At 75.1% G+C, this 57,671-nt stretch carries 27 protein-coding genes and 1 pseudogene (2 of these 28 cut by a window edge); 18 read left to right on the plus strand and 10 right to left on the minus strand.

Features of this window, described 5'->3' with window-relative positions; translation table 11 throughout:
• Both ACFXPX_RS01445 and ACFXPX_RS01450 read left to right on the plus strand, forming a co-directional pair.
• Positions 1-949, plus strand: partial view of a TIGR02679 family protein gene (locus tag ACFXPX_RS01445; protein ID WP_380639083.1) — the 3' portion only. 278 nt of this gene lie to the left of the window's left edge; only the last 949 of its 1,227 coding nucleotides appear in the window; its start codon lies beyond the left edge, outside the window; its stop codon occupies positions 947-949.
• Positions 950-969: 20 nt separating this feature from the next.
• A pseudogene (locus ACFXPX_RS01450) lies at positions 970-1,098 on the plus strand (family 1 glycosylhydrolase); the annotation flags it as partial.
• A gap of 153 nt (positions 1,099-1,251) precedes the next feature.
• Here the strand turns inward: ACFXPX_RS01450 and ACFXPX_RS01455 are convergent.
• Positions 1,252-1,707, minus strand: coding sequence for a MarR family winged helix-turn-helix transcriptional regulator (locus ACFXPX_RS01455; protein WP_380531114.1), 456 nt, complete (start codon positions 1,705-1,707; stop codon positions 1,252-1,254).
• Positions 1,708-1,813: 106 nt separating this feature from the next.
• Between ACFXPX_RS01455 and ACFXPX_RS01460 the strand changes: the two genes are divergently transcribed.
• The gene (locus ACFXPX_RS01460; RefSeq protein WP_380587221.1) at positions 1,814-2,845 is read left to right on the plus strand and encodes an aldo/keto reductase; all 1,032 of its coding nucleotides are present in this window, start codon (positions 1,814-1,816) and stop codon (positions 2,843-2,845) included.
• Between the two features lie 79 nt (positions 2,846-2,924).
• Positions 2,925-4,160: a Gfo/Idh/MocA family protein gene (locus ACFXPX_RS01465; protein WP_380639085.1), complete on the plus strand. Its 1,236-nt coding sequence runs from the start codon at positions 2,925-2,927 to the stop codon at positions 4,158-4,160.
• Here the strand turns inward: ACFXPX_RS01465 and ACFXPX_RS01470 are convergent.
• Positions 4,106-6,361: an MMPL family transporter gene (locus tag ACFXPX_RS01470; RefSeq protein ID WP_380639087.1), complete on the minus strand. Its 2,256-nt coding sequence runs from the start codon at positions 6,359-6,361 to the stop codon at positions 4,106-4,108. The genes ACFXPX_RS01465 and ACFXPX_RS01470 overlap by 55 nt on opposite strands.
• Positions 6,362-6,502: 141 nt before the next feature.
• Here ACFXPX_RS01470 and ACFXPX_RS01475 point away from each other — a divergent pair, with 141 nt between their 5' ends.
• The 3 genes from ACFXPX_RS01475 to ACFXPX_RS01485 all read left to right on the plus strand — a co-directional run bounded on the left by ACFXPX_RS01475 (position 6,503) and on the right by ACFXPX_RS01485 (position 10,152).
• Positions 6,503-7,177, plus strand: coding sequence for a TetR/AcrR family transcriptional regulator (locus tag ACFXPX_RS01475; protein ID WP_380531126.1), 675 nt, complete (start codon positions 6,503-6,505; stop codon positions 7,175-7,177).
• Between the two features lie 304 nt (positions 7,178-7,481).
• Positions 7,482-9,497: a sensor histidine kinase gene (locus tag ACFXPX_RS01480; protein WP_380639089.1), complete on the plus strand. Its 2,016-nt coding sequence runs from the start codon at positions 7,482-7,484 to the stop codon at positions 9,495-9,497.
• A gap of 85 nt (positions 9,498-9,582) precedes the next feature.
• On the plus strand, positions 9,583-10,152 hold the full coding sequence (locus ACFXPX_RS01485) for a GNAT family N-acetyltransferase (RefSeq protein WP_380639091.1): 570 nt from the start codon (positions 9,583-9,585) through the stop codon (positions 10,150-10,152).
• Positions 10,153-10,198: 46 nt separating this feature from the next.
• Here the strand turns inward: ACFXPX_RS01485 and ACFXPX_RS01490 are convergent, their stop codons facing one another.
• The 7 genes from ACFXPX_RS01490 to ACFXPX_RS01520 form a co-directional block, all read right to left on the minus strand.
• Entirely contained in the window at positions 10,199-12,832 is a 2,634-nt protein-coding gene (locus ACFXPX_RS01490) for an acyl-CoA reductase (RefSeq protein ID WP_380639093.1), read from the minus strand.
• Complete coding sequence (locus tag ACFXPX_RS01495) at positions 12,829-13,995, minus strand: acyl-protein synthase (RefSeq protein WP_380639137.1); 1,167 nt, start codon at positions 13,993-13,995, stop codon at positions 12,829-12,831. The genes ACFXPX_RS01490 and ACFXPX_RS01495 overlap by 4 nt, the downstream gene beginning before the upstream one ends.
• A 47-nt stretch (positions 13,996-14,042) precedes the next feature.
• Complete coding sequence (locus tag ACFXPX_RS01500) at positions 14,043-15,188, minus strand: GNAT family N-acetyltransferase (protein WP_380639095.1); 1,146 nt, start codon at positions 15,186-15,188, stop codon at positions 14,043-14,045.
• Positions 15,185-16,597 carry an MFS transporter gene (locus tag ACFXPX_RS01505; RefSeq protein WP_380639097.1) on the minus strand — a complete coding sequence of 471 codons (1,413 nt, stop codon included), beginning with the start codon at positions 16,595-16,597 and terminating at the stop codon, positions 15,185-15,187. The genes ACFXPX_RS01500 and ACFXPX_RS01505 overlap by 4 nt, the downstream gene beginning before the upstream one ends.
• Positions 16,594-17,856, minus strand: a complete 1,263-nt coding sequence (locus tag ACFXPX_RS01510) for a phenylacetate--CoA ligase family protein (RefSeq protein ID WP_380639099.1) — start codon at positions 17,854-17,856, stop codon at positions 16,594-16,596. The genes ACFXPX_RS01505 and ACFXPX_RS01510 overlap by 4 nt, the downstream gene beginning before the upstream one ends.
• A gap of 493 nt (positions 17,857-18,349) precedes the next feature.
• Positions 18,350-19,036: a hypothetical protein gene (locus ACFXPX_RS01515; RefSeq protein WP_380639100.1), complete on the minus strand. Its 687-nt coding sequence runs from the start codon at positions 19,034-19,036 to the stop codon at positions 18,350-18,352.
• Between the two features lie 153 nt (positions 19,037-19,189).
• Complete coding sequence (locus ACFXPX_RS01520; protein WP_380587249.1) at positions 19,190-20,353, minus strand: alpha-hydroxy-acid oxidizing protein; 1,164 nt, start codon at positions 20,351-20,353, stop codon at positions 19,190-19,192.
• Positions 20,354-20,563: 210 nt separating this feature from the next.
• Between ACFXPX_RS01520 and ACFXPX_RS01525 the strand changes: the two genes are divergently transcribed.
• Positions 20,564-21,400, plus strand: a complete 837-nt coding sequence (locus ACFXPX_RS01525) for a class I SAM-dependent methyltransferase (RefSeq protein ID WP_375890326.1) — start codon at positions 20,564-20,566, stop codon at positions 21,398-21,400.
• An 81-nt stretch (positions 21,401-21,481) separates the two neighbouring features.
• On the opposite strand, the gene ACFXPX_RS01530 is transcribed toward ACFXPX_RS01525, so the two are convergent.
• The gene (locus tag ACFXPX_RS01530; protein ID WP_380639103.1) at positions 21,482-23,020 is read right to left on the minus strand and encodes an amino acid adenylation domain-containing protein; all 1,539 of its coding nucleotides are present in this window, start codon (positions 23,018-23,020) and stop codon (positions 21,482-21,484) included.
• 392 nt (positions 23,021-23,412) lie between these two features.
• Between ACFXPX_RS01530 and ACFXPX_RS01535 the strand changes: the two genes are divergently transcribed.
• From ACFXPX_RS01535 to ACFXPX_RS01580, 10 genes are all read left to right on the plus strand, one after another.
• A complete protein-coding gene (locus ACFXPX_RS01535; RefSeq protein WP_380529504.1) occupies positions 23,413-24,240 on the plus strand; it encodes an aminotransferase class IV in 828 nt (275 codons plus the stop codon).
• Between the two features lie 176 nt (positions 24,241-24,416).
• Entirely contained in the window at positions 24,417-32,645 is an 8,229-nt protein-coding gene (locus ACFXPX_RS01540; protein ID WP_380639105.1) for an amino acid adenylation domain-containing protein, read from the plus strand.
• A 39-nt stretch (positions 32,646-32,684) separates the two neighbouring features.
• Positions 32,685-43,550, plus strand: coding sequence for an amino acid adenylation domain-containing protein (locus ACFXPX_RS01545; RefSeq protein ID WP_380639107.1), 10,866 nt, complete (start codon positions 32,685-32,687; stop codon positions 43,548-43,550).
• Positions 43,547-50,617 carry an amino acid adenylation domain-containing protein gene (locus tag ACFXPX_RS01550; protein WP_380639109.1) on the plus strand — a complete coding sequence of 2,357 codons (7,071 nt, stop codon included), beginning with the start codon at positions 43,547-43,549 and terminating at the stop codon, positions 50,615-50,617. Before ACFXPX_RS01545 ends, ACFXPX_RS01550 begins: the two co-directional genes overlap by 4 nt.
• Entirely contained in the window at positions 50,614-51,615 is a 1,002-nt protein-coding gene (locus ACFXPX_RS01555; protein ID WP_380639111.1) for a methyltransferase, read from the plus strand. The genes ACFXPX_RS01550 and ACFXPX_RS01555 overlap by 4 nt, the downstream gene beginning before the upstream one ends.
• A 52-nt stretch (positions 51,616-51,667) precedes the next feature.
• On the plus strand, positions 51,668-52,813 hold the full coding sequence (locus ACFXPX_RS01560; RefSeq protein ID WP_380528537.1) for a tryptophan 2,3-dioxygenase family protein: 1,146 nt from the start codon (positions 51,668-51,670) through the stop codon (positions 52,811-52,813).
• The gene (locus ACFXPX_RS01565) at positions 52,807-53,571 is read left to right on the plus strand and encodes a thioesterase II family protein (protein ID WP_380587269.1); all 765 of its coding nucleotides are present in this window, start codon (positions 52,807-52,809) and stop codon (positions 53,569-53,571) included. Before ACFXPX_RS01560 ends, ACFXPX_RS01565 begins: the two co-directional genes overlap by 7 nt.
• Positions 53,562-54,386 carry a mycofactocin-coupled SDR family oxidoreductase gene (locus tag ACFXPX_RS01570; RefSeq protein WP_375890312.1) on the plus strand — a complete coding sequence of 275 codons (825 nt, stop codon included), beginning with the start codon at positions 53,562-53,564 and terminating at the stop codon, positions 54,384-54,386. Before ACFXPX_RS01565 ends, ACFXPX_RS01570 begins: the two co-directional genes overlap by 10 nt.
• A 38-nt stretch (positions 54,387-54,424) precedes the next feature.
• Positions 54,425-57,379, plus strand: a complete 2,955-nt coding sequence (locus ACFXPX_RS01575; protein WP_380639113.1) for an amino acid adenylation domain-containing protein — start codon at positions 54,425-54,427, stop codon at positions 57,377-57,379.
• A gap of 32 nt (positions 57,380-57,411) precedes the next feature.
• Positions 57,412-57,671: the start of an SDR family oxidoreductase gene (locus tag ACFXPX_RS01580; RefSeq protein ID WP_380407332.1), read on the plus strand. The gene runs 511 nt beyond the window's last position; only the first 260 of its 771 coding nucleotides appear in the window; the start codon lies at positions 57,412-57,414; its stop codon lies beyond the right edge, outside the window.

A 57,671-nucleotide genomic window follows, 5' to 3' on the forward strand; every position in this document is an offset into this window, starting at 1 on the left:
CGCCGAGCGCGACCGCAGGACCGGCCAACGCGACGCGCTGTGGGGGTGGTTGGCCGGCCATGATGTCGTCACCGCCCAGCCCGCCCTCCTGGAATGGGTCGGCCACCTACGCGCCAACGGCCTCGTCGACGGCTCACCCGATCGGACCCGGAGCCTGCTGACCGCCGCTCTGACCGTCCTCGCCGCACTTCCTGCCGACGGCGAGCCACTACCGGTCCTCGCCGCCCGCCTCCTCGACGGTGACTCGCACGCCCTCGACGACGGGACCCGGCTGTCCGGCCTCGTCCTGCGCGCCCTGGCAGTGCTGTACGACGCCGACCTGCCGGACAGCGCCGAGACCCGGCGAGTGCTCTGGAGCCGGGCCGGCGTCGCCGACGATCAGCTCTCCGCAACCGTGCTCGCCGTCGGTCTGCGCTTCGACGGCGAAGGCCCGGTCGCGCGGGTCTCCCGCATCTGCGCCGACGCCGGTCATCCCGTCAGCCTCACCCTCGCCCAACTCCGCACGCCCGGTGACTGCACTGGCCCTGCGGGACCGGTGCACATCACCGAGAACCCCAGCGTGCTCGCCCTGTCCCTGCGCCGCTTCGGTCACCACTGCCCGCCACTGGTCTGCACCTCCGGCTGGCCCAACACCGCCGTGATCCACCTGCTGCGTCGACTCGCCGACGACGGTGCGTCCCTGCGCTACCACGGAGACTTCGACGGCGAGGGCATCCGCATCGCGGCCCACGTCCTCGCCAAGACCGGAGCCGTCCCCTGGCGGATGGCAGCCGCCGACTACCGGGCCGCGGTGTCGCGGGTTCCCCTGGGCCCCGATCCGGGTCGCCTCACGCCCGCTCCATGGGACCGGACGCTCGTCGGCTCCATGGCCGAACTGCGTACCGCAGTGGTCGAAGAGGTGGTAGCCGACCTTCTCCTCGACGATTTGGCAGACCACCGACACGGATAGAATGACAGCCCGTCCGACGGGCTGAGGGGTTCAATCAGCGCTTCGGCCTCGTCCACGTCGACTTCGCGACCCAACGCCGAACCCCGAGGGCGTCGTATGCCTGGTACCGCGACCTCATCGCCGCCCACCGGAGGCGGTCCACCACGTAGGTGGGCCGATTCTTCCCGTCACCTTGCTGTGGCGAAGTGGGGAAGTGGCGAAGTGGCTCCGTGACCGCCGCCCTGACCGGCTGGGCTGACTCGTCCTCCGCCGCCGGCGCGGGTGAGAGGCGGCGGTCGGCCGGAGCGCCGCTGTGCCGGCGCCTACAGCCGGCGGAACACGGAGATCAGGGTTTCGATCTCCTGTGCGGAGAGCTTGTCGGTGAGGTGGCGGCGTACTGCGGTGTCCAGGCCGGGGTGTACGGCGGTGATGGCCGCCCGTCCGGAGTCGGTGAGGGCGACGGTGACGCCGCCGGCGCGTTCGCGGGTGACGAGTCCGCGTTTGCCCATGCGGGTGAGCTGGTGGGAGACGCGCGTGCGGTCCCAGCCGAGTGACGCGGCGAGCTCGCTCTGGCGCAGGCTGCCTCCCGCCTTGTTGAGGTCGGCGAGGATCGTCAGGTCCGGTTCGGACAGGCCCGCCGCCTCGGCGGTGTCCGCGATCACGCGGGCGCGGACGACCTCGTGGGCGCGTTTGAAGGCGCTCCAGAAATCGACGGGCCCGCCCATGGCGTCGGTCGTGGCCTCGTCCGGAGCGGCGGCCTCCGCGTTCGGTGTTGACATATCAACGCGCCTCTTCCTAGTGTTGAGATGTCAACGCTAGCAGTCGGCTGCGCCCTCGGCAGCCCCTGTCGGCCGCGTCCATCCTTCCCGCCCCGCAGGAGGCACCGTGCAAACCCGACCCCTTGGAGCCGGCGGCCCGCAGGTCCCCCCGCTCGCACTGGGCTGCGCCGGCATGTCCGACCACACGGCCCCCGCCGACGAGGCCGACGCCATCGCCACGATCCGCACGGCCCTCGACGCCGGCGTCACCCTCCTCGACACCGCCGATTTCTACGGCATGGGCCACAACGAGGACCTCATCCGCCGTGCCCTGCGTGCCGGCGATCGCGAAAAGGCGCTGCTGAGCGTCAAGTTCGGCGCTCTGCGCGGCCCCGACGGATCCTTCGTCGGCATCGAGGGCCGTCCCGCCCACGTGAAGAACGCGCTCGCCTACTCGCTGCGCCGCCTCGGCGCCGACCACGTCGACATCTACCGCGCCGCCCGCCTCGCCCCCGACACCCCGGTCGAGGACACCATCGGCGCCCTCTCCGAGCTGGTCCAGGCCGGGTACGTGCGGCACATCGGGCTCTCCGAGGTGGGGCCCGAGACCATCCGCCGTGCCCATGCCGTTCACCCGATCTGCGATGTTCAGATCGAATACTCCCTGTTCAGCCGTGGTCCCGAGGCCAACGGCATCCTGGACACCTGCCGCGAGTCGGGGATCGGCGTCACCGCCTACGGGGTCCTCGCGCACGGCCTGCTCACCGGCACGTACCGGCAACCCGCCGGAGGCGACCCGCGCGCCCACTGGCTGCCCCGATTCCACCCCGACAACCTTGCCGCGAATCTCACCCTCGTCGAACGGTTGCGGCCTCTCGCCGACGCGCGCGGCATCAGCGTCGCGCAACTCGCCACCGCCTGGGTCATCGCCCGGAGCCGCGAGCGCGGCACCGTCGTGGCCGTCCTGGGCGCCCGGCGACCCCACCGCGTCGCGGAGGCCCTGGCCGCAGCCGACGTCGCCCTGACCGACGCGGACCTCCGCGCGATCGACGAGGCCGTCCCAGCCGATGCGGTGGCCGGAACCCGCTACGCCGCGCCCCTCATGGCGCTGCTGGACTCCGAACGCGGCCCGGATCCGTCGGCAAGCGCACGGAACTGACCGCCGACGGCCGACCGGACTCCCGTGCCCACCGGGCGCGGATCTCCGCCCCATCCACCCACAGAACAGGCTGCGCATCGTGAACACCTCTGCGTCACCGCTCACCGAGCTGGTCCGGTCCGAGAAGCCGATCGGAGTAGGGATCATCGGCCTCGGGGCGCACGGCAGTTGGGCCGAACGCTCCCACCTGCCGGCGCTGCGGGCCGTCCCGGGGTACGAGTTGAAGGCCCTGAGTACGAGTTCGAAGCAGTCGGCGGAGCGTTCCGGACAGAAGCACGGCGTCTCCCGAACCTTCGGGACGGCGGCCGAACTGGTCGCCTGCGAGGAGGTGGACCTCGTGGTCGTGGCGGTGAAGGTGCCGCACCACCGGGAACTGGTGCGGACGGCGCTGAGCGCGGGCAAGAGCGTGCTGTGCGAGTGGCCCTTGGGCAACGGGCTCGCGGAGGCCGAGGAGATGGCGCGGGAAGCGCGCAGCCGCGCTGTGCCGACCGTCGTCGGACTCCAGGCGCGGTCGCATCCGGCCCTCGCGTACGCACGGGATCTGGTGGCCGACGGCTACGTGGGGGAGGTGCTGTCGACGACGGTCGTCGGCTCCGGCGGTGCCTGGGGCGCCACCGTCGGCCCCGGCGATCAGTACGTGCTCGACGCCGCCAACGGCGCAACACTGCTGACCATTCCTTTCGGCCACACCCTCGACGGACTCGCGTCCGTCCTGGGGGAGCCCGAGGGGCTGCGGATCCGACTGGCGTCGCGGCGTACGTCGGCCATGGACACCGAGAGCGGACAGCCCGTGCCCATGACCGCCGCTGACCAGGTGGTGGCCTCGGGACGGCTGCCGGGCGGCGCGGTGGTCACCTTCCACTACCGCGGAGGCATGTCCCGGGGCACCAACTTCCGCTGGGAGATCAACGGCACCGAGGGCGACCTCGTCCTCACCGCCCCGGTCGGCCATCCCCAGCTCAGCCCGGTCGCCCTCGAAGGCGGCCGCGGAACCTCCCCCGGACTCGCTCCCCTGCCGGTGCCGGAGTCGTACGTTCGCGTCCCGCACCTCGATCCCCGAGCCGACGCGCCGCTCTACGCGGTCGCTCACGCCTACCAGAAGTTCCTGGACGACCTGCGCGAGGGTACGTCGGCGGTACCCGATTTCGCGCACGGCGCCGCCCGGCACCGCAGCATCGAATCCGCCGTGACGACAGACCGACCTGACGTGCCGACCTCACGTGCGCCCGCGGTCCGCTGTGGTGACCACCGCTGTGGCGACTACCCGACCGCCGCCGGGGAGCGGGGTGCTTCGGCGGCGGTGTGCGGCTGGTAGAAGTCGGTGTGTCCTTCGACGTGGAGGTGGGGCAGGCGGCGGTCCAGCCAGCCGGGCAGCCACCAGTTGCCGCGGCCGAGCAGGTGCATCACGGCCGGTACCAGCAGCAGTCGGACCAGCGTGGCGTCGATCAGGATGGCCGACCCCATGCCGACGCCGATGACCTTGATCGGCAGGTCGGGCGCCGGGACGAAGGCCGCGAACACGGCGACCATGATGGCCGCCGCCGCGGTGATCACCCGCGCGGTGCCCGCCAGTCCGCTGACGATGGACTCCGCGTTGTCGTCGGTGCGCAGCCAGGCCTCACGCATCCGGCTCACCAGGAAGACCTCGTAGTCCATCGAGAGGCCGAACAGGACGGCGAAGGTCAGCACCGGGACGAAGGCCGGCAGCGGGGTGGGGCTGTCGATGCCGATCAACCGGCCGGCGGTGCCGCCTTCGAGGACGAGGGCGACCACGCCGTACGCGGCGCCGACGGAGAGCAGGTTCATCACCGCGGCCTTGAGGGCCACGGCGAGGCTGCGGAAGGCGACCAGGAGCAGGAGCATCGACACCGTGACCACGCCGCCGACGAGCAGCGGGATGCGGCCGGCGATGTTGTCGGTGCTGTCGATCGCGGCGGCGGTCGCCCCGCCGACGTGCACCCGGACGCCGGGGCCGACCGCGGCCGGGATGACGTGATCGCGGAGGTCGCGGACCAGGGTCTTGGTGGCGCCGGACTGCGGACCGCTGTCCGGGACGACGGTGAGCAGCAGCGAGCGGCCGTCGGCGCCGGGCACCGGCGGGCTCACGGCCGTGACGCCGGGCACCGCCTTCAGCGCGGCGGGCAGCGAGGCCGTCGCGTCGGCGGGGGTGCCCGGCGCCGACTCGGCGACCAGGACCAGCGGTCCGTTGCTGCCCGGTCCGAATCCGGCGGCCACCGTGTCGTACGCCAGCCGGTTCGAGCGCCCGGCGGGGTCGTTGCCCGCGTCGGGGAAGCCGAAGCGCACGCCGAGGAACGGCGCCGCGAGCGCCAGCAGCACGACGACCCCGGTGACGGCGCCGAGGACGCGGTGACGTTCGACGAGCCTGCTCCAGCGCAGCCAGCCGGCGCCCACCGGGCTCCCGCCCCGGGCGGCGCGGCGCCGGGGCACGGGCAGCCGGAGGCGCTCGACGTGGCGGCCGAGGTAGCCGAGCAGGGCGGGGAAGAGGGTGGCGGACGCGGCGATCACGACGAGCACGGAGAGGATCGCCGAGACCGCGGCGCCGCGCATGAACGACAGGCCCATCGCGAACAGCCCGAGCATGCTGACCACCACGGTCATCCCGGCGACCACGACCGCGCGGCCCGCGGTGTCCAGCGCGGCGACCGTGGCGGCCTCGGGGTCGAGTCCCTCGGCGCGCCACTCGCGGAACCGGGTGACCAGCAGCAGCGCGTAGTCGATGCCGACGCCGATCCCCAGCATCGCGGCGAGCGAGGTCGACCAGTCCGGGACCGGCATGATCGCGGCGAGGACCGGCAGCAGGGCGCTGCTGACCGCGAGCCCGCCGAGCGCGGTGAGCATCGGCAGGCCGGCGGCCACGACCGAGCCGAAGGTGATCACCAGGATCACGGCGGCGGCCGCGATGCCGATGGCCTCCGAGCCGATCGCGCCCTGCTCGGCCTGCTGGACCGTCATGCCGCCGAGGTGGACGCGCACGCCGCCGTCGACGGAGCGGGCGAGGTCGAGCAGCCGCTGGGTGTCCGCCTTCGGCATGTCGGGGGCGACGGCGACGTCCAGGCGGATCTGCCCGAGGGCGGTGCGGCCGTCGGCCGACACCCTGCCGCGCGGGCCGTACGGGTCGTCGATGCCGTTGACGTGCGGCACCTGGGCCATCCGGGCGAGCAGGTCCTTGACCCGGTCGCGGGTGGCGGCGTCGGTCACGCTGCCGTCGGTGGTCAGTACCAGGCTGATCGACTCACCGCCCAGCCCGGGGAAGTCCCGTGCCAGCAGCTGCTGGGCCTGCTGGGAGTCCGAGCCGGGCGCGGTGTAGTCCGCGCTGTACTTGCCGCCGAGGCCGGCCGAGAGGCCGAAGGCCGCGCCGGCGGCGAGCAGCCAGAGCAGCACCGTGCGGCCCCGGTTGCGGAAGCTCCAACCGGCTATTCGGCCGAGCGGGCCGGGCCTGTGCGGCCCGTTCCCCCCGGCGGCCGTCCGCCGGTCCTCGCGCGGTCCCTGGGACATAGTGGTCCTCCGTGCGTCGTCAGGGGCGCGGCCCCCGGCAGAGCGTTACGCTTCATAACGGGTCTTATGAAGCGTAACGTTTCCTTCGACGGGTACGGATTGTCAATGCGGTGACCGGTGCAGCGAGCCGATGGAGATGTGATGACGGGTGGGGCGACCGAGGAGGGCGGGGGGCGGAGCCGCCGTGAGCGGCTGCGCGCCGACACCGTGGAGGAGATCAAGCACACGGCCCTGGGCCTGATCGTCGAGCGCGGCGCGGCGAACCTCCGCTTCACCGACATCGCCCGCGTCATGGGGATGACCCCGCCCGCGCTGTACCGCTACTTCGCCGACCGGGACGAGCTGCTCACCGCCCTGGTCGCCGACTCGTACGACAGCCTGTCGGACGCGTTGGCGGCGACCGGCGGGACCGTGCCGCCGGACGACCTGGACGGACGCTTCGTGGCCACCTGCACCGGCTACCGCACCTGGGCGCAGCGGAATCCGGAGCGCTTCGCCCTCATCTTCGGCTCCCCCGTGCCCGGGTACGCGGCCCCGCCGGACGGGCCGACCGTGGTGGCCGCCCGGCGGGCGATGGAGCACATGGCCGAACTCGTCGCCGACACGGCCGAGCGCGGCCGGCTCGGCAGCCCACTGGTGCCGGACGCGGGGGAGGCCCTGATGCTGGCCTGGGCCACCGTGCACGGCTTCGTCGCCCTGGAGGCGCACGGCCACTTCCACGCGCTCGACCAGGACGCGCGGGACCGCCTCTTCGCGGTCCAGGCGGGCGTCGCCGCGCGCACCGCGGGCCTGTCGCCGGCCGCGGACCGGTGGTGACCAGGGCCCGCGCGGCGGACGGTCACAGCCGCCGCTGACGTATCGCCACCCGTCCGACGGGTGTCCCGGTCGATCCTCGGTGGGCCCCGGCGGCGGCGGGCACCGCGCGTGGCGCGGCCGAACGGGCGAATCCCACCCGCTGACGGGCGGTGACCGAACGTACGGCTCGACACCGGCCGGCCACGGAGTGTAGCCATACAGTGCTTCGGCCGGTGTGGTGCACGTGGGGCGGGAGAGGGACCGGTGGCCCGTGCGGTCGGGACGGGGCGCCGGGCAGGATGGAGTGCGGCAGGGAGGTGGGCGGATGAGAGGGCTCAGCGTCGGCGGTGCCGGGGTTGCCACGGCCCTCGCGGCCGCCGGGACCATGCTGGTGTGCGTGGCGGCCTGGTCGCTCCTCGCGCTGACCCACCCCGGGGTCGGGGGCGTCAGCGACCAGTACCTCTACAACGGCGTCTGGGTGGCGGTCGGCCTGGCGTTCACGCTCGCCGGCCTGTTCCTGGTGGTGAACCGGAACGGCCAGGCCCTGGGGGCGCTGCTGCTGTTCGCCGGTCTGCTGCAGTCCTTGCGCATGGTGACGCTGCTGGCGGCCGCGTTGGCCGGAGCCGGACCGACGGCCGTCACGGTGGTCGCGGGGGTGATGCTGGCCGCCGACATCGCCAACGCCTCCGTGGTGATCGGCTTCCCGCTCTGGCTTCCCGACGGCAGGTTGCTCGGCGGGGCCTGGCGCGGCATCACCGCCTCGGTGGCCGCCTGGAGCGCCCTGCTCGCCTTCGGCAACACCGCACAGGTGCCCGCGTGGTACGGCCTGCCCAACCCGCTCCACCACACCGCGCTGTTCGCCTGGCTGGACGGGTGGCTCAGCCCGTACGCCGTCAGGGAGTTCGCCGCGACCCTGGTGTTCACCCTGACGGTGGCCGCGGTCCGCTGCTGGCGCCTGCCCGGACCGCACCCGTACCTGCGGGCGGTGATCGCCGCCTACCTGCTCTGGTGCGTGCTGGCCGTCGTCCCGCACTTCGTCGGCGAGTGGCTGCCCTACGCGGTCGTCGTGGCCGGTGAGGCCGCCTGGATGCTGGTGCCGATGGCCGCCTTCCGCCGTGACCGCCAACTCTCGCTGGACCGGGCCACCCGGCGCTACCTGGCGGCGTTCGCGTTCTGCGCGCTGCTGTTCGTCGGCGCCCTGCTCACCGCCTGCCTGACGTACCGCCTGCTGCCCACCGCCGGGCCCGGCGCGCGTTGGTGGCAGGTGGTGGCGGCCGGGGCCGTGGGTGCGCTGCTGCGGCCCACCGCCCGGGCGGTGGGCCGCGCCGTGGACCGGTACTACTACGGCGAGCGGGCCCACCCGTACCAGCTGGTCCGGCAGCTGGCGGAGCGGATGAGCCATGCCGTCGACCCGGCGGACGCGCCGCCGCTGCTCTGCCGGACGGTGGTGCAGGCCCTCGGGCTGCCGGCCGCCGTGGTCCGGGTGCGGACCCGGAGCGGGCCGCGGGAGCTGGCCCGGCTCGGGACGGTCGAGCCGCCCGGCGTCCGCTTCCCCCTCACCTACGAGGGCGCCGAGATCGGCGAGCTGCTGGTGCCGCCCCGCCTCGGGCAGTCCGAGCTGGACCGGCAGGACCGCGAGGTGCTGGGCCTCCTCGCGGACCAGGCATCGCCCGCGATCGCTTCGCTCGGCCTGTCCGAGGACCTCCGGGCCAGCCGGGAGCAGCTCGTCCTGGCCCGCGAGGAGGAGCGCCGCCGTCTGCGCCACGACCTCCACGACGGCCTCGGTCCCGCCCTCTCCGGCCTGCGCCTGCGCATCGACGCCGCCGGCACCGACCTGCCCGACGGCTCCGGGGCCGCCGCCTCGCTCACCGCGGCCTCCGCGGGCATCGGCCAGGCGATCACCGAACTCCGGCGGATCACCGGCGGCCTGACGCCCGGCCCCCTCGACAGCAAGGGCCTGGCCGACGCGCTCCGCCGACTTGCCGACACCCTCGGCAGCCAGGCCCTCCGGATCACCCTCGACCTGCGACCCGACCCGCTGCCCGCGCTCTCCGCCGCCGTCGAGGTCGCCGTCTACCGGATCAGTGGTGAGGCCCTGAACAACGTGGTCCGGCACTCGGGTGCCACCGCCGCCAGGCTCAGCCTCCGCGCCCTCTCCGACCGCGTCACCGTCGAGGTCGCCGACAACGGCGCGGGCTTCGCCGACCGCGACTCCACGTCCGGCGTGGGCCTCCGCTCCATGGCCGAACGCGCCGAAGAGCTCGGCGGCACCTTCACCGCCGGCAACGCCCCCGCCGGTGCCGTCGTCCGCGCCGTCCTCCCCCGCGGCCGCGCCGACTGATCCGGGAGGTGGTCGTCGGGAGGTGGTCGGCGGGCGGCGGGAGTGGCCGGCGGGAGTGGGTGGTGGGCTGGGTAGGGTGCCGGGCATGAGCCGGAACGTGAGTGGTGCCGCGGGTGTCGGAGACCTGGTGATCGTCGGGGCGGCGGCGGTGGGTGGGGAGTTCGCGGGGGCGGCGCAGGCGATCTTGGCGGAGTTGGTGCTGGGGGGCGCCGCGTTGGGGTGGGTGGAGCCGCCGTCGCTGGAGGAGGTGGCGGCGCTGGTGGAGGAGGTGGTGGCGCGGTCGCGGGCCGGGGACGGGGCGTTGCGGGTGGCGTACCTGGGCGGGCGCCCGGTCGGCTTCGGCTACTGGCTGCGCCACCGGCGGCCGACGCACCGTCCGCACGCGGAGCTGGAGAAGCTCGCGGTGGCCGCCGACGCCCAGGGGCGGGGCATCGGGCGGGCGCTGACCACGGCGTTGATCGCGGACGCGAGGGCCGCGGGCATCGAGGTGCTCACCCTCGACGCCCGCGGCGACAACGCCGACGCGCTGCACCTGTACTACTCGCTCGGCTTCACCGAGTACGGGCGGCTCCCGGACTACGTGGCCGTCGGGGAGCGCCGGTACGACAAGGTGTTCGCGATGGTGGACCTGCGCCGGGCCCACCCCCGGACCTGAACCGGCCCGGGGGTGGGCCCGGGGGTGAGCCCGGCGCAGGCCGGCGTCACGCGGTGGGCTGCCGCCGGTCGACCACCGCCCGGAGCTTGCCGCTGGTGGGCGTCCGTTCGAAGGCGGCGGAGGGGGCGGTCTCGACCGTGACGTCGAGCAGGGCCTCCGCGACGGCCGAGCCCAACTCCGGGACGGCGGCCAGGAACGCGGCGCGGGCGGTGGCCGCGGGCGGGGCGTAGCGCTCGTCGAGGCGGACGGTGACGTGCTCGCGCTCCGCGCCGGTGTCCAGGACCAGCTGGAGTTCGCCCTGGTAGCCGAACTCCTCCTGCGCCACCGCGCCGAGGCGCCGGACGTTGAGGAAGTACGTGCCGACCCGGACGACGTCCCCGTAGCGGCCGAGGAGTTCGATGCGGGGGGTGTGGCTGCCGCAGGGGCAGACGCCCTCGACGGCGCGGCCGAGGTCGCCGATCTGGTACCGCTCCAGGCGCTGCCCGGCCCGGGTGCGGCTGGTGAAGACCAGGCGGCCCGGCTGCCCGGCGGGCGCCGGGGTGTCGGCCTCAGGGGCCAGGATCTCCAGGGTGTGCAGGTCGGTCAGGACGTGGTGGACCGAACCCTCCGAGTGGGTGCACTGGTAGCCGAGCGGCCCCAGGTCGGTACTGCCGTACGCCGCCGAGCGGATCACCTCGACGCCGAACTCCTCGGTGAGCACACGGCGTTGCTCCGCCGTGAAGTGCTCGCCGCCGTAGAACACCTTGCGGATCCCGCCGTACGCGCGCAGCGCGGTGGCCTGGTCGTGGAACAGCTGCCAGAGGTACGAGGGCATGCCGAACACGGTGTCCGCCCGGTGCGTCACCAGGGCCTCGGCGGTGGCGGCGTGGTCGGGGCCGGCGGCGATCGGGAGCTGGGTGGCGTTGAGGCGCTCCAGGATCGAGAAGAAGCTGATGAAGCTCCCGTACATGCCGCCGCAGTAGAACAGGTTGGCGGCGCGGTCCCGGGCCGGGTCGAACCCGGCGGCGAGCAGGCCGTCGGCGGAGGCCCGCATCTGGGTGTCGTAGTCGGCGTTGGTGAACACCGACAGGGCCGGGGCCCCGGTGCTGCCGCCGCTGCGGAAGTGGAGGTGGGCGTGCTCGGGAGCGAGGGCGCCCAACTGCTCCTGCACCCCGGCCTTGTCCAGCAGCGGGCCGCTCGGTGCGGCGGGGACGAAGGCGGGGGCCGCCAGGTCGTCCAGGCAGGCGGTGGTGGCGAAGGCCTCGTCGGCCCGGACGCTGACCCGGCGGCTGTAGCGCTGGAGCGCGTACACGCCGTCGTGGGGCTCGCCGTGGTAGCCGTCGAGCATCCCGCCGACCGGGGTGACCCGCAGCACGCCGGCGGCGAGCACCGCCTGCGACAGCCGGGCGACGTCGGCCCGGCTGCCGCCGATCGCGGCGGTCTGCAGGTAGCGGCGCATCGGGCGCAGCACCGTCATGGCGGAGCCGCGGGGCAGCGGCTTGACCCAGACGCTGCGGTGGAGCGGCGAGGCGGCCAGGGCGGGGCGGGTGTCGGCGAGGACGCGCCAGGACCCGTCCTCGGCGGCCAGGACCCGGGTCAGGCCGAGGTGTTCCTCCAGGCGGGCGATGAGTTCGGTGGTGGTGACCTCGGCGTGCTCGGCCGGTTCGAGTGCGGGCCGGGGGAGGCGGGCGGAGGCCTCGGCGAGGTGGGCGGCGAAGCGCTCGGCGAAGGCGAAGACCTCGGTGGCGGCGGTGGTGCCCTCGGTGCCCTCGGTGCCCTCGGTGTCGAGGTAGATCACCTGGGGGCTGGAGCAGGCCTGCTGTTCGAAGCGGCAGACGTCGGCGGCCAGCGCGTCCAGGGTCCGCGGGTCCGACCAGGCGTCACGGGTCAGGTAGGCGAAGGAGATCCGGTGGCCCCACTCGACCAGGCGGCAGCCGGCCGGGACCAGTTCGGCGACCGAGCGGACGGCGTCCTCGCCGCCCCACACCGCCACCGCGTCGGCGGGCTCGCACAGCAGGCGCAGCCACTCGGTGCGGGAGGAGGGGAAGCGCAGTGCGACGATCCGGCGGGCCAGCGCGCCGGTCGGGTCGGCGGCGGCCAGCTCGGCGAGCAGGAGCTGGGGGAGCAGCGTGTCGTTGCTGCTGGTCTTGAGCACGTTGAGGTTGCCGGTGAGCAGGCCCTCGATCACGCTCAGCGGGGCCACGGCGGCGGCGTTGCCGGGGGCGATGTGGACCAGGAGCCCGACCGGCGCCCACGCCTCGAAGGTGGTCTCCCGGGCGTCGGGCCGGGTGAGCCGCTCGGGGCGCAGTCCGCCGAGTTCGCGCCGGAGCTTGAGTTCCAGGGCCGGGCGGGCGATCGCGCCGGTGATCTCGGCGAGCGTCGCGGCCGCTTCGTCCGGGTCGACACCGTCGCCGCCGGTGACGAGTTCGGCGAGGAGGCGGGTGCGGACCGCGCTGCCCGGCGTGGCGAGGGCGTCGGCGAGGCGTTGGCAGGCGCTCAACACCATTTCGGTGGGCAGGGGTTCGGCGAGGACGCGGGCGGCGAGCGCCGGGAGCTCGGCGAGCCGGCGGGCGGCCTCGGCGTCGTCGATGAACGAGCCCTGCCAGAAGTGGGGCCCGGTGCCGACGAGTTCACCCATCGCGGGCGCAACGGTCGCGGGCTCGGTGGCCACGGGCTCGGTGGTCATGGGTTCGGTGGTCACGACATCCCCTTCAGGAGTTCGGCGGCGGCCGCCGCGCAGTTGCGGTTCCGGCTGACCCCGGCGCGGCCGTGGATGGTGAACCACGGGGTGGGCAGCGGGCAGGGGCACTCCTGCCCGGGGTGCAGCGAGGCGAGGTCGCCCATGACGACGCTCTGCGCCGGCACCGAGGTGATGTACGGGGAGACGAGGTGGAGGAACCCGCGTTCGCCGTACGGCAGCGGTTCCAGGGTGCGGGTGTCGCGCACCGCCGCCCGCGACCAGACCGGGACGTGCAGGCGGTGGTGCCCGCACTCGATGTACGGCACGCAGTGCTCGACCGAGCCGAAGGTGTCGCGGATGCGGTCCGAGGGGATGCCCAGCTGCTCCGTCACTCCGGCGTAGAACTGCTCCTTGCCGATCTGCCGGTCGGTGTGCCCCTTCCAGCCGCCGCCGAGCAGGACCAGGGAACCGGCCGGGAGTCGCAGCGGCGGGAGGCCGAGGGCGCGCATGCGCTCCAGGGTGAAGTGGAGGAAGGACGGGAAGCCCAGGATCCGTACCGGCAGGCCCTCCTCGGCGTAGCGCTGCAGGGCCTCGATGCAGCCGTGGACGTCGAACTCGTGGCCGCTGCCGGTGTGCCGCAGCGCGTGGGTGGTGTGGTTCGCCGGGGCGAAGTCGCAGAGGTAGTTGTCCGTGAACGAGGTGCCGAGTTTCAGCTGCGGGGCCGGCTCGTAGCTGTACAGCAGGTAGTTGACGGGCTGGTCGGGCGTGATCCAGCCGTAGTGGTCGAAGATGCGGGCCACCATGCGCTGCGCGGAGCGGATCGTCCAGCTGTCGAAGAACATCTGCGACTTCTGGCCGGTGGTGCCGGAGGAGGTGAGGTGGAGGAACACGTCCTCGCGGGGGATGGAGAGCACCTCGTGGCGCTTGAAGAAGTTGGCGTGCACCAGGGGCGTGCGGATCCCCTCGCCGACGGTCGGCGCCGGGCTCTCCACCGGGCCGTCCAGCAGGGACCGGAGGAACGGCGAGCGCTGTGCGTGCCAGGCGTGGGACTCGGCCATCGCGGCGGCGAACAGGGCGTCGGTCTCCGGCCCGGCCGCGTACGGGGCGGCGAGGTCGCAGAGCTGCTGGACGTGCGTGAGCGCGGCCGGGTCGGGGACGGTGACCGGCGCGAGATGGGTGTTCACGGGTCGGTCGGCCGGGTGGTCGGCCGGGCTGTCAGTCAGGTGGTCAGTCATCGTGAGACCTCGGGAATGGGTAGGTAGGTCGACGTCCAGGCGGTCAGGTAGGCCAGCAGGTACGGCTGGAGCGGACTGCTGACGGCAGCGGCCCGGAAGTCGATCTGACGGCTGGTGCGGGACAGCACCACGTAGTCGTGGAACCGGTCGCCGATCCGGCGCATCGCCGGGTAGACGGCGCTCGGGATGAACCCGGCGGCCAGGAACGCGTCGAGCCCGGCGGTGTCGGCCAGCGGCAGCAGCGTCTCGACGTAGTCGGCGCCGGCCCGGGTGACGGCCGCCATCAGCGGTTCCAGCGCCCCGGTGAGGGCCGCCGGGGACGGGTGCACCGCGATCAGCGAGCAGCTCGCCGCGACCCGGTCCAGGTCGGCGTAGGCCTCGAACGCGCCGTCCGGCGGGGTGAGTACGGCGTTAGGGACGTGCAGCGGGAAGAACCGCTCCCCCGGATCGGGGAAGAGTTCGAGGAAGCGGCGGCGGACGAAGGCGGGTGCGGTGACCAGCTCCATCGGCGCGGTGACCGGCGCGGTCCGTCCCAGGGCCGGGGCGGGGGCGTCCGTCGGGCGGGGGTGCCCGTAGTCGACGCCGGTGCTCTGCCGGGCCGCCTCCAGCAGCGGGACCAGGGCCCGGGGCACGGCGTCGACGCGCTCCCGGCGGGCCAGGACGCCGTCGGCGTGCCGGGCGAACAGGGCGAGGCTCTCGCACCCGGCCACCTCGACGGCGTTCGGCATCAGGCCGAGCGCCTGGAAGCCGTTGCGGGAGAGGACCTGCTGGGGGCCGGGGGTGACCACCCGGGCGGTCGCGTAGACCGAGTCCAGGGTGCCGGCGGCGAAGGCGTCCGCGCAGACGGCGGCGGTCAGCTGTCCGGCCAGCCCGGCGCCGCGCTGGTCCGGATGGACCGCCAGGCCCACCAGTTTGCCGATCCGGCCGCCGGGGTCGGTCTGCACCGCCACCGAACCGGCCAGCCGGCCGGCACCCTCGGGGCGGGCGGTCAGCCAGTGGGTGTGCGGGTCGTCGATCAGACGGCGCATCTCGGCGGGGTCGCTGCCGAGCGCGACCGGGTAGCCGTGGCCGTAGACGTCGAAGTAGAGCTGCCGCAGCTGCGCGACGTCCTGCGGTACGGCCGGGGCGAGCGTCACGGTCATCGCACGGCCCCGTTCGGCTGCGCGGTGGCGGTGGCGGTGGCGGTGGCGGTGGCGGTGGCGGTGGCGGTGGTGTCGGTGCTCGTGGCCGGCGTCGTGGCCGGGGCCGGTTCGCGGCGGCCGGTCCACCACAGCGCGGCGGCGACCGGCAGCACGCCGACGGCCTGGACCAGGCACAGCGTGCGCGCCGGGAGGTGGTCGCCGAGCAGGCCGAACGCCAGCGAGGACACCGGGAAGGTCGCCCCGAGCAGCGCCTGCATGACGGCGAAGAAACCGGGGCGGTCCTCGGCCGGTACCAGGCGTTGGAACAGTGCCACGAACCGTACGCCGATCACGCCGACGCACCAGCCGGCGACGGCCATCGCCCCGACGGCCGGCGCCTGTCCCACGGCCAGGCCGGGCAGGCCGAGCGCGGCGGCCATCAGGCCCAGACAGCCGGCGCCGACCGCGGTCGGCGAGCCCGGGAGCCGGCCGCCCGTGAAGGAGCCCACCAGGGTGCCGGCGCCGAGGGCCGCCTCCAGCGCGGCGACGGTCGAGCCGTCGGCGTGCAGCACGGTCCGGGTGTACAGCGGCATCACCACGAACACCGCCGTGGTGAACACGTTCGCGGCGGCGAAGCAGAGCAGCACCCGGCGGATGAACGGGAGTCCGGCCAGGATGCGGCGCAGCGGACGCCGGGCGGCGGGCGACGGGACGTCCGCGGTTGCCGGGCCGTCCACGCCCGGGGCTGCGGGGGTGGCCGGGGTGCCCGGGGCTGCGGGGGTGCCCGGGAAGCGGGTCGCGCCGACCAGGGCGGCCGCCAGCAGGTAGGCCCCGGCGCACCCGGCGACGATGCCGGGCAGACCCGCGCCGTCGACCACCAGCGGGCCCAGCAGCCCGCCGGCGAGGCCGGCCAGCGACTGGGTGGCGAGTTCGAAGCCGGTCGCGGCCTCGATGTCGGCGTCCTGGACCAGCTCGGGGACGGAGGTGGTCAGGCAGGGGTCGAAGACCGCCTGGCAGCCCGCCAGCAGCAGCGCGGCACCGTACATGACCGCCATCGGCGGTGTCGCGGTGTACGTCCAGCAGGCCGTGCCGAGCGCGACCAGACCGGCGACGGCCGCGGCGGCGGCCAGCACCGTGCGGTGCGGGCGGCGGGCGATGAGCGCGGCCACCAGCGGGGCCAGCGCCACCGCGGGCAGGGTGCTGACGGCGAGGAAGGCGCCCGAGGCGAGGCCCCGGTCCGGGCCGGCGGCGTAGCCGATCAGCCACCACACCGCGCCGACCTGGAACATCCGTCCGGCGGCCTGGGTGAGGACCTGCGCGCCCCAGACGGCGGCGAAGCGCCGGTTGCGCAGCACGAGCGGCAGGCGGCGGGCGGCCGCCTCGGTCGTGTCGACCGCTTCGGCTGCTCCCGCAGCCCGGGCCCCCGTCACGAGTGCGGCCGTTCGTCGAGGACGCGGATCAGCTTGCCGGTCCGCGGGTTGACGGCGAGTTCGTGCGGACGCACCCACGTGACGGACAGCGGGTGGACGTGGCCGGCGGCGGCCGCCTCCGGGTACAGCGGCCGCGCCGTGTGGACGGCGGTCGTGACGTCGGAGGCCAGTTTGGGGAGCCCGGTGGGGTCCCCGTCGCAGGCCAGCCGCAGGACCAGCCCGTCGCGGCCCTCCCAGCGGCGCACCACCAGCTGGACGCCGATCACCCGGCCGGCCGGGTCGGCGGCCCGGACGAGGTCGAGCACGTCCTGGGTGTACAGCGACACCGGCCCCACCCGTACGCCCTCCTGGGCCCGGCCGAGGATGCGGAACCGGCCGATGGTGACGTCGGTCCACTCCGCGCGGTCCCCGACGGGGTAGCGCAGGACGGGCATCAGCCGTCGCCGCAGGTCGGTCACCACGACCCGGCCCGGCACGCCCTCGGTGTCGATCGGCTCGCCGGTGTGGTCGTCGAGGATCTCCACCACCGTCTCCGGGGTGAACGCCCGGTGCACCCGGGTGTCCGGCCCCGGTACCGGGCGGCCGAGCAGCCCGGCATCGACGGCGGCGTAACCGATCGACGAGACACGGGCGTTGGGGAACACCTTGCCCAACAGCGGCTGCTGGTCCTGGTAGAGGCCCTCGCCGCCGAACAACAGCAGTTCCACGGAGGGGAGTTCTCGGCCGGAGGCCAGGAGGTGGTCGGCCAGGGAGCACAGCGTCGTCGGGGTGCCGGCGACCACCTCGACCTGGAACTGCTCCAGGGTCTGCGCGGTCGACTCCAGGGGCGCCGCCCCGCCGATCGGCAGTCGGACGTTGGAGACGGGCGAGCGGTGCAGCGAGTCGAGGATGAAGGTGTAACTGGCGTACAGGTCGCCCGCGTAGAAGAGGTCGGCGACCCGGTGCCCCGGGCGCAGCCCGGCGTCGACCAGTCCGGCCCCGAAGGAGGTGGTGAACTCCCGCCACTCCTCCCGGCTGTAGAAGGAGAACTTCGGCGAGCCGGTGGTGCCACCGCTCTTGAAGACGACGGCCTCCTCCAGCGGCCCGGTCAGCAGCCGGTTGTCGCGGGGCGTGTTGGCCTGCCAGAACTCGGCCTGCGGGACGACCGGGAGGTCGGTCAACCGCGCGGTCGGGTCGGGCAGGCCGGCGTACAGCTCGGCGTAGAAGGGTGAGTTGCGGCGGGCGAAGCGTATGAGCTCCGCCAGGGGTTGAACGGGCATCAGTTCCTGCTTTTGGGCGTGCGAGGGCGGAGCGAGGTCGTGCGGGTGCACGAGCTCGCCCTACGGGTCGGAGGCGATCTTGGAGCCGGCGGTCGGTGGAATTCGATTCCGGTGCGACGCGGCGGGCCATGGGTTCGGGAAACGGACCGAGCGTGCGCACCGAGGTTCAGTGGTGCGCGGATGGTTCGTCAGCTGATGCGACATCGGGGTCTGTGGGGTCACCCGCTCGCAGAATGCAAGGCTATCACCAGGATATGCCTTCGGAACCCTGGTTGAGTTGTCGTCGAATGGTATGGATACGATCCGAGCCTTCATTGCTGCCGTGTTACGGCGATATGACGCGCGGAGGGTGAGGTGGATCTCCCGGCGGCCGGACGGGGGCGGGGGGTCCGCGCCCCCGTCGGCCGGTATTCGCCATTCAGTTAGTTGAATTGACGACATTTCATGCTCGGACTGCCTGATGGCGGAGCGGATGTCGGAATTGCCGACGGCCTCAGGAGGTGCGGGCGGCCAGGCCCTCGGCGACGGGGGTGAACAGCAGCCCCCAGTTGCCCGGGAGGGCGGCGATCGCGGCGGTGAGGTAGCCGCGGGCGACCGTCCATTCGTCGGGGTGGTGCGACGGGCCGTGGGTGGCGACGGTCTCCAGGCAGTCGTCGACCGTGTCGGCGAAGTCGTCGTCGTCCGGCGCGGCGTGGCCGAGGCGCTCGCAGGCCCGCGCGAGTCCGGCGGGCAGGTCGGTGGCCGGGTCGAGGTCGGTGGCGGCGTCGAGGAGGTAGAGCAAGTGGCCGCCCGGCTCCGGGAGTTCGGTGCGCAGGGCGCCGGTGCGGAACTCCCGCTCGGCGTCGTCGTCGACCAGGGCGGAGGCCTCGGCGGCGTCGGCCACCAGGGCCGCCCAGTAGGCCCGGTCGTGCGGGCCGTCGCTCTGGCGCAGGTGGGCGGCGGCGAACGCGGCCATCGCGTCCGGGTCGTCGACGAGGGGCGAGACGACCAGGTCGCTGCGGTGGTCGAAGGCGAAGTAGTGGCGGCGGCCGTCGAGCGTGAGCGACTCGATCCCGGCGACGTGGCCGACCCGCCCGGGCAGCGGTTCGTGCGGGGAGCCGTCCCGGGAGCCGTGCGGGGAGCCGTCCGGGGGCCTGTGGTGGGACGCGTGCGGGGAGGTCTGGGCGGCGCTGTTGTCCATGGCCGGACCGTAGCGGGGGCCGCCGACAACCCCGGGCGCCGTGCGCTCCCGGCCCACCTGGACGGGCCGGGCCCGGATCCGGCGAACTCGCCCCGGCGGCAGCCGCGTTCGGGCCCGGCCGGGAACGGCCGACCGGGCCCGGGCGTCCCCGTCTCAGAGCCTGACCAGCGCCTCGGGGGTGAGGTCGGCCAAGGTCGGGTAGCCGTCGACGGCCATGAGGAGGTCGGCCTCGGCGAGCAGGGAGCGCAGGACGTGGACGATGCCGTCGGTGCCCTCCAGCGCCAGCCCGTAGGCGTACGGGCGGCCGACGCCGACCGCCGTGGCGCCGAGGGCGAGTGCCTTGACGACGTCGGCGCCGGTGCGCACCCCGGAGTCGAACAGGACGGGCAGGCCGGCCGCGGCCTCGACCACGCCGGGCAGCGCGTCGAGCGCGGGCAGGCCGCCGTCGGCCTGGCGGCCGCCGTGGTTGGAGCAGTAGACGCCGTCGACCCCGCCGTCCCTGGCGCGGCGGACGTCCTCGGGGTGGCAGAGGCCCTTGAGGATGATCGGCAGGTCGGTGAGGGACCGCAGCCAGGGCAGGTCGTCCCAGGTCAGCGGGTTGCCGAAGAGGCCCACCCACTCCAGGACGGCCGCGCCCGGGTCCTCCTCCGGGGCCTTGGCGAGGCGGGCCCGGAAGACCGGGTCGGAGGTGTAGTTGGCGAGGCAGTGGCCGCGCAGCTGGGGGAAGTTGGAGGCGGCCAGGTCGCGCGGGCGCCAGCCGGTGATCCAGGTGTCCAGGGTGACGACGATGCCCTTGAACCCGGCGGCCTCGGCGCGGTGGACCAGGCTGGCGGCGAGGTCGCGGTCGGTGGGCGTGTAGAGCTGGAAGAAGCCGGGGGTGTCGCCGAACTCGGCCGCGACCTGCTCCAGCGGGTCGACGGTGAGGGTGGAGGCGACCATCGGCACGCCGGTCCGGGCGGCGGCCCGGGCGGTGGCGAGGTCCCCGTGGCCGTCCTGGGCGCACAGGCCGATCACCCCGACCGGGGCCATGAACAGCGGCGACGGCAGCCGCAGCCCGAACAGTTCCACCGACAGGTCCCGCTCCTTCGCGCCGACCATCATCCGCGGGTAGAGGCCCCAGCGCTCGAAGGCGGCGACGTTCGCCCGCTGGGTGGCCTCGTCCCCGGCCCCGCCCGCGACGTACGACAGCACCGACGGCGGCAGCGCGGCCTGCGCCCGCGCCTCCAGCTCCGCGAAGGCCATCGGCATCGTCGGCAGCACGCCGCCGAGCCCGTTGAGGTAGATCTCGTTCTGGTAGTCGCCGAAGTGCTGCGCCATGGTTCTCGGGCCTTCCTCGTCGGTGTCGGTCCAACGGTCGCGAAGGTACCCCGGGCACGGCGCCCGTGGGGCGGGTGGTGGGGGTGGGGGGGGGGGGGGTGGCGGGGCCCGGTGGAGGGGCGTGACGGCCCCATTCCCTTGGGCATGTTCATGCTCTAGCTTGTTGGTGGTGGTCGATCTCGCTAGTGATCCTTGGGGAGGATGGAAACCATGCGTCCCATCGCGAACAAGCACCACGCAGAGGCCTGGAACGGTGAGGAAGGCGCCCATCGGGCGGAGAACGCGGACCGGTACAACGCGATCGTGGAGGCCTTCAACGAGGACCTGTTCCGGGGGGCCGCGATCGGCCCCGGGGACCGGGTGCTCGACGTGGGCTGCGGCACCGGGCAGGTCGCGCTGCTGGCCGCCCGGCAGGCGGCCGGGGGGCAGGTGCTCGGAGTGGACCTGTCGGTGGCGTCACTGGCGCGGGCCCGCGCCGACGCCGCCGAACAGGGCGTCGGGAACGTCGAGTTCGCGGAGGGGGACGCGCAGGTCTACCCGTTCCCCGACGGCGGGTTCGACGTCGCGCTGAGCCGGGGCGGGTGCCTGTTCTTCTCGGACCCGGTGGCCGCGTTCGCCAACATCCGGTCCGGGCTGCGGGAGGGCGGCCGGCTGGTGTTCATGGTTCCGCAGGCGGGGTCGGCCGACAGCCCGATCGCGCGGGCCACGTCGGCGCTCGTTCCGCTGATGCGGATCCCGGCGCCCACCGCCCAGGGCATGGACTCGCTGCTGGAGCCGGACCGCATCCGCGAGGTGCTCGGCGGGGCCGGGTTCGACGGCGTGGAGATCGCGCCGGTCCGGGCGCTGATGAACTTCGGCCAGGACGCCGACGACGCGGCCGAGTTCATCCTCGGCCAGGGCGGTGTGCGGATCAACCTCAAGGACGCGGACGACGCGGTCGTCGAGCAGACGCGGCAGGGGCTCAAGGACGGGCTGCTGGGCCACGAGACGGCGGAGGGCGTACTGATCCCCGGGGACGTCTGGCTGGTCAGCGCCGTCCGCCCCTGAGGCCGGAGGCGACGGCGAGGCCCCCGGCCCCGGTTGCGGGTCCGGGGGCCTCGGCCGGTACGGCTGCGGCTGCGGTTGCGGCTACCCGCGGGCCGACCGGGCCAGCAGGGCCTTCTCGTCGACCTTGCCGTTGAGGGTGAGCGGGAGTTCGGGCACGGGCACGTACACGGTCGGCACCATGTAGGCCGGGAGCGTGCGCGCGAGTGAGTCGCGCACGGTCTCCACGGGCACGGCCTCCTCGAGCACGAGGTGGGCGACCAGCCGCGGCGCGGGCGGGGCGGTGTCGAGCAGCACATGGCAGTCGAGGACCCCGGGCAGGCCGCGGAGCGCGGTCTCCACCTCGCCCAACTCGATCCGGTAGCCGTTGAGTTTGGTCTGCCGGTCCAGCCGGCCGAGGTAGACCAGGTCGCCGTCGGCGGTGCGCAGCACCTCGTCGCCGGAGCGGTACCAGCGGCGGCCGGGTTCCACGTCCTCCCGGAACCGGGCCGCCGTCATCGCGGGGTCGCCCAGGTAGCCGAGCGCCAGTCCGGCCCCGGAGACCAGCAGTTCACCGGGGGTGCCGTCGGGGACCGGCCGCAACCGCTCGTCGACGACGCGGACCTCCAGGTCCGGGAGCGGCCGGCCGATGGTGCCGGGGCCGCCGGCCTCGGCGTCGCGCGGCGACAGCCTGGCGCAGGTCACGTGCACGGTGGTCTCGGTGATGCCGTACATGTTGATCAGCTCGACCGCGTCCCCGGCCAGAGCGTACCACGGGCGCAGCGCGCCGGGGTCGAGCCGCTCCCCGCCGAGGACCACCCGGCGCAGCGCCAGCCGGTGCGTCTGCTCGGGGGTGAGGACGGTGCACAACTGCCGGAAGGCGGACGGGGTCTGGTTGAGGACGGTGACCGCCCGGTCGCCGAGGAACCGCGCGAAGTCGGCGGGCGTGCGCTTGGTCCCGGGCGGCACGATCTCCAGCCGGCCGCCGTGGAGCAGGGGGCCGAACAGCTCCCACACCGAGAAGTCGAAGGCGGGGGAGTGGAACAGGCACCAGACGTCGTCCGGGCGGAAGTCCAGGTGCCGCGCGCAGGAGCGGAAGAGCCGCAGCACGTTGTGGTGGCTGACGACCACGCCCTTGGGGACGCCGGTCGAGCCGGAGGTGAAGATGACGTAGGCGGGGGACTCCGGGTGCGGCTCCGCGGAGGGGAGCGGCGGAAGGCCGTCGTCGGCCGCCATCGCCTCGGAGATCCGGACCGGCCGGACGCCGGGCAGCGCGGGCAGTCCGGGGAGCACCTCGTCCTCCGCGAGGAGCGGCAGGGCGAGGAACTGTTCGAGGATCCGGCGCATCCGCTCCGGCGGGCTGTCGGGGTCGACGGGGACGTAGGCCTTGCCAGCCCGCAGGACGGCCAGCACGGCGGTGACCAGGTGGAGCCCCGGCCGGAGCGCCAGGCCGACGTACGGGCCGCGGGCCGTCCGCCGGAGGTGGGCGGCCAGGCTGCCGGACACGGCGTCGAGTTCGGCGTAGGTCAGCTCCCGGTGGCCGTCGCGGACGGCGACGCGGTCGGGGTGGTCGGCGGCGGCGCGTCGGAAGGCGGCGTGGAGGGACGTCGGCGCGGTGCCTGGCTCTTCGGGTGCAGCGGACAACGAGGACTCCTTCGGGAAGGCGGCCCGGTTCGTATTTCACCGGTATTTCGACGTCTTTGCTGGTCAGCGAGCCCGAGGTGATTGTAGTTCGGGCCGGTGGCCGTCGTCTCGGGTTTGACGCGACGGGAATCGCTTCCGGTGGCATCGGTGACACCGGGAACGGCGGTGGCCCGTGGGGTTCCTGACGGCTCCTGGGCGGGGGAGGGTTAGCCGGGTGTGCCGGGTGGTGGGGGATGTATCGGGATTGACTGACATGGTCATGAATGTTAATCTATTGAAGATCATGGAACTGGCGAGTCGTGAACCGCCCTTCTGGTCCGACCGTCGTACTTCATTTGCTATCGGATTTCCGGCACCTGTCGAATCCTGGGCGAAAGTGGGGTCATGGGGTCATGAAGGTGTGGATCAACGGCGAGCTGTTCGATCCGGAAGAAGCTTCGATATCGGTGTACGACCACGGCCTGATCGTGGGCGACGGCGTCTTCGAGACGGTCAGAGCCGGTCACGGCCGACCCTTCGTCCTGACCCCCCACCTGCAGCGCCTGGCGCGCTCCGCCGAGGGCCTCGGGCTCCCCGCCCCGGACCTGGACGCCGTCGAACGCGGCGTCCGGGACGTGCTCGCCGCGGCCCCCGCGTGGGCGGTCGGCTGGATCCGGATCACGCACACCAGCGGCGTCGGCCCGCTGGCCTCGAACCGCGGCGACCAAGGGCCCACCACCGTGGTGGCCGTCGCGGAGGGATGGTCGTTCCCGGCCCCCGCGGACGTGGCCGTGGTGCCGTGGCCCCGGTGCGAGAACGGTGCCCTCGTCGGCTTGAAGACCACGTCGTACGGCGAGAACGTCAAGGCCCTGGACCACGCCCGGCAACGGGGGGCCGGCGAGGCGGTCTTCGCCAACCTGGCCGGGAACCTCTGCGAAGGCACGGGGAGCAACGTCTTCGTGGTCGTGGACGGGAGGCTGACGACCCCGCCGCTCTCCTCCGGGTGCCTGGCCGGAATCACCAGGGAACTCGTCCTGGAATGGTCCGGTGGCGAGGAGGCCGACCTGCCGATCGAGCAGTTCGCGAATTGCGAGGAGGCATTCCTGACCTCCACCACGAGGGACGTCCAGCCGATTCGACTGGTGGACGGAAAAGCGCTCCCGGCGGCACCCGGACCGGTCACCTCCCGGGTGCGGGAAACCTTCGCCGAACGCAGCGCGAAGCTGCTGGAATCCTCCTAGAACCCCCTTCCTCCGACAAGGCGTTCCACCCCGGGAAACGGTGTTCCGTCCCCGCCGCCGACCCGGGTGACATTCGCGCGCAGAAATACCGCCAAGGCGTTCCGGCAGAACTCGCCGCGAACTCCGTCGGCGTGCCCGTTCCTTCGTCAGCGCCGGAGCTCGGCCGAGGAGAGAGAATGCGACTGCCTGGCCGTGGAACGAGTCATCCGTTCTTCGTGGATGCCGTCCTCGCACACGCCCGCCGGGATCCCGACCGGACCGCGGTGGAGTCCGACGGGGGCCGGCTGACCCGCCGGGAGCTGGCGGTCCGGAGCGGAGAGCTGGCCGCCGTCCTGCGCGGCGCGGGAGTCGTCCCGGGCGACCGGGTCGCCATGATCGTCGGCCGCGGGGTGGAGATCGCCGTGGCGCTCCTGGCGACGCTGCGGGTCGGTGCGGTGTACGTGCCGGTCGACGTCTCGTGGCCGGACAACCGGATCCGTACGATCCTGGCGGACGCCCGGGCCGCGGCCGTCGTCTGCGACGGGGACAACGGGCGGCGGGACTGCTTCCCCTCCGGGCAACTGCTGCTCGGCATCGGCGACCACGAGGCCGACAGGGCAACGGACTTGACGGCGGCGGACTCCACGGCAACGGACTTCGCGCCGCCGGACCCGACGGTGGCGGACTTCACGCCGGACGGCTCCCACCCGGCGTACATGATCTACACCTCGGGGAGCACCGGCCGTCCGAAGGGCGTCGTGGTGCCGCACGGGGCGCTGGCCGCCCGCCTGGGGGCCTTCGAGCACGTCTTCCGGCTGAGCGGACGGGACCGCTTCCTCGCCCAGTCCTCGGTGGCGTTCGACGCGAGCATCCTCGACCTGTTCCTGCCGCTGGCCCTCGGCTGCCGGACCTTCATCGCCTCCGACGCCCAGCGCCGCGATCCCGACGAGGTGCGGGGCCTCCTGGAGTCCCGCTCGCTGAACGCCACCTTCGCCACCCCGACCCAGTGGCGCTCCCTCGTCCTGGTCGGCTGGCAGGGCGGCCCCGACATGCGGATGCTGTCCAGCGGCGAGGCGATGCCGCCCTCGCTCATGGAACAACTCGCCCGGCGCGGAACGGTGTTCAACGCGTACGGGCCGACCGAGGCGACGGTCGTGGTGTCGGTGGCGGACCTGCGCGCCGGGGACGCGGTGCACCTGGGCACGCCGCTCCCGGAGGTGGAGCTGAGCATCGAGGACGAGGACGGGACTCCCGTCACCGAACCCGGGCGGGCGGGCGAGCTCTTCATCGGCGGCCCGCACCTGGCCACCGGGTACTGGAACAACCCGGAGCTGACGGCGGAGAAGTTCGCCGGCGGCCGGTACCGGACCGGCGACCTCGCCTCCTGGAACGCCGACGGCTGCCTGCTGTACCACGGCCGGGTCGACGACCAGGTGAAGGTGCACGGCCACCGGATCGAGCTCGGGGAGATCGAGGAGGCCGCGCGCTCGCTCGGGCTCGTCGACGAGATCAAGGTCGTCGTGGACGACGGGGACCCGGTACGGCTGGCGGCGTTCTACACCCCGGCGGGACGGACCCCGGCCGAGGTCCGGGCCGGGCTGGCCACCGAACTCCCGGCGTACATGGTGCCCGCGGTGTGGACCGAGGTGGCGGCGCTGCCGCAGGGGACGACCGGAAAGGTGGACCGGCAGGCCCTGTTGGCACTCCTCGACCGGCGCCCGACCGGTGGAACCGCAACCGTGAGCGCGCACCGACCCGCGGTCGGAACCGCGCAGGAACCCACCGGCGGAGCCGACGACGGGCCCGCCGCCGTCGAGGCGGCGCTGCTGGACATCTGGCGGGACGTCCTGGACGAACCCGGCCTGACCGCGGAGAGCGACTTCTTCGCCAGCGGCGGCAACTCGGTGCTCGCCGTCCGCACCGTGAGCCGGGCCCGGGAGGCCGGCATCTCCTACCGGATGTCGGCGCTGTTCGCGAACCCGACCGTCCGGGAGCTGGTGACGACCGGCCTGGCGGTGCCCGGGGCCGCCCCGGGGGAGGGCCGGTCACCGGCCGGGGCCCCGGAACGCTTCGCCCAGCTGCCGAACGCGGAACAGCTGCTGCGCGGCGGCGGGTTGGACGTCGCGCGGGTGCAGGACGCGTACCCGCTCAGCTCCGTCCAGGAGGGCATGCTGGTGCGGTCGCTCACCGCGCCGGAGAGCGGGGACTATCTGATCCGCATCCTGTGCGACCTGCGCGGGGAGCTGGACCAGGAGGCCTTCCGCCGGGCGTGGGAGGAGGAGGTCGCGAGCCAGGACCTGTTGCGGTCGGTGTTCGCGTGGCACGGTCCGTTCCCGTTCCAGGCCGTCCTCGCCGGGCCCGTCCTGCGCTGGGAGGCCCATGACTGGCGGGAGTTGGGGCGGCGGGCCGCCGAGGAGGCCTACCAGGAGCTGAGCGCGGCCCGCTTCGAGGAGGGGCTGGAGTTCGACGCGGCACCGCCCCTGCGGCTCGACCTGATCGATTTCGGCGCAGGGGCCGCCCGGCTCCTGCTCACCTTCCACCACCTGCTCCTCGACGGCCTGAGCATCCCGCTGCTGCTCCGGCGGGTCCTGCGCCGCTACGACGGGGACCCGGCCGTCGCGGGGGAGCCGGTCCTGCGGTTCGGCGACTACGTGTCCTGGACCCGCCGCCCCGCCGGAGAGCCGGCGCAGGCGTTCTGGCGGGACCACCTGGGCGGTAACGGCGGGGAACCGGCCGCGTCCCTGGTGGCCGACCGACCGGACGGTGGCGACGGCGGCCACGGCCACGGGGCCGACGGCGCGCACCTGTCGACCGCCCTGCACCTGGACCCGGACCGCTGGTCCGCCGTCGTCCGGCGCTGCCGCCGGGCCGGGATCACGCCGAGCAGCCTGGTGCAGGCCGTCTGGTGCCGGGTGGCGCAGGCCTACACCCAGGCCGACCGGGTCGTCTTCGGCCTGACCCAGGGCGGGCGCGGCCTCCAGCCGGCCGGGGCGCAGGAGGCGGTGGGCACCTTCGTGGTCACCGTGCCGGTCGCGGTCGTCCCGGGCGCCCACGACTCGCTGACCGCGGTCGCCCGCTCCGTGCAGGAGGCCAACGCCCGGACGGCGGAGCTGGACCACGTTCCGCTCAAGGACCTCCAGCGGATGGCGGGGGCGGGCCCGGACCGCCCGCTCTTCGACTGCCTGCTCTCCTTCGACCGGGAATGGACCCCGCTCACCGTCGGGCGGCTGTCGGTGGTCGCAAGCGAAACGCTGGAGACGACCGAGTACCCGGTCACCGTCAACGTGCTGGAGGGCCGGGACGGCGGCTGCGAGGTGCTCTTCGCCTTCGCGCGCGGCGCCGTCAGCGCCTTCCGGGCGGAGGGGGTGAGCGGACTCTTCGAGCGCCTGATCGGGCTGTGGGCGGACGGCGCCTCCGACCTCCTCCCGGAGCTGCCCGGCGCACCGGCTCGCGATGCGGAACAGCCCCCCGGGAACGCGCGGTTGTACGTGCTGGACCGGACGTTGGCCCCGGTGCCGCACGGCGCACCGGGGGAGCTGTGCCTGGCCGGGATCGTGCCGGCGGGCCAGGAACCGGCGGGCCGGCTCGTGCAGGCCCCGTGGGCCGAGGGGCAGTGGCTGATGCGCACGGGGCAACGGGCCCGGCTGCGCCCCGACGGGACGGTCGAGCACCTCGGCGTGCTCGACGCCCGGGGGCCGTCCGAGCAGGAACCCGAGGCAACCGCTGCCGCTACCGCTGCCGCTACCGATCCCGCGCCCGACACCCCGCCCGACGCCCGCCCCCGGACCGAGGCCGAGCACGCGATGGCCCAGGTCTGGCGCGAGGTCCTCCGGGCGGAGGCCGTCGGACGCGACGACAGCTTCTTCGCCCTCGGCGGCGACTCGATCCTCAGCCTCCGGGTGCTGGCGCTGGCCCGCGAGGCCGGCTGGACGGTGGAGCTGCGCGACCTGCTCCGCACGCCCAGGCTGCGCGACTTCGCGGCCACCGCCGGCCGGACCGCCACCGTCGACGGTTCCGCGTCCCCCACCGAGTCCGGCCGCCGCCCCGGCTCCGAGCTGCTGACGGAGGCCGACCGGCGCGCCCTCCCGGCGGGGATCGAGAGCGCGTTCCCGCTGACCACCCTGCAGTCCGGCATGGTCTACCACACCCAGCTCGACCGGACCGGCGCGATGTACTGGGACGCCTTCGTCTACGAGATCGAGGGCCGCTTCGCCACGGAGGCGTTCCGTGCCGCGCTCGCCGGGCTGGTCGAGCGCCACCCCCTCCTCCGGGCCCGCTTCGAGCTGGCCGCCTTCCGGGAGCCGCTGCAACTGGTCGAGCGGGCCGTCGAGCCCGCGCTGACGGTGGCGGACTGGCGGGCGGTGCCGGACGCCGTGCGGCGCCGGCGCCTGACGGACTGGCGGAACGACCTCTCGGCGCCCTTCGACGCCCAGCGGGCACCGCTGTTCACCGTGGACGTCATGCTCCTGGACGAGGGCCGGTTCGCCGTCGGGCTGCGGCTCCACCACGCGATCGCCGACGGCTGGAGCCTGGCGTCGATGGTCACCGAGCTGCTGCTCGACTACCAGCGGCGGCTCACCGGGGAGGGCGAGCCGATCGCGGCGCCCCGGGCCGACTACGCCGAGTTCGTCGCGCTGGAACGCGCCGCGGTGGCCGACCCGGACCAGCGGGCGTTCTGGTCCTCCTACCTGGGCGACGCCGAGACCGTACGGCTGCCGACCCGCCGCCCGCTGCGGGACGCCGACCGCCTCGGCACCCGCGAGCTGCGCAGGTACGCGCTCCCCCGGGAGCTGGTGGGCGCGCTGGACGCGCTCGCCGCGGAGCTGGACGTACCGGTCCGGCAGCTCTTCCTGGCGGCCCACTTCCGGGTGCTGTCGATGATCTGCGGGCAGACGGACGTGGTCTCGGGGGTCGTCATGAACGGCCGTCCGGAGACCCTGGACGCGGACCGGGTGGTCGGCCTGTTCCTCAACGCCGTCCCGCTGCGGCTCGACCTGCGCGGCGGCCGGTGGCGGGACCTGGTGCGCGCGGTCGCGGACACCGAACTCGCCGTCGTGCCGCACCGCCGGTACCCCGTCTCGGAGATCAAGCGGCACTGCGTCTCGGGCGGCCTGTTCGACGTCGCGTTCAACTACGTGGACTTCCACGTCTACACCCGGGCCGCCGAGCAGCTGCGGGCGGTGCGGATCCGCGGGATGGAGCACCGCGACGTGATGAACTTCGCGCTCTGCGCCACCTTCTACCGCGGCTGGCCGTACGACAGCGAACTCACCCTCGCCCACGACCCGGACTGCTTCACCGCCGAGCAGATCGACGACTTCGGCCGCTACTACCTGGCGGCGCTGACGGCCATGGCCCGGTCCGGCGACGCCCCGTACCAGGCGCCCCTGCTGGACGCCGCCGAACGGGACGGCCTCGCCCTGGCCGGCCCGCCGCCGGCCGACCGCGCCGCGCTCCTCGACCGGGTGTGGGAGCACGCGGCCCGCACCCCGGACGCCCCGGCGGTCACGGACGCCACGCGCACCCTCGGCTACCGCGAGCTGGCCGAACTGACCGCGGCCGTCGCGGCCGCCCTGCGGGAGGCGGGCGCGGGCCCCGGCGACGTGGTCGGGGTGAAGGTGCGCCGGGACGCCCGGCTGCCCGCGGCCCTGCTGGGCGTCATGGCGGCCGGAGCCGCCTACCTCCCGCTCGACGGCCGGGCCCCGGCCGACCGCGAACGCTTCCTGCTCGACGACGGCGGGGCCGCCCTGGTGCTCTGCGACGCGGACACCCGCGACACCCTGCCCGCGGGCACCCGCACGCTGGACCTGGACGGGATCACGCCCGCGCGCACCCCCTGGCCCGGCGCCGCCCCGACACCCGACCCGGAGTCGGCCGCCTACCTGATCCACACCTCCGGCTCCACCGGGCGGCCCAAGGGCGTCCTGGTCCGGCACCGCAACCTGGACAACCTGCTGGCGGGGATGGCCGGGAGCCCCGGCCTCGGGGCCGCCGACCGGCTGCTCGCCACCACCGCCGTCGGCTTCGACATCGCGGCCCTGGAGCTGTTCCTGCCGCTGCGCCAGGGCGCCCGGGTGGTGGTCGCCCCGGACGCCGTCACGCGGGACCCGCTGGCCCTGGCCGGCCGGCTGGAGGCGCACGACATCACGGTCATGCAGGCGACCCCGTCCCAGTGGGCGCAACTGCTGGACGCGGGCTGGCGCGGGAAGGCCGACCTCAGGGCGCTGTGCGGCGGCGAGCCGCTGCCGGGCCCGCTGGTGGCGCCGCTGCGGGCCGCCTGCCGCGAACTGTGGAACATGTACGGCCCCACGGAGACGACCGTCTGGTCCTCCTGCGCCCGGGTCGAGCCGGGCGAGCCGGTCCGGCTCGGCACGCCCACCGCCGACACCCGGATGTACGTGCTGGACGCCCACCTGGCCCCCGTACCGCGCGGCGTGGCCGGGGAGTTGTGCATCGCCGGCGGCGGCGTGGCGGCCGGCTACCGCGACCGGCCCGGACTGACCGCCGAGCGCTTCGTCCGCGACCCGGCCGACGGCGGCCCGATGTACCGGACCGGCGACCTCGCCCGGATCGACGAGCACGGCCGGGTCGAGTACCTCGGACGCCTCGACCACCAGGTCAAGATCCGCGGGCACCGGATCGAACTCGGCGAGGTCGAGAACCTCCTCGAACGGCACCCGGACGTCGGCAAGGGGATCGCCGCGCTGCACCGCCACCCCGAGCGCGGCGGGGAACTCGTCGGCTACGTCACGCTCGCCGCCGGCGCGCTCGCCCGGCGCTCCGCCGCACTGCACCGCGCCCAGGTGGCCCACTGGGAGGACGTCTGGTCCTCGGTCTACTCCGGCGCCGACGGTGCCGAGGCTGCCGAAGCCGCCCCCGGACTGCTCAACCTGGCCGGGTGGAACAGCAGTTACACCGGCGGGCCGATGCCGGACGGCGAGATGCTGGAGTGGATCGACACCACGGTCGAGCGGATCCGGTCGCTGGGCGCCCGGCGGATCCTGGAGATCGGCTGCGGCACCGGCCTCCTGCTGGGCCGCCTGGCCCCGCACTGCGACCGCTACGTGGGCACCGACGTGTCCGCCGCGGCCCTCGACCGGGTCCGCGAAGGCGTGCTGTCCGCCCCCGGACTCGCGGGCTGCGACGTGCGGTTGGTGCAGGCCCCGGCCGACGATCTGGGCCGGCTCGGCGACGAGCGCTTCGACCTGGTGGTGCTCAACTCGGTCGTCCAGTACTTCCCCAGCCGCGCCTACCTCGACCAGGTGCTCGCCGGGGCCGTCGCGGTGCTCGACGGGGCGGGCCGGGTGCTGGTCGGCGACGTACGGCACCTCGACCTGGCCGCCGCGATGTACGCCTCGGTCGCCGACCACCGCGGCACCCTGGCGGGTTCGACGGTCGAGGAGGCGGTGGCGCACGGACGGTCGCAGGAGAAGGAACTCCTGCTCGCCCCGGGCTACTTCACCGGTCTTGCGGAGCTCGGCGTCACCCGGGCCGAGGTCCTGCTGCGCCGGGGAGCCGTCCACAACGAGCTGACCCGCTTCCGCTACGACGCGGTGCTGCACGTCGGCGCGACCGCCCCGACCGTCGAGGTCGACTGGATCGAAGGGGCCGACGGCCGGACCGACGGGGGTGCCGGGCCGCTCGAACTCGCCGCGCTGGAGCGCCGGTTCGGCACCGGCGCGGCGTTCGGCCTGCGCCGGGTCGCCAACGCGCGGCTGGCCCGGGAACGGCTCCTCCTCGGCGGCGAGGCCGACGGCGCCGGGGTGCCGGAGGCGGACGTCGAGGTGCTCAGCGCCCTCGCGGAGCGGTACGGCTACCGGGCCCACGCCAGTTGGGCCGCCGAACACCCGCTCGGCGCCTTCGACGTGGCCTTCGTCCCGCACACCCTGGCGGGCGTGCCCGACGTCCCGGTGGCGCCGCGCCGCGACCGCCCGACCAACACGCCGCTGCTGGCGGAGCTGGAGCGCGGCCTGGTCGCCGAACTCCGTGCGACCCTGGCCGCCGAGCTGCCCGAAGCCGCCGTGCCCACCCAGCTGGTGCTGCTGGAGGCGCTGCCGCTCACCCCCAACGGCAAGGTCGACCGCGGGCGGCTGCCCGACCCCCGCTCGGCACCGGCCGGCGACGCGTACGTGGCGCCGCGCAACGACGCCGAACGGCGGCTGTGCGAGCTCTGGGCCGACCTGCTCGGGGTGGAACGCGTCGGCGTGCACGACGACTTCGTCCGGCTGGGCGGCCACTCCCTGCTGGCCACCCGGCTGATCACCCGGGTCAACCGGGCCTTCGCCCGGGACCTGCGGCTGCGCGACCTGTTCGCCACCGCCACCGTGGCCGGGCTCGCCGCGGAGATCGAACGGCGTGAACCGCCCGCCGATGACCGGGCGGCCGAACGCCCCCGGATCCAGCGCCGACGGCGTGCTGCCCGATGACCCCACCGAGCGACACCACGCGACGACCGGAGACGCCCGATGCAGCCTGACGTTCTTCCCCTGTCCTTCGCCCAGTCGCGCCTGTGGTTCCTGGAGCAGCTCTTCCCGGGGCGGGCGACCTACCACCTGCCGCTGTTCGTCACCCTGGACGGCCCGGTGGACCAGGAGGCGCTGCGAACGGCGCTCGGCGAGGTCGCCGACCGGCACGAGGCGCTGCGCTCGACCTTCCCCGACCGGGCCGGCGAGCCGCGCCAACTCGTCCACGAGCGCGCGGTGGTGGACTTCGCGGTGGTCCCCGCGGAGGCCGACGTCGACGCGCAGCTGCTGCGGCTGGTCGGGCGCCCCTTCGACCTGGCGGCCGGACCGCTGTGGCGGGTGCGGCTGCTGCGGGTCGGGCCGCGCGCGCACGTCCTCGCGGCGGTGTTCCACCACCTGGTCGGCGACGGCTGGTCGTTGGGGATCTTCACCCGGGAGCTCGGGCACCACTACAACCGCGCGGTGCGCGGCGGCGTCGGCGCCCTCGCCGAGCCCGCCGAACCCGCCGAACCCGCCGAGCCCACCGAACTCGCCGAGCCGGAGATCCAGTTCGGCGACTACGTGCTCTGGGAGCGCGAGCAGTTGTCGGACGAACGCCTGGCGCGCGGGCTGCGGTTCTGGAAGGAGCGGCTGGACGGCGCCCCCGACCTGCTCGCCCTGCCGACGGACCGGCCGCGCCCGGCGGTGGCCTCCGACGCGGGCCGGCTGTTCGGGACCCGGCTGCCCCGCACGCTGTCCGAGGAGGTCCGCCGCCTCGGCGCGCGCGAGGGTGTCACGCCCTTCATGGTGCTGCTGGCCGGGTACGCCGTCCTGCTGCACCGCTACGCCCAGTCCCCGGACCTCGTGGTGGGCGTCCCCACGGCCGGCCGTTCGCAGCCCGAGACCGAGGGCGTGATCGGCTACTTCGCCAACACCGTCCCGCTGCGCCTGCGGGTCGACCGGGGCCAGGGCTTCCGCGAGCTGCTCCAGCAGGTCAAGCAGACGACCCTGGACGCCCACGACCACCAGGACATCCCGCTCGACCTGCTGGTCGACGAGCTGGGGGTGGCGCGGGACCTCAGCCGCAGCCCGCTGATCCAGACGCTGTTCGTGCTGCTGGAGGAGGGCCGCTCCACGCTCGGGGCCGGGCGCAGCGGGCTGGAGCTGGACGGGGTGACGGCCACCGGCCGCCGTCCGGTGACCGGGCACGCCAAGTTCGACCTGTCGCTGGTGGCCGAGGAGACCGGGCGGGGCTACGCCCTGGAGTTCGAGTACGCCACCGACCTGTTCGTCGAGTCCACCGTCCGGCGGATGGCGGAGCACTACGCCCGGCTGCTGGCCGGGGCGGTCGCCGACCCGGCCCGGCCGGTGGGCGAACTCCCGCTGGAGGACCCGGCGGTGGTGGCCGAGCGGGTCCGGTCCCTGAGCGGCGCGGACCTGCCGCACGACCGGGACGTCCTGCTGCACCAGTACGTCGAGCGGTTCGCGCGGAGCACCCCGGACGCCCCGGCGCTCCGGGGCGAGCACGGCGACCTGACGTACCGCGAACTGAACGAGCGGGCCAACCGCTTGGCGCGGGCCCTGGTGGCGCGCGGCGCGGGGCCCGGCGCGGTCGTCGGGATCGCGCTGCCGACCGGGCCCGAGCTGGTGACCGCGATGGTCGCGGTGGTGAAGACCGGGGCGGCGTACCTCGCCGTCGAGGTGAACCACCCGGGCGAGCGGATCCGCTCGGTGCTGGCCGACGCGGGCGCGGCGGTCGTGGTCACCACGCCCGGGCTGCGCGCGACCGTGGCGGGCCGCGCCGAGGTGCTGGTCCCCGCGGACCCGGCCGTGCGCCGGGGCATCGAGGCGCTCGGGTCGGCCGACCTCGGGGTGTCCGTGGGCGCGGACGCGATGGCCTACCTGGTGTACACCTCCGGGTCGACCGGCGAGCCCAAGGGCGTGCCGATCACCCACCGCAGCGTCACCCGGCTCTTCCCCGACCCCGATCCGCTGTACGCCTTCGGGCCGGACGACTGCTGGACCCTGTTCCACTCCTGCGCGTTCGACCTCTCGGTCTGGGAGATCTGGGGCGCGCTGAGCCACGGCGCGGTGCTGAGCCCCGTCCCGCCGACGGTCGCCCGGGCCCCGGAGGAGTTCGCCGACCACCTGGTGCGGCACCGGGTCGGCGTGCTCAACCAGACCCCGGCGGCCTACGAGCAGCTGCTGGACCACTTCGCCCGGCACGGCGTCCCCGACGGGCTCCGGCTGCACACCGTGATCGTGGGCGGCGAGGCGTGGGGCGAGGAACTCGCCGAGCGGCACCGGGTGTTGCTCGGCGGGGTGGCGCTGTTCAACGAGTACGGCCCGGCGGAGGCGGCGGTGTGGACGGCGCACCGGCTCGTCCACGACCCGGTGACGAAGCGCTCGCACCCGGTCGACCTCGGTGTGCCGCACAGCGGGAGCCTGGTCGTGGTGCTCGACGAGGGCGGCCGGCCGGTGCTCCCGGGGGCGGTCGGCGAGATCTGCCTCGGCGGCGAGGGGCTCACCCGGGGCTACTGGAAGCGGCCGGAGCTGGACAAGGCCGCGTTCTTCGAGGCGGTCCTGCCGGGGGTCGGGGCGCAGCGGCTCTACCGCACCGGGGACCTGGGCCGGTGCACCGCCGACGGCCGGGTCGAGTTCGTCGGCCGCAAGGACCGCCAGGTGAAGATCCGCGGCTACCGGATCGAGCTGCGCGAGGTGGAGCGCGCGCTGCTGGCCCTGCCCGGGGTCCGGGAGGCGCTGGTCACCGCCGTCGACGGGCGGCTGGTCGCCCATGTGGTGCCGGAGCCGGGGGCCGAGGCGCCGGGGGCCGGCGCCAGCGTTGACGCCCGAACCACCGAAGCCGCCCTGACCGGCGCGCTGCGCGCCCGGCTGCCGCTCCACCTGGTCCCCGCCCACGTGGTGCTGCTGGACGCGTTCCCGCTGACCGCCAACGGGAAGGTCGACCACGACCGGCTGCCCGCGCCGCGTCCGGCGGACCGCGCCGCCGGGGTGGAGCCGAGCACCCCGACCGAGAAGCTGGTCGCCGGGGTGTTCGCCGAGACCCTCGGCGTCGACTCCGTCCCCGCCGACGCCGACTTCTTCGACCACGGCGGACACTCGCTGCTCGCGACCCAGGCCGCCGCCAGGATCGCCGACCGGTCCGGCCGGCCCTGCCCCGTCCGCGCGCTGTTCGAGTGCGGCACGGCGACCGCGCTGGCCCGGTGGCTGGACGAGGCCCGGTCGGCGGCCGGCGGGCCCGCCGACCCGGACGGCCCGGCGCTGCCGCGGATCGTCGCCGACCCGCAGCGGCGCTACGAGCCCTTCCCGCTGACCGACGTGCAGCAGGCGTACTGGGTGGGGCGGACGGGCGCGCTGGACTTCGGCGAGGTCTCGGTCCACTGCTACGTGGAGTACGACGTGCCGGACCTCGACGTCGCCCGCCTGGAGCGGGCGTTCAACCGGCTGGTGCGCCGGCACGAGGCACTGCGGCTGGTGGTGGCGGAGGGCCGGCAGCGGATCCTGCCCCACGTCCCGGAGTACCGCATCGCGGTGGCCGACCTGGCCGGGCACGGCCCGGCGGAGGCGCAGCGGGCGCTCGCGGCCACCCGCGACCGGATGGCGCACCAGGTGCTGCCCAGCGAGCGCTGGCCGCTGTTCGAGATCGCCGCGAGCCGGCTGCCGGACCGTCACCGGCTGCACCTCAGCCTGGACGCCCTGGGGCTCGACGCGTGGAGCCTGAACCTCGTCCTCAACGAGTGGGCCCGGCTCTACCGCGACGAGGACGCCGAACTGCCCGCGCTGGACCTGAGCGTGCGCGACTACGTGCTGGCGGAGCGGGAGTTCGCCGGCACGGCGGCCTTCCGCCGCTCCAGGGACTACTGGACGGGCCGGCTGGACACCCTGCCCGCCGCCCCGGCGCTGCCCCTGGCGGCGACCGCCCCGACCGGGCCGCGCCGCTTCGACCGGGTGCAGCGCCGGCTCCCCGCCGCCGACCTGCGTGCCCTGCGCGAACGCGCCGAGCGCCGCGGCCTGTCGCTGTCGGCCGTCCTGGCGGCGGCCTTCGCCGACACCCTCGCCACCTGGAGCGCCGAACCGCACTTCACCGTCACCACGACGCTCTTCAACCGGCTGCCGGTCCACCCCCGGATCAACGCGATCGCCGGGGACTTCACCTCGGTGAACCTCCTGGAGCTGGACTGGTCGGAGCCGGACGTCCCGTTCGCCGAGCGCGCGGGCCGGACCCAGGGCCGGCTCTGGGAGGACCTCGACCACCGCCACTTCGGCGGCGTCCGCGTGCTGCGCGAACTGGCGCGCACCCGGGGGCTCGACGGGGGACCGCTGATGCCGGTGGTGTTCACCTGCCTGCTGGGCGGCGAGGGCGGGGCGGACGGCTGGGAGAGCCTCTTCCCCGACGAGGTCTTCAACATCACCCAGACCCCGCAGGTCTGGCTGGACCACCAGGTCTACGAGTCCCGCGGGGAGCTGGTGCTCTGCTGGGACCACGTGGCGGGGCTCTTCCCGGACGGCCTGGTGCGCGACATGCACGCGGCGTACTGCGCCGCGCTGCGCGCCCTCGCCCGGGACGAGCGGGCCTGGGACCGTACGCGGCTCACCCCGTTCCCCGAGGCCCAGGCCGAACGCCGGGCCGTGGTCAACGACACCGCCGGGCCGGAGTCGGACCGGCTGCTCCACCAGCTCTTCGAGGACCGGGCCGCGAGCGGCCCCGACGCCGTCGCGGTGGTCGCCGAGGACCGCACCCTGACGTACCGGCAGCTCGACACCGCCGCCAACCGGGCCGCCCGGCGCCTGACGGCCGCGGGCGTCGAGCCGGGCGGGCGGGTGGCCGTCCTGGCCGGCAAGGGCTGGCGCCAGGTGGTGGCCTGCCTGGCGGTGCTCAAGGCGGGCGCGGCCTACCTGCCGGTCGACGCCGGGTCGCCGCAGCAGCGGATCGAGGACCTGCTGCGCCGCGCCGAGGTGGGCGGCGTGCTGGCCGACCCGGACCGGCTCGCCCGGGTCACCGGGCCGGCCGGGCGGTGCGCCCCGGGCGGAGCCCCGGTGCTGCCGGTGGACGAGGACCTGCTCGCACCGGTCGCCGAGGGCGAGGACGTCAGCGCCCCGCCGGCGTGCCGGACGCCCGCCGACCTCGCCTACCTGATCTTCACCTCGGGGTCCACCGGCGAGCCCAAGGGCGTGATGATCGACCACCGGGGCGCGGTGAACACCGTCCTGGACATCAACGACCGCTACGGGATCGGCCCGCGGGACCGGGTCCTGGCGCTCTCCGCGCTGGGCTTCGACCTGAGCGTCTACGACGTCTTCGGCCTGCTCGCCGCGGGCGGCGCGGTGGTCGTCCCGCCGGACGACCAGGTCCGCGAACCGGCGCGCTGGGCCGACTGGGTCCTCGACCACCGGGTCACGGTGTGGAACACGGTGCCGATGTCGATGGAGATGTTCACGGCGGCCGTGAGCGGCCGCCCGGACGAGTTCCGTGAGCGGCTGGCGCACAGTCTGCGGCTGGTGCTGCTCAGCGGGGACTGGATCCCCACCGAGCTGCCCGGCCGGGTGTCGGAGGTGTTCCGCGACGCGCGGACGGTGGGCCTCGGCGGCGCCACCGAGGCGTCGATCTGGTCGATCGCCCACGAGATCGACCGGGTCGACCCGGGGTGGGCGAGCGTCCCGTACGGACGGCCGCTGCGCAACCAGACCTTCCACGTCCTGGACCGGGCCCTGCGGCCCCGCCCCGACCACGTGCCCGGCGACCTCCACATCGGCGGCACCGGGCTGGCCCGGGGCTACTGGCGGGACGAGGAGCGGACGGCGGCGGCCTTCGTCCTCCACCCCGACACCGGCGAGCGGCTCTACCGCACCGGCGACCGCGGCCGCTACCTGCCGAACGGCGACATCGAGTTCCTGGGCCGCGACGACCTCCAGGTCAAGGTGGGCGGCCACCGGATCGAGCTCGGCGAGATCGAGCACCACCTGGCCGGGCTCCCGGGCGTGCGGCACGGCCTGGCGCACGTCGTCAGGCCGGACGGGCGCACCCCGCGGCTCGCCGCGTACCTGCACGTCGACCTGCCGGAGGAGGACGAGGAGGCCGCGGCCGCGGCGGTCGAGTTCCGGCTGGCACAGCCCGGGCTGCGCGTCCTCGACGGGGGGTTCCACCCCCTCGGCGCCGCGGCTGCCGGAGCCGACGACGCGGCGCTGAGCGCGCGCAAGAGCTTCCGGACCTTCGAGGGCGCCGAGCCGGACCCCCGGGCACTGGCCGACTGGCTCACCGGGGCCCTGGCACCCCGCCCCGCGCCGGGCGACGACCGCTCGGTCGCCGCCGCCGTCCGCCCGCTGCTGGCCCGTCCGGTCGAGGGCTCCGCGCTGCCCCGGCGGCGCTACGGGTCGGCGGGCTCGCTGTACCCGGTCCGGACCTACCTGGTCGGTGACCGCGACGCCGAGGGTCTGGCCGCCGGGGTGTTCTACCTCGACCCCGTCCGGCACGGGTGGGTCCGGGTGGGCTCCGGCGAGGCGGCGGCCGCCTGGCGCGCCGCCCACGGCGGCCGGGGCCCGGCCCTGCTGCTGGTGGCCAAGGGCTCGGCGATCGAGCCGCAGTACGGCGGGCGGGGCCTGCGCTACGCGGCGGTCGAGGCCGGGTCGATGGCTCAGCTGGTGAGCGACGCGACCGGGGCGGCCTGGCGGCTGCGGCAGGACCGCGAGGCGGGCGGGCTGACCCCGCTGGTGCTGGAGAGCCCGGACTGCCGGCTGCTGGGCGTGCTGGAACCCGGCCCGGTGGACGAGGCGGCCGGTGGCGCCGTGGACGAGGTGCTCCCGGACGGCCTCACCGTGCTGGTGCACGTCAGGCCGGGCGCCGTCCCGGCCGGGGCCGGCGGCGGACTGTCGGCGGGCTGGCACCGCTGGGAGGGCGGCCGCTGGGCCGGCTTCGCCGGGCCGGAGCCCGCACCCGACCTGAGCAACCCGGACAACTGGTCGATCTACCAGGGCGCGACGGCCGCCGTGTTCCTGCTCGGCCCCACGTCCGGCGGCCCCACGCCCGGCGGTCCCACGCCCGGCGGTCCCACACTCGGGGCCGAACGGGAGCCCGGGGCAGCCGAGTCGGCGGCCGGCCGGCTGGTGCAGCGGCTCGCGGACACCGGCCACCACCACGGGCTCGGCGGCTGCTCGATCGGCGAACTCGACCCGACCGGCGACCGGATCGTCCGGGCCGCGGCCGGCGGCGGCGAGGTCCTGCACGCCTTCTTCGCCGGTCCGGTGGCCGACGCCCAGCGCGCCGACCCGCGGCCGAGCGAAGCCGTCCCGTTCCGCCGGGTGCTCGCCCGGCTGGCCCGGACGGCGCTGGAGCGCCGGCTGCCCCCGTACATGGTCCCCGAGCACTACCTGGTGCTCGGCGAGCTGCCGCTGTCGCGCAACGGGAAGGTCGACCGCGGCCGGCTGCCCGCCCCGGCGGCGGCCGCGGCGCAGCGGCCCGCGCGGCCTGCGGGCGACGGGCGGCCGTACGGCGCCACCGAGCAGGCGGTCGCCCGGCTGTGGGCCGAGCTGCTGGGGGTCACGCCCGGGCCGGAGGACGACTTCTTCGCCCTCGGCGGCCACTCGCTGACCGCGACGCTCCTGCTCAACCGCGTCCGGGAGGTCTTCGGGGTCGAACTCCAGCTGCGCGGCATCTTCCTGCACCCCGACGTGGGCGGGCAGGCCGGGCTGATCGAGGCCGCCCGCGCCGACCGCCCGGCGGCGACGGTGGCGGCGGCGGACCGGACCCCGGCCCTGCGGCGGCGCTCGGCCACCCGGGCACCGGCCTCCTCCGGCCAGCAGCGCCTGTGGTTCGCCGAGCAGCTCGCCCCGCCCGAACTGCGCGGCGCCGTCTACGCGATGCCCTCGGCCGTCCTGATCGAGGGGGCGACGGACTGGCCGCTGCTGCGCCGGGCCGTGCAGCGGATCGTGGACCGGCACGAGGTGCTGCGGACCACCTTCCGGATCGCCGACGGGCGGATCGAGCAGGTCGTCCACGCGCGGATGCCCGTCGACCTGGAGGTCGAGGACTGCCCGGGCGTGGACGAGGCCGACCGGCGGGCGTACGCCGACCGGCGGCTGCGCGAACTGGCCGGGCACCGCTTCGACCTGGCCCACGGCCCGCTGTTCCGCTTTCACGTGCTCCGGCTGGCCGAGGACCGCCACCTGCTGTTCAGCGCGCTGCACCACATCGTCTCCGACGGCTGGTCGGTCGGCGTCTTCGCCGCCGAGCTCGACCTCGCCCAGCGGGCCGAACGCGACCGACAGGCGCCCGAACTGCCCGAGTTGGCGCTCCAGTACGCCGACTACGCGGCCTGGCAGCAGGAGCCCGCCACCCAGCGGGCCGCCACCGCGCGGGTCGACTTCTGGCACCGGACGCTGTCCGGGGCGCCCGCCACCTCGGTGCCGCCGGCCGACCTGCCCCGGCCCGCCCGGCAGGACTTCACCGGATCCAGCGTCAGCCGGCCGCTGCCGCCCGGACTGGCCGCCCGGATCGAGGAGCACTGCCGCACCCTCGGCGTCACGCCCTTCGCCTTCCACCTGGCGGCCTACACGGCCTGGCTGTCCCACAGCACGGGCCAGGACGACCTGGTGGTGGGCACCCCCGTCGACTCCCGCCACCACCCGGACCTGGAACGGCTGATCGGATTCTTCGCCAACATGCTGGCCCTGCGCGTCGACCGGGCGGCGCGGAGCACCTTCGGCGAGCACGCCCGGGCGGTGCAGGAGCGCCTGCTGGCCGCCCACGAGCACCGGGAGGTGCCGTTCGAGAGCGTGGTCGACGCGCTCGGCCTCGACCGCCGCTCCGGCAGGCACCCGCTCTTCCAGACCACCTTCGTGCACGAGAGCGCCGACCGGGCCGCCACCCTGCCCGGAGCCGTCCCCGTACCGCTGGAGTCGACCGTCGCCCGCTACGAGGTCAGCGTGCTGCTGCGGCCGCGCGGCGGAGAGCGGGAGCTCACCATCGAGTACGCGACCGGGCTCTTCCTGCCCGGGACGGCGCACCGCTGGCTCGACGAACTCCTGCTGCTGCTGGACGCGGCCGCCACCGACCCGGGGGCGAGCCTCGACGAGCTGACCGCCGTACTGGACGCCGCCGAACAGGACCGCACCGGGGGCCGCCGCGGCCCGCACCGCCCGCTGCCGGAGACCACCGTCGCCGAGCGCTTCGAGGAGATGGCGCGGCTGCACCCCGACGTGTGCGCGATCCGCTCCGGCGACGGCGGCCGGGAGACGCTCACCTACCGCGAACTGGACGCCCGGGCGAACCGGATCGCCCGGCTGCTGCTCGCCCACGGGGCCGGACCGCGGCGGGTGGTGGCCGTCCGCCTGCGCCGTACGGCCGACCTGTTCGCCACCTACCTGGCCGTGCTCAAGACCGGCGGCTGCTACGCGGCGATCGACGGCGGCAACCCGCCCGCCCGGATCGCCGCCCTGCTGGCCGACCTGGCGCCCGACCTGGTCGTCACCGACCGGGCCGACGCCGCCCCGACCACCGACGGTCCCTGCCTGGTGCTGGACGAACGGTCGGGCGCCGACCTCGACGACGGCCCCCTGCCCACCGCGGCCGGCCCCGACGACCTGGCCTACATCGTCCACACCTCGGGCTCCACCGGCGAGCCCAAGGGCGTGCGGATCCGGCACCGCGGCGTGGTCAACCTGGCGCTCTCCCAGCACGACCACTACGAGGTCGGACCGGGCCGCCACGTGCTCTCCCTGGCGTCCTGCGGGCACGACGGCTCGGTCTGGGAGTGGACCACGGCGCTGCTCAACGGGGCGACGCTCAGCATCGTGGCGGACTCCGCCGCCGAGGTGGTCAACCGGCTGCACCACCCGGACCGGCACCCGCCGGTCCACCTGGCCGCGCTCACCCCGACCGTGCTGGCCACCCTGCCCCCACACGCCCTGCCCGACCTCCAGGTGCTGGTGGTCGCGGGGGAGAGCTGCCCGCAGAGCCTGATCGACCGGTGGTCCGGCCGGGCCCGGATGTTCAACTTCTACGGGCCCAGCGAGGCCACCGTGACCGCCACGGCCTTCCCCGTCGACGGGCGGCGCGGCGCCGCCACCATCGGGCTGCCCGTGCGCAACACCGAGGTCCGGCTGCTCGACGAGCGGCTCCGGCCGGTGCCCCCCGGCGGCAGCGGCGAGATCTGCATCGGCGGCGTCGGACTGGCCGAGGGCTACCACCGGCGGGACGGCGAGACCGCCGCCGCGTTCGTCGAGACCGTGATCGGCGGCCGCCCCACCCGGCTGTACCGCACCGGCGACCGGGGCCGCTGGTCGGCCGACGGCCTGCTGGAGTTCCTCGGCCGGCTCGACGAGCAGGTGAAGGTCCGCGGCGTCCGGGTCGAGCCCGGCGAGGTCCGCGCCCGGCTGCTCGACCTGCCGGGCGTCGACCAGGCGGCGGTGGTCGCCGACAGCGGGTCGGGCGAGGTCCGGCTGCTCGGCTACCTGGTCGCGGCGCGACCGCTCGACCCGGACGCGCTGCGGGACCGGCTGCGGGCCACCCTGCCGGACGCGATGGTCCCCGCCTGGCTCTGCCAGGTCGACGCCCTGCCCCGGGCCCTGAGCGGAAAGGTCGACGCGGCGCGGCTGCCCCGGCCCGAGGCGGCCCCGGCGCCGGAGGAGCCCTCCCCGGGGGCCGGCTCGACCGTGCAGCGCCTCCAGGGGCTCATGGAGACGGTCCTGGAGGGCCGACGGCTCGGGCCCGAGGGCGACTTCTTCCGCCACGGCGGCCACTCGCTCAAGGCCGTCCAACTCGTCACCGCCGTGTACGAGGAGTTCGGCACGGAGCTGGAGGTCCGGGACGTGTTCGACCACCCCACGGTGGCGGAACTGGCGCAGCTGATCGACGACAAGGGGCAGGCCCGATGACCGGCGCACCCACCCGGACCCGGCGTCAGCCGGTCTCCCGCTTCCAGCGGCAGCTCTGGCTGGCCGAGCGGATCGCCCCCGCACCGGGCACCTACAACCTCCCGGTGCTCCTGGAACTGCGCGGCACCCCGCAACTCCCCGCCCTGGCCGAGGCGCTGCGCACCCTGCTGCGGCGGCACGCCGTGCTGCGCTGGCAGTTCCCCGAGGCGGACGGCGAACCCCACGCCGAGGACAGCGGCGACCCGGAGGTGCCGGTTGCCGGACTCGACTGGCGGGAGCTGTCCGCACCGGACCGGGAGGCACGGCTCGCCGCGTTCTTCCGGGAGCCCTTCGCGCTCGACCGGGGGCCGCTGGTCCGGGCCGCGCTGGCCCGGACCGGGCCGGACCGCCACTGGTTCGCGCTCTGCGTGCACCACCTCCTGGTGGACGGCTGGTCGATCGGCATCCTGCTGCGCGAACTGGCCGCCGCCTACAGCGCCGCCGTGCACGGCCGGGAGCCCGAACTCCCGCCCCCCGGCACCCCGTTCGCGCAGGACGTCGAGCGCGAACCGGCCGACCTGACCCGGCAGTCGGAGTTCTGGAAGAAGTCCCTGGCCGGTGCTCCGCAGCGGCTCACCCTGCCCTTCGAACGCGGCCGCGACTCCTGGTCGGGGCAGGCCCGGCGGTACGACTTCGGCCTCTCCCCGGAACTCAGCGCCCGACTGCGCGGGCTCGGCGAGGAACGCCGCGCCAGCCCCGCGATGACGCTGATGACGGCCTACCTCGCCCTGCTGGCCCGGTTCGGCGCCACCACCGACGTGCTCGGCACGGTGCCGGTGGTCAACCGGCTGCGCCCGGGCCTGGGCGACACCGTGGGCCTGCTCACCAACACCCTGCCGGTGCGGTTGACCCTCGCCCCCGGCGCGAGCTTCGCCGACGCCCTGACCCAGGTGCGCGACCGGCTGCTGAACGCCATGGCCAACGCCGACGTGCCGTACCAGCAGATCGTCGACGCCGTCGCCACCGAGCGCGAGCCCCACGTGCCCACGCTCTGCCAGACGCTGTTCACCTGGGGGGAGAGCGGGCCGCCGCTCGTCCTGGACGGCCTGGAGACGGAGCTGCGGCCGGCCCCCGAGATCGCCGTCAGGTTCGACCAGATGCTGTTCGCCGGGGAGCAGGACGGCCGCATCGAGCTCCGCCTGGAGTACCCGGCCGAGCTCTACGACGAGGACTCCGTCGCCGAGTTCGCCGAGAGCTACGTCGCCTGCCTGACGGCGATGGCCGAGGACTGCGACCAGCCGGTCGAATCGGCCTCGCTGGTCTCCGAGCGGCAGCGCCGCCGGATGGCCGCGTGGTCGCGGCCCCGGCCCGAGCCGCCGCGGTCGCGCACCGTCCACCAGGCGGTCGAACACTGGGCCGCCACCGGCCCGCGGGTGGTCGCGCTGCACCGGGGCGAGCGCACCTGGGACTACGGGTGGCTCAACGCCACCGCCAACCGGCTCGCCCGCAGGCTGCGCGCCGCCGGGATCGGGCCCGGCGACGTCGTCGCGCTGCGGATGGAGCGCTCGGTCGAACGGGTCGTCGCCTGGCTGGCGACGGCCAAGGCCGGCGCCTGCTACCTGTCCGTCGACCCGGGCGACTCCACAGACTCCACGGACAGCGAGACCGGAAGGGCCGTCGCCGGGGCCGCGCTGCTGCTGGCGCACGAGGCCCTGGCGGCCGACCCCCTCCCGGGCGTCCCGCTGCTGCTCTGGGAGCGGACAGAACCGGAACTCGCCGCGCTGGACGGCACCGACCTCGGGCTGGACGTCGACCCCGACGACCCGGCCTGCCTGGTGTTCACCTCCGGAACCACCGGGCCGCCCAAGGCGGTCCGGCTGGCGCACCGCGGCCTGGTCAACCTCGCCGCCCACCACCGGGAGGCCTTCGGGGTCGGGCCGGGCGAGGTCGTCCTCCAGCTCGCCGCCGCCGGCTGCGACGCCTCGGTCGGGGAGTGGGCGGGCGCGCTCGCCAACGGCGCCGCGCTGCGGCTCCCGCCGACCCGGGACGTCCACGACCGCCCGGCCGAGGTCGTCGCGGCGCTGCGCGAGCCCGGTGCCACCGTGGTCGCCCTGCCGCCCTCCCTCGCCGCGGCGCTGCCCGACGACGCCCTGCCCGCCGTCCGGGTGCTGCTGCTGCGGGGCGAGCCGTCCCCGCCCGAGCTGCTGACCAGGTGGGCGGCGCGGGTGCCGGTGGTGGCCGACACCTACGGCGTCGGCGAGGCCACGGTGACGAGCACCAGCTTCGTCCACCGGCCCGGGTTCCCCGCCCGGACGGTGGGCACGGCCCTGCCCGGCGTCGGGATCCACGTCCTGGACGAGGCCGGCCGTCCGCTCCCGCCCGGCCTGGTCGGCGAGATCGGCGTCTCCGGCGAGGGCCTGGCACCCGGCGGGGGCCTGACGCCCGGCCACCCGGACAGCCCGAACGGCCCGGACGGGGCTCCGGCTCGGATCCACCGCACCGGCGACCTGGGCCGGTTCCTGCCCGACGGCAACCTGGTGTTCGAGGGCCGCCGCGGCGACCGGACCGAACTGCGCGGCCACCGGGTCGACCCGGACCGGATCGCCTCGGCCCTGCGCACCCACCGCACGGTGCGGGACGCCGCGGTGACCGCCGCCCCGGTCGGCACCGACGGCCCCCGGCTCACCGCCTACGTGGTGCCCGCAGGCCAGGCCCCCGCAGGCGAGGAGGCCCGCGCCCGGCTGCGGCTGGAGCTGCGCGACCACCTGGCCGAGCGGCTCGGACCCCACCCGGTGCCCGAGGCGTACGTCCTGCTCGACGAACTGCCGCTGAACCCGCGCAGCCTGACCCTCCGGCCGCGGGCCCTGCCCCGCCCCGGGGCCGACAGCCTGCTCGGCCCGGACGCCTCCGCGCTGCGCACCGCCACCCAGCGGGAACTCGCCGGGATCTGGAGCGGGTTGCTGGGCGTGGAGACGGTCGGCCCGGACGACTCGTTCTTCCTGCTGCGCGGCAACTCGCTGCTGGTGGTCAAGGTCGGCCACGCGATCCGCGCCCGCTTCGGCGTCGACCTGCCGGTCCGCCGGCTCTTCGAGCGCAGCACGCTGCGCGACCTCGCCGAGACCGTGGACGAGGCACTGGCCGCCCGGGACGCCGTGGACCCGGCGGCGCGCCGGGCACCGGCCGAGCCCCTGCCGCGGGCCACCGACCGGCCGGAGTGGCCGCTGTCCTTCGCCCAGGCCCGGATGTGGTTCCTGGACCGGCTCACCGACGGCAACCCCGCCTACCACGTGCCGCTGGCCCTGCGGCTGACCGGGCGGGTGTCGGCCGAGGAGGTCGGGCGGCTGCTGACCGCGCTGGTGCGCCGGCACGAGGTGCTGCGCACGGCGTACGTCGAGACCGACCGCCGGCCCGTCCAGCGGGTCCTGGCGGCCGCGCCGGTCCGGGTCGCGGTCAGCGACCTGCGGGGCCTCGACCGCCCCGAGGGCGAGCGGGAGTGGCGCCGCCTGGCCGCCGCCGACCTGGCGCGGCCGTTCGCCCTCACGGCGGGGGAGAACCTGCGGGCCCGGCTGGTGGCCCTGGACGAGGAGCACGCCGTCCTGCTGCTCTGCCTGCACCACATCGCCGTCGACGGCTGGTCGGTGGAGCAGCTGCTGGCGGAGCTGGCCGCGCTCTCCCGCGGCGAGGACCTGCCGCCGGTGCCGCTGCGCTACGTCGACTACGCAAGCTGGCAGCGGGAGATCGGCTCCGACCGGCTCGACCAGCAGCTGGCCCACTGGAAGTCCCGACTCGACGGCGCCCCCGAGCGGTTGGAGCTGCCGACCGACCACCCCCGGCCGCCCGAGCAGGACTACCGCGGCGCCACCGTGACCCGCCCGCTGGCGGAGGGGCTCAGCGCCGGGCTGCGGAAGCTCGCCGCCGACTGCGGGGTCACCGAGTTCGTGCTGTACCTGACGGCGTTCCAGGTGTGGCTGGGCCGGATGGCGGGCAGCGAGGACGTCGTGGTGGGCACGGCGGTGGCCGGCCGGCACTACGTGGGCAGCGACCGGCTGGTCGGGCTGATGGCCAACTCGCTCGCCCTGCGGCTGCGCCACGAGGGCACCGAACGCTTCACCGACCTGGTCGCCAGGGCGCGGGACACCGTCGTCACCGCCCAGGAGAACCAGGACCTGCCGTTCGAGCTGCTGGTCGACCACCTGGACGTGGCCCGCGACCTCGGCCGCACCCCGGTCTTCCAGACCATGTTCACCCTCGCCGACCGGCTCCCCGCGCCGTTCGACCTGGCCGGGGCCACCGCCGAACTGCTCACCCTGGACGCCGACACGGCCAAGTTCGACCTCTCCCTGCACGTCCAGACCGGCGGCGTCGACGGCCCCTACCTGCGGGCCGACCACGCGACCGCGATCCTCGCGCCGGACACCGTGGCGCAGTGGCTGGAGGGCTTCGAGACCTTCCTGCGGTCGGTCCTCGCCCGGCCCGACGGCCCGGTCCGCGACCTCGACCTGCTGCCCCCGGCGCGCCGCGCCGCACTGCGCCGCCTCGGCTCCGGACCGGTCCGCGCCTACGGGCCGGAGCCGGTCACGGACCTGGTCGCCGGGTGGGTCCGTCGCGACCCCGGGCGCACCGCCGTCGAGGACGCGACCGGACGGCTCGGCTACCGCGAACTGTCCGACCTGGCCGACCGGGTCGCCGCCGGCCTGCACCGGCACGGCGTGCGCCCCGGGGACCCGGTGGTCGTCGCCCTGCCCCGGGACCGCCGGCTGCCCGCCGCGCTGCTCGGGATCCTGCGGGCCGGCGCCTCCTTCGTCCCCGTCGACCCGGCCCACCCGGCCGCGCGCACGGCGCACGTCGTCGAGGACTGCGGCGCCCGCCTGGCGCTGGGCGACCCGGGCGCCGCCGGGCTGTCCTGCGTCGGCTGGGCGGACCTCACCCGCCCCGGCGGGGCTGACCTCATCGAGGCCGGCGGGGCGCCCGGGCCGACTGGGCCCACCGGGCCGGGGCCCGACGCGGTCGCGTACACGATCTACACCTCGGGCTCCACCGGCCGCCCCAAGGGCGTGGTGGTCTCCCACCGGAGCCTGGCCAACTCCCTGCGGGCGATGGCCGAGGTGCTCGGCACCGGCCCGGGCCACCGGCTGCTGGCGATCACCACCACCGCCTTCGACATCTCCGTCCTGGAACTGCTCCTCCCGCTCACCGCCGGGGGCACCGTGATCGTGGCGGACGAGCAGGCCCAGCGGGACCCGGACACCCTGCGGACGTGGCTGGCGGACCACCGGGCCGACGTCCTCCAGGCCACCCCGGCCACCTGGCAGGGCCTGCTCGACACCGGATGGGCCGCGCCCCGCGACTTCACCGCGGTCGTCGGCGGCGAAGCCCTGCCCCAACCGCTCGCCGACCGGCTCACCGAGCGGACGGGCACCGCGTGGAACGTCTACGGCCCCACCGAGGCCACCATCTGGAGCACGGCGGCCCGGCTGGTCCGCCACGAACGCGTGCACCTGGGCCGGCCCCTGCCCAACACCCGGGCGTCCGTCCTGGACGCCTCCGGCCGGCCGGTGCCCCAAGGGGTCGTCGGGATGCTGCACCTGGCCGGGGCCGGGCTCGCGGTCGGCTACCTCGGGCGCCCCGACCTGGACGCGGCGGCCTTCGGCACCGACCCGGAGACCGGCGAGCGGCTCTACCGGACCGGCGACCTGGCCAGGATGCGCGCCGACGGCACCCTGGAGTTCCTCGGCCGCCAGGACGCCCAGGTGAAGATCCGCGGCTTCCGGATCGAACCGGGCGACGTCGAGGCGACGCTGTCCCGACTGGCCGGTGTGGAACGGGCGGTGGTCACCGCCGTCGGCTCCGGGGCGCACGCCCGGCTGGTCGCCTTCCTCCAGCAGGCCGGCCCGGGCGCGGACGGCCCGAGCGCGGACGGACTGGACGCTGACGGACTGGCCGAGGCCGCCCGCCGCCGGGCGCAGGAGCAACTGCCCGAGTACCTGCGGCCGTCCCAGTACCTCGTCCTCGCCGAGCTGCCACTCACCCCGAACCGCAAGGTGGACACCGCCGCGCTGCGCGCACTGGCGGCCGAGCGGACGACCGCCGCCCGACCGGACGACCCGGTGATGATGACCCCGGTGCAGTACGCGCTGCGGCGGCTCTGGCACACCGTCCTCGGCGGGGCCGCGCCGGGCCTGCGGGACGACTTCTTCGCCTCCGGCGGGACGTCGGTGCTCGCCGTCCGGCTGGCCCGGGAGATCCAGCGGGAGTTCGGCACGGAGGTCCGGGTGGCCGACGTCTTCCACGGCCGCACCGTCGAGCGGCTCGCCGAACTGGTCGGCCGGGCCGGCGGCACCCCGCCGCAGCTGCCCGTCCTGCTCGACCTGCCCGACCTCGGCAACGGCGCCGCCACGGCACCGGCCGACGGCGAACCGCCCGTCTTCGCGATCCATCCGGCCGGCGGCACCGCGTACTGCTACCAGCCGCTGGCGGAACTGCTGCGCTCCGCGCGCTGCGTGGGCGTCAACCACCCCCACCTCGACGACCTGGAGCACCGCTACGCAACGCTGCGCGAGATGGCCGAGGAGTACGCCCGGCTACTGCGGGCCCGGCAACCCGCCGGCCCGTACCGGCTGCTGGGCTGGTCCTTCGGCGGAACGCTCGCCTACGAGATCGGCCGGGTCCTGGAGCGGGCGGGGGAGCGGGTCGCCGGAGTCGTGATCCTCGACGCCCACAACTGGGGGCCGCGCGCCGCCGCGCTCGCCGCCCTCGACATCGACGAGGTGCTGGAACACCAGCGCCGCCACGGCCAGCACGTCGACCGCTTCATGGAGAAGGACGCCCGGGAGAGCGACCGGCTGCTGCGGGCGAGCTGCGCGACGGCGGCCGGCTTCCCCGTCCTGCTGTTCAAACCCACCGACCGGGACGAAGTCGCCCCGGCGCTGTTCGACGACGAGCACAACGGCTGGCGGGGCCTGCCCGCCGCACTGACCCTGCGGCGGGTCGAGGGCAACCACGGCAGCCTGCTCCGCAAGCCGGCCCTGGACCGGATCGCCGCCGAGGTCGACGACTTCTTCGCCGTGACGATCGGAGTGACGACATGATCCCGCCTCCCCTGGAGAACGCGCTCTACGGCATCCACGCCACCCACGCCCTGCGGCTGGCCGACCGGCACGGCGTCTTCACCCACCTGCTGCGCCACGGCCCGGCCACCGCACCCGCCGCGGCCGCCGAACTGGGGCTCGACGCCGAGACCCTGGAACGGCTGATGCTGCTGCTCAAGGTCTCCGGACTGCTCGCCGACGCCGGCGGCGGCCGGTACGAACTCCCCGCCGGGACGGCCGACTTCCTCGCCCCCGACGGCCCCCGCTACCTGGGCGGCTTCGTCGAGCACCTGGTCACCGACGCCGCCCGCCAACTGGAGCTGCTGGACGGGTACCTGACCCGCGGCAAGGACGCCGTGGACGCGGACCTCCCGGACGCGTTCGCCCGGATCCACCGGGACGGTGCGTCGACCGAGCGGTTCCTGGCGGCCATGTGGCAGCTGAGCCACCACGCCTCCGACCGCCTGGCCGAACTCGCCGACCTGGGCACGGTGACCAGGCTGGTCGACGTCGGCGGGGCCAACGGCCCCTTCGCCGTCGCCGCGCTGCGCCGCCACCCGGCCCTGCGGGCCACCGTGTTCGACCTGCCCGAGGTCGAGCCGTTCCTCAAGGCCAAGCGGAGCGAGCACGGACTCGACGACCGGCTGGACTTCCGGGCCGGGGACTTCTTCCGCGACGAGCTGCCCCCCGGCGACTGCTTCGCCTTCGGCTACGTCCTGTCGGACTGGTCCGACGCCACCTGCCTCGACCTGCTGCGCTCGGCCCACCGGGCCTGCGCGCCCGGCGGCCGGGTGCTGGTGATGGACCGGCTGTTCGACGAGGACCGCGACGGCCCGCTCGGCGCCGCCGTGATGAACCTGTCGATGCACGTGGAGACCCAGGGGCGGCACCGCTCGGCCCGGGAGTACGCCGGACTGCTGGAGGCCGCCGGGTTCACCGCCTGCGAGGTGCGCCGCTCCGACGGCGACAAGCACCTCGTGACGGCCCGCCGGTCGTAGGCCCCGTCGGAGCCCGGCCCCAATCCCTCGTCGAACCACCGGAGGTGACCCCGTGGAACCGCGCTTACCGGAACACTGCGCACACATCGTCAGGATCCAGCGGGAGCGCGGCCGCGCGGCGCTCGCACCCGAACGGCTCGACGAGCTGGCCGGGTACCACGACCGGCCCCCGGCGCCCGCCGACGGGGAGGCGGACGGCGAGGCGGAACTGCTCGGACTGCTGACCCGGCCGTTCAGCCGGACGACGGACATACCGAGGTACTACCGCTACACCGACCTGCACGTCTTCGACTGGTTCCTGGACCAGCGGCCGGACGACCAACTGACCGGCGCCGCCGAGGCGTTGGCGGTCTCACTGACCGCCCTGCTCGCAGTGGAGCGGGCCGCCCCGGCCGGAGCGATCGACCCCGCGACCTCGGCCGAGCGGCAGCAGCGGCTGCGGGCCCCGCTCGACCGGGTGGCGGAACTGACCTTCGACCCGGCCGGGGCGGTCCCGCTGGGGGAGGCGCTGCGCGCCCGGGAGAGCGACCCGCGGGCGCGCTGGAACCGCTTCGTGCTGGCCGAGTGCACCGGCTTCCCGCAGTCCGACAAGCACGACGAGCACCTCTTCCTGCGCTCCGTGCACGCCTGCGAGATGGTCTTCTTCCTGGTCCGCGCCCTCGTGCTGCGGGCCGCCGAGACCTGCGCGGGCGACCGGCGGGAGGCCCGGACCAGGCTCCGCCAGGCCGTGCTGACGGCCGAACTGCTGAACGGCGTGTTCAGCGCGCTGTGGACGATGTCGCCCGAGCGCTTCATGGAGTTCCGGGCGGAGACCGGCGACGCCAGCGCCGTGCAGTCCATGAACTACCACGCCATGGAGATCGTGCTCTACGGCCTGGACCCGGAGAAGGAGAAGGTCCTCGCGGAGTACGGGCACCTGGCCGAACTGCGCGGGGTCCTCGCCGAGGAGTGGCAGGCCCAGGGCGCCCGGGTGCGGGCCGCCGGGGACGGCGAGATGGACCGCCACCTCGACGCACTGCTACGGGTGCTCCGCCGTTGGCGCGGGCGCCACTACGGCTTCGCCGTCCGGTACCTGACCCCCGAGCTCACCGGCTCCGGCGGCACCGAAGGCGCGAACTACCTCAAGAGGTTCGTGGAGAAGCGGGGCCTTCCGGCACCCGAGCGGTCCCGGGGCGTCCGGACCTTCCTCACGTGCTGACCACCGGAGAGAACGAGGAGACCATGCCGACCGAGCGACTCACCCTGGTGTGCCTGCCCTTCGCCGGGAGCGGGGCCGGCTTCTACCGCGCCTGGGCCGACCTCGCGGTGCCCGGCCTGACGGTGCTGCCGGTCCAACTGCCCGGGCGGGAGGAGCTGTTCCTGGACGAACCGCTCACCGAGGTGGCCCAGGCCGTCGCCCTGCTCGCCCCCCGGATCGCCGAACTCACCGAAGGCCGGCGGTTCGCGCTCCTCGGCCACAGCCTCGGCGCCGTGCTCAGCTACGAGATCGCGCTCGCCCTCGACCGGCAGGGCGACGGCGGCCCGGAGCACCTGTACGTCAGCGGCTCACCCGGCCCGTCGAACGGGCGCGAGGCCCGCGCCACCGGGCTGGACGACACCGAATTCCTGGCCCGCGTCCAGGAGTTCGCCGGCTACCGGCACGAGGCCTTCGACGACCCGGACCTGCGGGAGGTCCTGCTGCCGGTGCTCCGCGCCGACGTCGCCATGCACGAGGACTACGCGCCGAGCACGACCGAGCCCCTGCGCGTCCCGGTCACCTCGCTGCGGGGCGCCGAGGACGACCTGGTCACCGCCGCGCAGGCCCGGCAGTGGCAGGACGTCACCGAGAGGGAGTTCCGCTACCTCGAACTGCCCGGCGGCCACATGTACCTGGTCGACTCGCCCGAAGCCCTGCTGCGGGCCGTCGCCCGGGGCCGCACCGGGCAGGGGACGGAGGAAGCGCGGACATGCAGCTGACGGACCGGACCGCCGTGATCACGGGAGCGGCCCGCGGGCTCGGCCGCGCGTGCGCCCTCCGCTTCGCCCGCGAGGGCGCCGACCTGGTGCTCCTCGACCTCGCCGGCGACCTGGACGGCGTGGACTACCCGCTGGGCAGCCGCAGCCAGCTGGACCACACGGCCGAGCTGTGCGAGGAGCACGGCAGCGCGGTCGTCACCGCCGCGGTCGACCTGCGCGACCCGGCGGGCGTGCAGGAGGCGGTCGGCCGGGCGCTGGAGCGCTTCCACCGGATCGACGTGCTCGTCAACAACGCCGGCATCGCGGCGCCGTCCGGCCGCCCGGTGCACGAGACCAGCGAGCGCGACTGGGCGCTCATGCTGGACGTCAACCTCTCCGGCGCCTGGCGGATGATCAGGGCGGTCGCGCCGGGGATGGTCGAGCAGGGGTCCGGGAGCATCATCAACGTCTCCTCGACCGCCGGACTGGTCGGCTACCGCTACTTCGCGGGGTACGTCGCCGCCAAGCACGGACTCATCGGCCTGACCAAGGCCGCGGCCCTGGACTACGCGCCCCACCGGATCCGGGTCAACGCGCTCTGCCCCGGCTCGGTGCGCGACGACCCGCTGGTCGAGGGCCGGATGCTCACCGAGATCGCCCGCTCCCTCGACCTGCCGCCGGAGGGCCACGAGGAGGCCTTCCTCCGCGACCAGCCCATGAACGCGCTCGTCGAACCCGCCGACGTGGCCGGGGCGGCGCTCTGGCTGGCCGGGGACGACTCCCGCCGGGTGACCGGAACGGTCCTCACCGTCGACGGCGGCTTCGTCACCCGGTGACGGCACCGGACCGCCCAGAGCTCGGCAGGAGGCCGACCGTGGTTGCACAGACCGAAGCGACGCCGCCCCCACCCGTGGCCGGACCGCCCACCGGCACCGGCCACGACCGGGCGCACCCCGGGCTGCCGTCCGGCCTGCGGCTGCCCGCGCAGGGGCGGGCCTGCCACGGGGTGATCGCCCGGCTGCCCGGCACGCCCGGCCCGGACGACACCGGCCGACGGCTGGCGCAGGCCGCCCGCCGTCTGCCGGAACTCGGCTCGCCCCGGCTCTGGGAGACCAGGGTCGCGACCACCCGGGACGACCCGGGGGCCGCCGCGCGGGCCCGGCGGGAGCTGCTGCGCCCGGTCCACGACGAACGCTCCCCGCTCCGCGCCGTCCGGCTGACGTACGCCGACGGAACCGCGGACCTGGTGCTCGTCGCCCTGCGCCACCTCGTCCCGCGCGCCCTGCTGGAGCAGCTGGCCGGGGCCCTGCTCACCGGGGCGGCGGTGGAGCCGCCGTCCGCCGACGCGCAGTCCGCGCCGTCCACCCCGTCCACCCCGTGGGCCGCGCCCGCCCCGGCCGACTGGGGCCTGGGGGACCGGCACCGCGGCGGTACCGTCAGCGCCCGCCCGCTCGCCGTGCCCGGCCCCGGAGCCGGCCGGGGACCGCGTACCGCGCGGCTGCTCCTGGAGGCCCTCGCCCTCACCGTCGCCCGGTACGCCGGAACGGAGACCGTGACGATCGGGCACCTCGACGTGGCACGCGGACGAGCGGAGCGCGCACGCCTGAGCACCCGGAAGATCGACGAGGAGCAGAGCGTCGCCGACCGACTCGCCGCACCCGGACCCGAAACCGACCTCGCACCCGGTCCGGCCCCCGGGCCGGAGCTCCCGGCGGTCGGCGTCGTCCACGCCGAGGCCTGGGACGGCTGCACCTACCTGCCCTGCCTGACGCCCGTCTTCCCGATCACCGTGCACCTCCTGGAACACCCCGACGGCACGGCCGAGGCGTCCTGCTGGTTCGACGAGGGCGTCCTCGCCCCGGAGGTGGCCGACACCTTCTGCACCTCGGTCGAGCGGCTGGCCGCACGGTTCGCGGCCGACTCCGGCACGACCGTCCCGGCCACGCTGCCGCCCCTGACCCCGGAGGAGACGGCCCGGGTCCTGCGCCGGGGCGGCGCCGGCCGGGCCCCCGGCCCCGGCGCCGACCGGCGGATCGACGACTGCTTCGAGGAGGCGGCCCGCCGACGCCCCGACGCGGTGGCGCTGACCGACGAACACGGAGAGCTGACGTACGGACAGCTCGACGAGCGCGCCGACCGGGTCGCGGCAGGCCTGCACGCCCTCGGAGTCGCCCCGGGGAGCAAGGTCGGTGTCTGCCTGGACCGCGACGCCTCGGTGGTCGTCGCGATGCTCGGCATCCTGAAAGCCGGGTGCGCCTACGTCCCGATGGACGTCCGCTACCCGGCGGACCGGCTGCGGTACGTCGTCGAGGACGCGCGACTGCCCCTCGTCGTCGCCGGCGCGGAGTCCTTCCCCGCCGTCGCGGACGTCCGGGTCGTGGGCCTCGACGAGCTGAGCGCCCTCGGCGTGCCCGGCTGGGGCGGCGACCGACGGCCGGGAACCCCCGCCGACGACGCCTACGTGATCTACACGTCCGGGTCCACCGGCCGCCCCAAGGGCGTGGTCGTCCCGCACCGCAACGTGACCGCCCTGCTGGCGGCGACCGGTCCGGACTTCGCGCTGCGCCCCGACGACGTCTGGACGCTGTTCCACTCCACCGCCTTCGACTTCTCGGTCTGGGAGACCTGGGGCTGCCTGCTCAGCGGCGGACGCCTCGTCGTCGTCCCGCACTGGACGGCGCGCGACCCCGAGGAGTTCCACCGGCTCCTGGTCGAGCAGCGGGTCACCGTCCTCAACCAGACCCCGTCGGCCTTCGCCCAACTCGTCCGCGCGGACCGGGCCGCGAAGGCCGAACTGTCGGTGCGCCTGCTGGTCTTCGGCGGCGAACCGCTCGACGTGGCGCTGCTCGCCCCCTGGTTCGCCGGGCACTCCCCGACCCGGTGCCGGGTGGTGAACATGTACGGCATCACCGAGACCACCGTGCACGTGACCGCCCAGACGATCACCCCGGCCGAGGTGGTCGCCGGCTCCCGCTCGGTCGGACGCGCCCTGCCCGGCTGGTCGGTCTCCGTCCGGGACGCGCGGGGACGCGTCCTGCCACCGGGGGCGGCGGGCGAGATCCACGTGGGCGGCGCCGGACTCGCGGCGGGCTACCTGGGCCGGCCGGAGCTCACGGCCCAGCGGTTCGTCACCGACGAGGCGACGGGCGAACGCCTCTACCGCAGCGGGGACCAGGGGCGGCTGCGCCCCGACGGCAGCCTCGACCACCTCGGACGGCTGGACCAGCAGGTCAAGATCCGCGGGCACCGGATCGAACCGGGCGAGATCCGGGCCGTGCTGGCGGCCGACCCGGCGGTGAGCGAGGCCGTCGTCGTCGCCACCGCGGCGGCTCCCGACGATCCGGCGAGCAGCCGGATCGACGCCTACGTCGTCCTGGCCGGAGAAGCGCAGGAGGCCGGGGACGCCGACACCGCACGGATCCTCGACAGCGCCCGCCGCATCCTGCCCGACTACATGGTCCCCGCCACGCTCACCCGGATCCCCGCCGTCCCGCTCACCACCAACGGCAAGCCGGACCTCGACCGGCTCCCGCCACCGGCCGCCGCCGGTCGGGCCGACGCCACCGCGACTGGTACGGCCGCGACCGACGACCTCGCCGCGGAGGTCCTGGGCGTCTGGAGCCACCACCTGGGGGCCGAGGTGTCCATGGCCGACAACTTCTTCCTGCTGGGCGGCAATTCGCTGCTGGTGCTGCGGGTGCTCAGGTCCTTGCAGGAGCGGGGGCTGCCGAGGATCGCGCCCCGCGACTTCTACCGCAACTCGACCGCCGACACGTTCATCCGGCTCGTCGCCGCCCGGCGCGACGCGCCCGGCACCGACCGGCCCTGACCAACCGATCCTGGAAGAAGGTACTGCGAGCCATGGACACGAACGGGATCTCCGCGGTGGTATCCGGCGGCGCGAGCGGACTCGGCGCGGCCACCGTCCGCGAACTGGCCGCCCACGGCGTCAAGGTGGTGATCGCCGACCTCGGCGAGCAGCCGGGCAAGGCGCTGGCCGACGAGGTCGGCGGCCTCTTCGTCAGGACGGACGTGACCGACGAGGCGCAGGTGGAGGCCGCCGTCCAGGCCGCCGTCGACACCGGCCTCCCACTGCGCGTCATCGTCAACAGCGCCGGTAT

Source organism: Kitasatospora sp. NPDC059146 (assembly GCF_042786665.1).
In the GTDB taxonomy this organism is placed as follows: Bacteria; Actinomycetota; Actinomycetes; order Streptomycetales; family Streptomycetaceae; genus Kitasatospora.

Coding starts and splice junctions, on each gene's coding strand:
- ACFXPX_RS01455 (WP_380531114.1), bottom strand. CDS start 1,707: ATGTCAACACCGAACGCGGAGGCCGCCGCTCCGGACGAGGCCACGACC.
- ACFXPX_RS01470 (WP_380639087.1), bottom strand. CDS start 6,361: ATGTCCCAGGGACCGCGCGAGGACCGGCGGACGGCCGCCGGGGGGAAC.
- ACFXPX_RS01475 (WP_380531126.1), top strand. CDS start 6,503: ATGACGGGTGGGGCGACCGAGGAGGGCGGGGGGCGGAGCCGCCGTGAG.
- ACFXPX_RS01480 (WP_380639089.1), top strand. CDS start 7,482: ATGAGAGGGCTCAGCGTCGGCGGTGCCGGGGTTGCCACGGCCCTCGCG.
- ACFXPX_RS01485 (WP_380639091.1), top strand. CDS start 9,583: ATGAGCCGGAACGTGAGTGGTGCCGCGGGTGTCGGAGACCTGGTGATC.
- ACFXPX_RS01500 (WP_380639095.1), bottom strand. CDS start 15,188: ATGACCGTGACGCTCGCCCCGGCCGTACCGCAGGACGTCGCGCAGCTG.
- ACFXPX_RS01510 (WP_380639099.1), bottom strand. CDS start 17,856: ATGCCCGTTCAACCCCTGGCGGAGCTCATACGCTTCGCCCGCCGCAAC.
- ACFXPX_RS01515 (WP_380639100.1), bottom strand. CDS start 19,036: ATGGACAACAGCGCCGCCCAGACCTCCCCGCACGCGTCCCACCACAGG.
- ACFXPX_RS01520 (WP_380587249.1), bottom strand. CDS start 20,353: ATGGCGCAGCACTTCGGCGACTACCAGAACGAGATCTACCTCAACGGG.
- ACFXPX_RS01525 (WP_375890326.1), top strand. CDS start 20,564: ATGCGTCCCATCGCGAACAAGCACCACGCAGAGGCCTGGAACGGTGAG.
- ACFXPX_RS01535 (WP_380529504.1), top strand. CDS start 23,413: ATGAAGGTGTGGATCAACGGCGAGCTGTTCGATCCGGAAGAAGCTTCG.
- ACFXPX_RS01540 (WP_380639105.1), top strand. CDS start 24,417: ATGCGACTGCCTGGCCGTGGAACGAGTCATCCGTTCTTCGTGGATGCC.
- ACFXPX_RS01545 (WP_380639107.1), top strand. CDS start 32,685: ATGCAGCCTGACGTTCTTCCCCTGTCCTTCGCCCAGTCGCGCCTGTGG.
- ACFXPX_RS01550 (WP_380639109.1), top strand. CDS start 43,547: ATGACCGGCGCACCCACCCGGACCCGGCGTCAGCCGGTCTCCCGCTTC.
- ACFXPX_RS01555 (WP_380639111.1), top strand. CDS start 50,614: ATGATCCCGCCTCCCCTGGAGAACGCGCTCTACGGCATCCACGCCACC.
- ACFXPX_RS01570 (WP_375890312.1), top strand. CDS start 53,562: ATGCAGCTGACGGACCGGACCGCCGTGATCACGGGAGCGGCCCGCGGG.